We start from the raw sequence: 42,278 nt of genomic DNA on the forward strand, positions 1-42,278 counted from the left end.
CTTCCTTATGCTCGGTATACTTGTAATCAAACATACTACTGTCCTTGGACTTGGATAGCATATCGTTGATTACCCATTTCGCTTCCTTGAAGCACTGGGATAGTTTCTGGAACACTTCCTTTGGATTGTGTCTTACGGATACCTTGAGTTCAAATACACGGCAGACCTGTGTCTTCCGTTTAGCCTTTGTTGCGGACATACTTGCCCGTATTTTGGCCTTTGTATCTTCACTCCGTACTTGTTCCATAAGACTTAATTTCTTGACTTCAATTATTGTTTATAAGGTTCCTACTCAAAATATAATTATTTCTACATCATACAGATTGTAATATTTTCTTTACATACCTTGCCGACCTATATGCCACCCTGAAGGGATGGCATCTTGCGGCCGGTTATTCTTTGTCAAACTGATGTTCATCCATTAAGGGATAACTGGTTCGCTTGTACTTGTCTTTGAAAAATTCGTATAGACTCATTTTCCACCTTCACATTTCAGCCTTCGCCTTGCGATATAATTCAAGGTACTTTTCACGCCAATAAAGGTATTTACCACCACGTTTATCGCACTTGACTTTGTCATCCCAAGACAATGCGCATTTACCATCACGAAAAGCAGTATTCTGCTTTTCCCAAAACAATTTATGGAGCGAATGCAGAGCTAGGCATTTCAGCTTTGCATTCTCCTTATTTAGATTATAGATGACATTTGCATCACAAGTTATTGTTTCGCTCAAGCACTTTCGTTCATCTTCAAAGGCCGCTATTTTCTGCTTCAGCCGTTCAATTTCGGCTTCAAGAGCCTTGATGTGAGCAGACAACTTCCCGCTTGTTTCGCCAAAGCCACCATCAAGGCAGTCATAGACTTGCTCCAGCTCTTCTTTAGTCATTATCATCTATCCATCTAAGCGAAAAAATCAATGGTTCTGCTCTTTACGATCAGCTTATACAGATAATTGCTAAGATCGTCAAGAGTCGCAAATTCGCAATCTGGAAGGTCAGACTTCTTAAACGCATCAGCAACTTCAGCAATCAGCTTGGTGCCGATATCCATCACCTCGTCAAATGTAAAGTTTCCGTTCTTGATACTGAGGAGGTAGTCACGGTCAGCCTTGCGATCGACAACAACAGTTTTCAGCAATGCGATATCACGGGCTGTCATCAGCAAACGGATACAGTGCATCATATTCTTGGCATCATAACCCTGACCATGGGAAATCGTACTTGCGTAACGTTCAGGATTACGCTTGTCGACCCAGTCCCAATATTCGGTGTGCCTACGGCATTCAGTGGCATAGGCGTCATGGTTGAAGAACAATGTTCCACACTTGGCCTGTCCCTTCGGTACAGAGCACAACTGCAGATCACATGCCGTCGATTCATCACGAACTACACCATAGGCCCAACGCCATTCATGTTCAGGACAGGTCTTGCCGACGCCATCATTCGGATCCTGCCTGTACAAAGAATAGCAATTCTTCGCATGGTCAATGGATGCAGCCGCATACCACTTCTGGTTAGTGATCGACTGATCGGCAAGCCAATTCTTGAACGGGACGGAACCATTTTCCGTGTCGATAATGTAGCAAAAATCAAGTACCTGCGGACGAGCCTTAGGCATCGGGTTGAATACCTTTTTATTCATACCCCTTGCCTTGCTGATCTGCGTCTTTGCATATTCAGCAAACGTCGACTGGCATTTTTGCGTAAGGAAAGAGTGGTCGGATCTGATCATGCGAAACCAGTATTCACCAACCTCGATGCAATCATCCGGTGAATAAAGCAGCTCAAGTGCACCGGGATTGGCATTGTTCAACAACTGGATGAACTTACTCAGTTCCCAATAGGTATTGTTGTTCTTCTCATCACTCACAATCATCTGGGGCTCGTATCCAAATCGATCCTTAGCAGGCAATATATAGACACCCTTACGATCCACGTCTGATCCGGTCGTTGCGAGACCATATGACACGCTTCCTACAATGGCCTCCATGATAATCAGGCCACGTTCCTTCAAATCACTGATTGACATTTGCATAAAAACCTCAGCCAAAATATAAAAAAATAATACCCGCATGTCAACGGTAAGTATGAGACAGTATGTCCAGCATTCGTCAACTACGCACCGCATAAATGCGGTGAGCTTGTAAAGCCTTGACAAGTTTGCACAAGCAAGGACTTACATACGATTGGGCGGTTGACTCACGCCCTGCCCATCAAGTATGCGTAGTCATACGAGTTGGGATGGTTTGACTGCATTTCAGCAATCCGCTATACTCATAATGCATCTTGAATCCGTTATGTATGTGGCTACCGAATCCAATCAAACTGTTTTCTCGCCAAGCCACGAGCCTCTTTTGGACTTTTAGATGAGTGCCTTTTATTTCAGCAAGACTTTCAGCGTTATGCACAATATAGTTTATATTTTTCTAGTTGGCAAGTGGGAATTCCTAAGCCACCCTAAAGGGTGGCATCTTCCTGCCCACTATTTTTGTGAATATACTGAAGAAATACTATTAGATATGATGCGTGATGAACGTACAGTCCGTGACGACGACGTAATAATTTAATCGTCGTACATGCCTTCGGATTCCATCTCGATCATGTTCTTGTCACTATACGGCGAATCAAAGTCAAGCTCAGCATATTCAGAATCACTATCGTCAGCAATATCTTCAATAATGTCTGTTTCAGGTTCATCATATTCAGGTGTTTGTTGATTATGTGTAGGATCAATCATAAAAACTACCTCGGTGTTTACGAGGTAGTTTATTGCAGCTACTTGCCGTATTTTTTCAGTTCGTCTGCAGTAAACAGCGGAATCCCATTCGTAGGAACGTAATTCAGAACCCCGTTGTCATCTGTTATGCAGAGGTCCGGATACAAAGTCTTGACAGACTTCAGGTAGAAATCATGCCAATCGCCATTGTATTCAATATAAAGGAAATTGTCAGGATACCGGTCCGGATTTTCTGTCAAATCCTTTACAACAAGCGAAATAATGATAGACTTTCGCTTCTGATACAGCACATCAAATTCAGTATGAAAATTCGGCTTGTTAAGTGCAGCCATAGCGATATTCTCGATACCCGGCGGGTTACCGAAGAAGACTACATGGCGTCCAAAACGCATGCCATCCCGCAATTTAGGCCACCGACGGGCAATGCGCTTCCTCAGTTCATCTTCGAAGCTGATTTCATTACGGTCGGCCTTCACGGTCTTCCAGACATAGATCCCGAATACAATCAAGAAACAGCTTACAACAATTGCATATACCATAAGTTACTCCATGAGTTTGAGGAAATCCTGAAGGGTGCTCGGCGTGTACACATCAATATGAACACCGGATGCTTTCAGGTCGTTAATGGCAGCTACCTTCTTTGGGCCGGCATTGTCACCAAGCAGCACGATATTAGTCTTCTTGGAAATACCTGAGCAAATTGTACCGCCGTTAGCCACAACAAGTTCCTTGAACTTATCACGTTCCAGTGCAGTGAACACCCCGGTCATAATGCATACCTTGCCAGCGAGCTTAGCACTCGTCACAGTAGTTTCCTTGACGCTTTGGGCGATGCCGTTATCGACAAAGTACATCACAGTATCGGTATGTGAAGAAATCCACTTGCACAGGCGAGAAACGATAAGCTTAGACACACCCTTGACTTCAGCCTCTTCGCCAAGAATAGATTCCATACGATCACCCATAGCGCATACTGCTGACAACCCACCAAGATGATTAATGCAGTCGGCAATTACAGGTGAAGCCTGATGGCCTACGCCCGGGACAGAGAATCCTTCGATCAGCTGATGCAGGTAATTCTTTCTACTGGCGTCAATGGCAGCAATAAGCTTGCCAGCACCCTTCGCTCGCAAATTACCGATGCCAATCACATCTTCAGCGGTCAAACGATAAATGTCGTCGAACTTAGATACCTTACCAGCGTCAACCAGCGATTCAATGATGCTTTCTCCAAGCCCACGGATATTCATGACACTTCTGGAAGCAAAATTTACAAGCTTATTGACCATCTGCGTATTGCAGTCCGGGTTATCACACACCCATGCGACAAGCTTTTCACCGGATTCATTCTGGGCATTGCTCAACTGGCCCCCGCAGAACGGGCATACCTGAGGCCTGAGATACATTTCCTTGCCTTCAATCGGCGGATACTTGGAAGCCGAACCACGCTTAATAGACACTTCATAGTCTTCCTTACTCATTCCAGTTTCAACGCAGCGAACCAGTTCAGGAATAATTTCACCAGCCTTACGGATGACCACATGGCAACCTTTATGCAAACCAAGATATTCAACAAGGTCCCAATTATGCAGGGAACAGCGCTGAACCGTCGTCATGGCCAATGACACCGGCTTGACAATGGCAACCGGCGTGATAGCGCCCGACATACCAATAGATTGCTCAATGTCAATCAATTCGGTAGCCTTTTCTTCCGGGGGGAACTTGTAAGCCTTATAGAAATTCGGCGCCTTGGCAGTATACCCCATCTTTTCATGGAAAGACTTTTGGTTTACCTTGATCACAATGCCGTCGATAGCATACGGCATATTAAAACGGTTTTCACGGAGTTGTTCGGCAATTTCCTTGAACTGCTCCAGCGTCACGACCTTGCTAGGAGGAACATTGAAACCCAGATTCTTCAAATGTTCAATGTCACCACTCTGGGTGTCAGACTGCGAACCACGGCATACAATGTAAGATATGAACGTAAGCTTACGACGTTCCACCTCGTACGGATCAGTCAGTTTCATTGAACCAGTGGCGCCATTGCGGGGATTCGCAATCTGCTTCTTCCCGGCATCAAACAGAGCCTCGTTATACGCTTCAAAGTCGTCATACAGCCAAACAACTTCGCCACGCACCTCAAATGTACCCTTGACGTCAATAGCCTTCTGAACCCCCTGAATACGCACGGCATTGGCGGTAATGTCGTCACCGACATTATCAACACCTCGGGTGACGGCTTCATAAAGAACACCATCCTTATAATTCAGGGCAAGTCCACCACCATCCAGCTTGTATTCCAGTTCAAATTCATCGACACCATACGTGTCATGGACAGTCTGAACCCACTGGACAGCCTCATCAATGCCATTGGCATTGGTAATCGAAATCATAGGAACTTCATGTGCGACCTTCCGGAATCCACCGTTGGAGCCGTCAATCACATGGCGTGTCGGCGATGTTTCAAGGATCATGTCAGGATTTTCAAGTTCATACGCCTTGATTTCACGGTAACACGAATCATACACCTCATCGGTAACATCAGGTGTACCGTTGGCATACGATTTTGCCCATTCGGTCAACGTATCGCAAAGTGTCATGTATTTGCCGTATGTAATAGCCATCTTTTCTCCTGTTGATAATGGATATACCAAATATAGCAGAATAGGCTATATTTGTCAATAGGCTGTATATTTATTTTTAGCCACTACATTCAATGTAGATTCAAGGACTAGTGCGATGCAGGTGTCTGACCATTACACTGGCCTATTTCATCGCACTGACCTATTTCATCGGCCGGCTGAATATCAGTTTTCGGTGCAGCCTGTTTGCTGGTACCATATTCAAGTATCTTGTTGAGGACTATGTCGGAGATATCATTGAAACCAAGTCGACTAGGCATGCGCTCGTGTTCTTTGAAACTTCTAGACCTCAGCATCAGTTCCTTCCACACATCGTTGGAAACTTTACTGGCCATGTCAAATCTATCCATTTTTAGCTGGCGTATAGTCGTTTCAAGCTCAGCAATCCTCTCAATCATTTGTTCATTCGTCATATGGACTCCTTATATTATCTATTACTTCGACTCATTTTTTAATAGGGGGCAGCGATTTGGTCTACCATACTCGCATGAGTCAATGCCGACATTTTCACGAACATACTTTTTCTTATTATGTGATGTAATTTTGACTTCATAACTTGCGGTATCTATATTAAAATTAGCCAAACCACAATACCGACGCCATCCGTATGGTCCGCCATCTTTAAGTTCTACTTCAACATGATGCGGACACAAATCGCATCCATCTTCCATTCGTTCTACAGCCTTCATAAATCAACCATCTTTAATTTCAAGTATTTCACCAATATCACGATCTTCATACGCTTCCTTGAAAGCATCAGTCGCAGCTATTCGTTGATAACGGTCTCTGATGCCAATAGGTCTTTCAGATTCAATACGCTCTTTCGCCCATTCGATCAGATATAGTCGTACTTCTTCAAATGTATCATCAAATCGTATGTTTACATGAGTCGATCCGTCGGCATCACGCAGTACAAACATGCCGTTGTCCAGTTTAGTCATGTACGCAATGACACAAGGTCGTGCCAGACCACGATAGACTGTATATGACCTATTAACTGTACTGGGACCGGTGACATAGAAACCATAGAAGGAAATCCAGCTATTCAACGTTTTTATGTACCAGTCCCATACATCACCACCAAGATCAATGTATGCATTACGCAAGTCAGCTTCAATCTGCTTGGCGACGGCACCATCGACAATCTTGGTATTGAACGGCGTTTCATATGAAGCATTGCCAACGACACCCTTCGGGGTAATCTGATTCAGTAAATACTGGCGTTCCCATCGTAGACGGGCCAATTCACGTTCTTCATCAAGTGTCATCATACGACAAACTCACTCAAAAACGGTGTTTCAAATACTTCAAAATCAATGTGGTCAACAATATTATTTTTTACAGGGATGTTTATTCGAGATAATACATCATTCCTGACATATAGTGCGGCCCCGTCATAAAACGACATTGGATCATAGGTAAAGTAAGTCCCGGTATCCACCTTCATGTCTACTGGGATCGTAGTAATGTACCAACGTTCAATAATTTTTTGGTCGACGCATTGCTTCAAAATATTAGCGCCGCCAATATAGAACAGTTCGTCAACCATGGTAAATGGATACTCGGCATTCAAGTCAGTGCACCATTTTACAGCATCAAATATAGACTTTACTACGGCAACCCCAGCCGGGACTTCAATGTCGCTACGTGTAATCACTATATTGGTGCGATTCGGTAACGGATGGCTGCCTAGCGACTCCCAAGTCTTTCTACCCATGGCGACCGCATGTCCAAATGTAGTATCTTTGAATAGCTTGAGGTCTTCGGAGATATGCCACGGAATATCATTGTCAACTCCGATCAGGCCGTTCTTTGTTCTAGCAAAAATACCGCTTATAATCATACACATCCTACCTAATCGTCTCAACTGGACAGTACATTATATCAGCCCAATAACCGTCAGTTTTATTATAGCGGGTTTCGATGCGGAAACCGCCGGTCGATGAGAAATATAACGTTTCTTTGTTAGTGACCATGTATTCATACATAGATACAAGACGGCCACGAATGTTCTTATATAATTCCAACTCCGTCGGTACTCGTCTATCTTCGCCGTCACCTTCCAGATTCTCTAGCACCCATGTATGCCCTAGCTTCTCCATTACATGAACCGCTTGATGAAAGTCAAAATTGTCAAGATCCTCGTCAATGATCTTGCTAAATTTATTCATGTCTAGTTTACGATTAGTCGCCATCTTCATCGTCCTCAACAGTTTCTACTATCAAAGGTTTCTTGGAAACCGCACGCAATTGCTGCTTAGACGCAATAAGCTTGCACATTTCATTAATCTTCTCGACGATGCGGTCATCAACCTCCATCCATTCGGTGTGATCGATGATAAAGTCTATGTCAGGATAACGATCGGCCATGCCCCTTGCATAATCACCCATGAAATCGTCCGACTGCAGCAAACGATTATATTCATCACGGCCAATACTTTGCAGTTTTACCATTAACTTCGACGTACCATCAGCATAAGACAGTTCAACAATCTTATCGATAAACGTCTCGCCATTGTACTTGATCGGGGAATGCAGCATACACGATACCGCATCCGGATCCAGACCAAGTCGCTTATTTTCATAGTTCCAGTCCGCAGTCAGACCTAAAACCCTAGAACGCAATTCATCATAAGTCATGCCACTATCTTCCTTTATCGTTCCAAAATGATGAAATTCGAGACCTGATGAATCAAGGTGTTGTCATTGCATTTGACTGCGTAGCCATCCTCTTCACGCAGGACATACCCATCACACTCAAAATCGCAGCCAATAAATTTCACATGCACGGGTTTTTCATGCCACGCATAAGTTGACGGAGCGTCGCCTATATCAACATTACCGCAAGACACCATCCCCAATGCACAAATAGCAATCAGTAAAATCTTTGACATATTATACCGCCACCGGAGCTGAAAGTTTTCCTTGACATACATACCCCTTCAATTCGAAATCATTGTAATGCCAATCAAATATAGACCAGTCATCGCCTACATTCGTAATCTCGATTTCAGGCAGGGTTGACGGAGTACGGGACAACTGCTCATCTACTACGTCCATGTGGTTCTTGTAAATATGGACATCATCAAGATGGCCGATAAGATATCTAGCCTTCAACCCGGTCTGCTTGGCGATTAGAGTCAGTAGCATACCATACGATGCGATATTGAACGGAAGCCCAAGAAATGTATCTACACTACGCTGGAACCAGCACAGGTCAAGATATTCGCCGTCAGACAGAAGGTGAAAGCCGAAATGACACGGAGGCAAGGCCATCTGGTCTAGCTGGCTCGGATTCCACGCCATCACGATCATACGACGGTCGGTAGGATTTTCAGACAATTTGTTCACGGCATCTGCGAGCTGGTTCACCGGCACAGGATGTCTATACAATTTTCCGTCAGATACAGTTTCAACACGATACCCGCATTTTGTCTTACGATTCTTTTTAACGGCGTTAGCAATAACCCCACGTCCCAACTGCAGGAAATATTCTGCTTCAGAACTATTCAAGTATTCGCCAATCAGCCTATCACTCTGATCGTAAACACGAATGCAGCCGCTGCACTTCGCATACAACGCAATATCGCCATGGCTCAACCAAACGCATGTATTTCTTGAATAGCAATTGGATCCATAATAATCCTTGCCGATGTCAAAATTTGATGGCGATCTCAAAACATCGCACCACCCGTTTAGTGTAACTACATCACGCAAAAATAGCGAGAAATCATGCCAACGTTTTTCGACAAAGACGCCATTGCCACCATATAGAGGATATGAATCGCACGCCATATTATAGCAGCGTCCGATCATGTTCGCCCATACTCGTCGCATACGCTTCAACAGCTTAACCCCATACGTATCGTTGAACTTAGTAACGGCGTCTACGTCTCCTACATAGCCAATTCCATAGACAGTAGGACGATATGTGTCCTCGGCCTGATGGCTACAAACATACGTATCGGACTCCTTGTCCACTATTCGTGGGGACACTTCGATTACCGATGCACGAGTTCCGTGGAAACTAGACCATTGATACCCGTATATCAAGCCCAGATCGGTTTCATTGGCCATTTTTAACTTAGTTTCATCATCAGTCGCATAGGCAACTTTACGTGGGTTGCACCATTCATTCCAAATTTTTGATCCTCTACTAGAAAGCCATGACTTATCGGTAATACCCCTGATGAACATTTCCAGTTCAGCAAAGATACTCTTTGGCGGCATCTTCTTGGTAGTCAGCAAAGGGAACCCGTCTCGCATGTCATGCTTAAACATGGCACCAGAAATAGAATAGGTATCCACCCCAGTTCGGTTGGACTTGAGCGTACCATTATTCCTCACTTCACGCAAAATCGACAAATAGGACTGCATAATTCCTCACTTCAGCTTATTACTATAATATACAAACTTTTCCATCACAGCGTCAACATATGCGACGGTCTGGGGATGCACGGATTCTCGGCCTATTTTGCCATCACGCCAAGCAATGTACTTGTTGGCGCCGCCCGGGCCACCATTATATGCGGCTGCCGTATAAGCGGCCGACGGGAACTTCTTTTTCAGGTGCGCAATATATTGCACGGTCAGCTTGATATTGTATTTCGGGTCAACAAGGAGATCTGATTGATATTTCATGCCAGCCTGTTTCGCCATTGCCTCTGCAGTCTTGGGCATCAGCTGTCCAAGCCCGATAGCCCCGGCACCAGATACTGCATTCGGATTGAATCGAGACTCTGTAGCGACTATAGCGAGCAGATATGCATAATCGACCGCACTACTGTACTCAGATTCATCATACAACACCTTGGCGAGATCAACGGACTCCTTTGTCGAATATGTCTTACGGATACTCTGGATAATGTTCGCACCGATGGCGATTTGCTGTGACCTTGTCTTACTTGAATTGCTGGATTCATACAGGGTCAGGATTTGCTGCTCAAGCGAATCATTGCGCAAATTCATTGAGTCCACCACATGCCTTAATGCCGAGTTTTCCTGCTTGATCTCATGCAGCTGCCCTTCAATAAACGACATACCGGATCCTAAACCTATCAGTACACATACGAACGTCAGGTTCAGTGCCCATTGGAAAATTGTGACCCCGGTCTTTTTGACCCTGATGATTTTTGTCTTTCGCATCGCTTAACCTCTTGAATGATAAAAAGTTGACCAACATTACATATTTAATTACTATTTGTCAATCATTATTTTAGACTTTTGCGTTTTGATATAATTTGCATGCAAAAGACGATAGGAGACCACATGGCTTCACGAAAATTGAGCGCATTGAAAACCTTAGTAGGACGCCCTACGAGTGCATCCTGCACAGATATCGGCAAGAACGAGGCAATCATCAAGCTTCTGTTAGAAAACAAGCGCCGTTCCACGGCAGTGTATGAATTCTATGAAGAAATGGTTACACTCGGATGGTATTCCGGTAACTATGTAGAATTCTGCGCAGAGGTCCGTCAGACCAACTTATCGATGAATAAGACTAGGTCAAAGATCAAATCAATGCCTAAGACCACGACCGTTATCGAGGTGGCCAAACAGCAAGACCCTGACTTATACGTCGAAGGCGACAATGCGGCCCCCATTCCCGATGCCGCTGTCTGTGATGAAATCGACGACATGTGCGAGGACGATGCCGAAATGAAGGAAGGCCGTACAAGGGTGTTCAAGCGTGAAATCAGACGCAAGGATAAGCAAATCAGTAAGCTTCTTGAAGAAAAGTTCATGGGTCAGCTATTCTGCGCAAAGATGCGTGAAGCGGCAAGCAATATCAAGCCAGCGCACATCACATTAACCGGGTTTGACCCATGTTCCGCCACCGACACAAACATCAGTATTCTTCCGATTGCTGACGTACACTATGGTGAAATTGTCAACTCGACTACAGTCGGATTTACAAACGCATACAATATCGACATTGCCGAAAAGCGTCTTGCATACATATTCCAGTCAAATGCCCGATACGCCAAGGAACATAACTGCAACGAACTCCATGTCATGCTCCTAGGTGACCTGATTTCCGGTGAAATCCATGAATCGCTCGCCGCATCCAATGAAGAAACCGCATTTGTTTGCGCAACAAAACTGAGCCATATTCTAGAAGGTCTAATCTTGTCACAGGCACAGATCTTTGATAAAGTGGTCGTGTCCTGCGTAGTCGGCAACCATGCACGAAACACAAAGAAGCTCGAAGACAAGAATCGTTGTGACAACAGCTTCGAACACTTTATTTATGATGACCTAAAGTTCCACCTTCCTTTGCGTGCAAGCAATATCGTAGTCAACTATGACAAGGATAAAATCATCCAGAATATTGAGGTAGGCAACCAGATGTGGCAGCTTGAACATGGCGACCGCTACAAGGGTAGCACTGCCGCCGCCGGGCCGATCAACGGCATCATGCGCAAGGTCATCGGCGACATGAAGGAAAATCAGGCCGACGTTTACATCATGGGTCACTGGCACGCCTATGCGGACGCACGCTTCAAGGGATTTGACAATAAGATGGTCAATGTCATGATCGTCCCGAGCGTTGTCGGACCGGGCGAATTCTCTGCAATCAATATTCATGAATTTTATCCACCAGAAACGATCATTATGATTTCTGATGGTAACAAGATCACCGCTAAAACAACACTGCTACTAAATGACATCGTGGAGTAACAATGGCTACAGTCGATTCATATAACCCGTATGTATTCGACGAGGTCAAGAAATTGCTGGAATCAAAGTATTCCGGCAATTCTTCCTTCGACAATACAACTATAATTCTGGGATCGAACGTATGCCCGGTTACTCCTGAAGAATACCGTGCGACCCATCCCGGCCAGAAAATCATCGTATACAACATGGAGCAGCTGTTCCGTGGAAGCTATTGGGTAAACGACAAGACTATGCATTGGTTCGTATGTGCCGACGAGGTGTGGGACTATGACATCGAAAACGTACAGTTCTTTAAGGCACACGGGATAAAGGCGTTCTATCGTCCGATGGAATATAACGAATGCATGCTGTATGGACTGCCTACGGTCAAGAAGGACATCGATGTACTTTTCTACGGCGGCCTGACGGATCGACGCATGAAAATCCTCCAATCGTGGATCCAGCTAAGCCAGCACCATGCAACGACTGTAATCGCTACCGGAATAAAAGGAACCCAGTTGGCTGAATACGTCATGCGTTCCAAGATAGTCCTTAACCTGCATGCCTACCCAAACATAGCACGGCAGGAACAGGTCCGCATGTTTACGCCGGTAATCAACGGAATATGCGTAGTATCAGAGAAAAGCAACTACAACGAGTTCGGACAGTCAATTGTAGAATCAAGCACAAAGGGAATCAACCTATCGTTGAAGAACCTATTGAAAAGCGGTGAATGGATGAAGGTTGCAGCCAATGCACCTTTAGCTTACAAGGCCCATTGCGGCACACGACAAGTGTAATGTATTCCTGAAATAGCAACGTGCTTGCGTTTAAGTATAAAAAAGGCCGGGAATATCCCGGCCTTTCAATGTTGATACACTTCGCACTACTTACTGCGCTTATTCGGCGCACAGAATACACAGAAACGATTGCCAGCCTGATCTACCTTTGAAATCTTGCCACCGGTAAGGTTTGCCTCCATTTCCTCACGGATTCGATCCATCACATCGGCAGAATGAGCCATCTGGCGTCCACGGAAATCGATAGTGAAGCGAACCGGGTGGCCACCTTCCATGAATTCATTGGCCTGCTTCAGCATGCGCATACGGTCGTTCTTGGACGAATCAGACGTATCAGTCGTATACTTGATTTCCTTCTCCTCGGAAGCCTTCGCAGCGGCACGATTCTTCTTGTCACGGTCCTTGATCGCCTTCTTCTGTTCATAAATGTACTTGTTCAAGTCGCCAAGCTTGCCAATGGGCGGGTCGATCTTGTTATTCACTGCAATCAAGTCAAGAGACCTGTCCGCAGCCATCTGTCTGGCCTCGGCTGTACTGATCACGCCGACTGAATTTCCGTTTTCATCAGTCAATCGTACGGTAGGCGCAGTGATCGTATACTGGGCACGTTCGCTGTCCTTCTCCTGTTGGTACTGGTTGCTCACCCCACGATTGAACTTTCTGGGCTCGTACTTTTTCATGGTATAGGTATCCAGCTTGCCCGGTACCTCGACAAGCTCCATGCCACGCTCACGAGCATAGGTCTTGGCCATCCCCGTCTTCATACGTCCCTGATCAACGCCGTTTTCATCAATCAGCGTAATGACAGATGCACTGATATAGCTCATTCTGATCTCCTTACATCAATACGTGCAATTCCTTGGCTGCACGAGTGAATGCTGTGTATTTAAGTTTGTTTCTAAGTTCGTCCTCGGGAATGCGGTTGATATTCTTCTCGATGACAAATACATTTTCAATGGTACTGCCCTGCGCCTTGTGTGCTGTCAGGGCATAGATATATCCGACGAACAGGAAGAAATGCTTGAATCTGGTATAGTCTCGCCAAGCCTCTTTAGGAGTATACAGACGGCTGCCTGAATGTCCCTTCATTTCAAGCTTGCGCTTGGCTTCGGTGGCAAGCATCTCACGCCGGGCATAGTATTCATTCATCCCTTCCTGAGAGACAATATATGCGACCGACTTGACCCGATTGCGCTTAGACACATTTTCTACTTCAACCTTGTAGCACTTTATGCCATACGACGGGTCTTCACAAAGTTCACACGACTTGATGACAAGGTGTTCCTCGATCGTGTAGACCATCTTGAAAATGGTTGATTTGCCAACAACCACGTCATTCCCATACGTCCTTACGACACGCACCTCTTCCCCTACCTCGTATTCCATAGTCGTATTCGGGTACAGCGCTTCTCGCACCTTCAGATTGATAGCATCAACTGCGGCGTTGGTCCATGCCACAGCCATGGCATAATTGGTATCAAGCTTGAATTTTTCCGACGTAAAGTATCCGATCATCGTCTCCATGAACTCGTTTGTACGCTCGTGGAAGAATATTCCAGTACCATCCACGGCGACGGACGTTTCATGCGAAAATAGGTCTACAGGCGACAGCATATTGGCTCGCATGGCAGTGACAACGCCAAGGATCGGGTTGTCCTCAGCCGTTCGCATGACCTGAGTCAGTTCAACCTGCAACGGCAGCTGGAAGATGATGGACTCCAATATACCAGAATTAGCATCGTCAACAGGAGGTATCTGGCACCGGTCGCCGACATAGATCACCTTGATCGTTGTAAATATCTGCAGCTGCTTCTGGATCTCGTTAAGCAAGGCGACTGACACCATGGAGGCTTCATCTACTACAACCACGTCATATTCGGCAAGATGGCCCTCATTTTCACGTTTTAACTTAGGCCTACCGTCGTCGAAATCCTGTAAAACAAGGCCAAGAAGCGAGTAAATCGTACTATCGAACGCACGTCCTGTACGGTCAGCAATGACCTCGACAGCCTTGTTCGTCGGTGCGGTACATACATATGCAGGCCGACGATGCGCAGGAATCTGGTCAAACTCATCGAGCAAGACATTGATCAACGATGTCTTACCAGTGCCGGCGGCACCATAAAGTACCATCTGACGACGGTCAGGCATATGTAAAAATTTATTAATAAAATCAAGCGCTGCCACTTGATCCTGATTCAAATCTTCTCGGGTAAGACGGTTCATGCCATTGAATATAACAAATCAGTCTCAAGTTGTCAAGGGGTAAAAGAAAATGCCACCATCAATACGATGGCGGCATTTGTATATGAATATGATTTATTCGGCCAATCCACCCCAGTCCACAGGGATCTGATTTAGTTCAGCTCTTCCGGATTCTGTATTGGTACCAGCATCTGTGAAACATCTGAAATAATCTGTTACTTTACCTGTTGATGAAGCTTGTTGATATAAATCTAACATACCAGATTGAATATTTTTACATTCTTCAAACATAGAATACATCTCAGTAACATTACTTGTATCAAATAATGGTACATTAGTCAATGAAGTACAGCCATTGAACATAGAAGACATATCATTAACCTTACTTGTATTAAATAATGGAACAGATGTTAATGAAGTACATCCATAGAACATATAAGACATAATAGTAACACTGCTTGTATCTCCAGCAGCAATAATCTGTATGTTTTTATCTAAATTTTCTGTTAATTTCATACCAAATTTATTTGACCAGTTAGTAACATTACAAGTCCAGTCCCAGTCATTAAATTCAGAATCTGTTACTTTAGTCCAAGTACCACCGTTTTCTATAACAGTTGGATTATAGTCAGTATTTTCAAATCTGAATCTTAATGTATTCGCCGGCAATTCAACTTTTAAGCCACCCCAGTCCACAGGGATCTGTAGTCTGACCTCTTCACTGCCGCAATTAGTAAACGTATTATAATGCGAAACTGGTTTTTGTGTACCACCTTCTTCATACGTTTTGTCCTTCACACTATTATAGAACTCCAATGCACCTGCAGTCACACTTTCGCAATTACAGAACATAGTGCTCACATCATGTACGCTTGTAGTATCAAACAATGGAATTACAGACAACGATGAACACCCAAATAACATACCACTCATATTAGTTACATTTGATGTATCAAATAGTGGGACAGTAGTTAACGATGTACAATTATCGAACATACTATGCATATCAGTTACATTTGATGTATCAAATAGTGGGACGTCAGTTAACGATGTACATTCAAAGAACATACTACGCATACTTTGAACATTTGATGTATCAAATAGTGGGACAGTAGTTAGCGATGTACAATCCCTGAACATATAGTCTAGGTCAACTAATGTTGTGCTAGGTAAAGTCAGTTTTGGCGCAGTAACTAGTGACGAGCACCCCTTAAACATATTCTTAAACGAATTGTCATCAGTTGCGTTACTCAAATCCAAGTCAGGTATTTTTTGCAGTGATGTACACCCACTGAACATTTCAAAAGCATACTCAACACTGTTTGTATCGATCGGTGCATCAATAGACACTAATTGCGTACAATCTTGGAACAAATATTCCATGTGAATCACTGACGATGTATCACCTGCCAATATTAGCCGTGTTGGTGTATCAACAAGTGCGCCTTTCAATGAGCTACTCCAGTAATTTTTATCATAATACCAATTCCAGTCGTTATATTCACTGTATGTAACCTTAGTCCAAGTACCGACGCTCGATATTGGGCGAACCTCCTCACTTACTTCCCCAGTCCAGTTATTTACTACGGTATACGTTTTTGCTGACGGGTCAAAATCAGGATCTTCGAACCTAAATCTGAGAGTATTGGCGGGCAACGGTAAACCACCCCAGTCCGTAGGGATCTGTTCCAAATCGTATAAGCCGCCGTTCGTATTTTTGCCACACAGAACGAATGTGTCATTATGCGATTCTACTATTCCATCACTGGCAGATTCATACAACGCTAATGCGCCAGTTTCCACATTTTTACAATATGCGAACGCATTGTCCATTGCGGTTACATTACTCGTATCGAGCAACGGGACCGCCGTTAACGATGTACATTCATAGCACAAATAACTCATATCAGTAACATTTACCGTATCAAACAACGGGAGTGCAGCTAATGACGTACATTGGTAGAACATATCACGCATGGTAGTCACATTGCTCGTATCAAATAATGGCACTTCCGTCAATGATGTACACTTATTGAACATGAATTGCATATTTGTGACATTACTGGTGTCAAATAGAACTATCGAATCCAACGCCGAGCAAGCATCAAACATGCTATCCATATTGGTTACATCAAATGTATTACCTGCTTCGATCATCGTGGCACGAGTAGTGGTAAATTTACGACTAAAGGCATCAGACCAGTCATTGTCGTCACAATGCCAATCCCACACACATCCGTCAGTACCATCATCTGACACCTTTACCCAGCTTCCTTTGTTTGAAGATGGAGTGTACGAATTATCATCAAAGTGGAAACGAAGCGTGTTGGCTGCAATATTTTCCATCAAACCACCCCAGTCCTTAGGGATCTGCGTCAAGTCATACAAGCCAGACTCGTTATTACTTCCGCAATTAGTAAACATATGATAATGCATAGTCACGTTACCGGACTTAGCGAAATTATCGTATAATTCATACGCACCTTCGCTGACATTGATACAATCAGCAAACATTTCATCGCCATTGGTTAAAGATGGGAACAACGTTGTAGGCAAGCTAGTTAGGCCTACACATCCAGCAAACATATTTCTTCCGTCAGATAACTCGTTGAATACACCTTCAGGGATGCTAGTCAAGCTGACGCAATCTACAAACATACTCCGACCTATATGTATATTTGAACACAAGTCTACCGGAATACTTTCCAATAAAGTACAACCATAGAACATATTATCGGCGACTTCAGCTGCAGTAAACAATCCATCACAAATGCTAGTTAATCCCGAACAATTTTCAAACAAGGACGACGTACTCACGACATTTGACAAATCACCAGCTTTGATAATACTAACACAAGTTGTCTCATCAAATGCATCTATAAAAAGCCCATCAAAATGTTCTTCTTGAGCTGCAAAAGTCCAATCCCAGTCATTGTATGTACTGCTGTTTACTTTAGACCAAGTTCCGCCATTCTGAATTTCAGATGGGTCGTAGTTTTCATCTTCAAATCTAAAGCGAAGAGTATTAGCGGCAAGTTCTTCCTTCAAGCCGCCCCAGTCCTTAGGGATCTGCTTCAATTCAGCTAAGCCCGGGATACTCTTAATACCACAATTAGTAAACGTGTCCGTATGAGTTACGGTAGAATCCATCATAGCCGTATACAAATCCAATGCACCAGAATTAACATTTTCACAATTTTTAAACATACTGTTCATGTTTACGCATTCCGGCAGATCCATATCAGGCACTTCGGTCAATGCAGTACAGCCATCAAACATGTTTTCAGCATATTTAACTTTAGACGTGTTTAAGCCCGGCGCCGTTGTCAATGCGGTACAATGATCGAACATACCAGCCATTTTAGTTACACTACTCGTATCATAAACCGGGACAGTAGTCAGCGATTGGCAATACGAAAACATATTTATCATATTTTTTACAGAAGATGTATCCAAGTTTGGCGCAACGGTCAAATCGTCGCAATGATGAAACATCAGATGCATGTCAGTAACAGCATTTGTATGCTGCATATCAACAGTTATTAACTGTTTACAGTTATCAAACATTTGGCTGGCATTACGTAAATTACTCACGTCATTCATCGTCACCGACTCTAAATTCATGCATGACATAAATAATTTTGACATATTAGTTACATCGGTCGTATTTCCATCAATGACGCTTACTGCATATCCAGTATTAAAACAATTGGCAAATTTACCTGTCCAATTGCGGGAGTCGTATCCCCATTTCCAGTCATTATATGCCGAGCCTTCCACACGGGTCCATGTTCCGCCATTCTCAATTTCAGATGGATCATAATTTTGATTGGAAAATCTAAATACTAAATACTGGTTTTCCGCTACATTTTTTGAAAATTTAATGACCTTGTTGTTATGATCAAGATTCTTGCCTAAATGTTTCAGCACGAATGATTTCAAACCCATATGGATACCCTTCATTGGTAGTTTTCAAATAGTTTATACCGCACATGTGCAATTTTACCCAAAACATATTATAAACTTTGCATGTCAGATACAAGGTGAACCTATGCAGCAGAAACACATCGACTTCATTACGACCATGCAACAAATAGCAAAAGTAGACCCGTCCGCACGACCAGTTCTGGAATGCGTAACAAAGAGCTACATCATCAATGAAGGGTTGTTCCGTAATTTGTGGGACAAAACAAAGGCGACAGTTTCTGACCTTGCCGGTCTGGCCCACAAGACTGCCGTTCCAGCATACAACAGGCTGAAGGAAATCGCACATACTGACACATCCAAGTTACCGCAGCCGGAAATCAAGCAGAAACAACTTTCTCAGCAAGATGAACAGCTGATCAAGGAAGACAAGCAGACATTTGCGTCAGATTTCGCCGACTTCCTAAGCGCATGCAAGGTGCTGATGAATCATTTAAGCTCGTATGGCGACGCAGCGTTCATCAAGGAAGCCATGACTCCCGAATTTGCAGCCGCATATAATTCTGGCCTGTACATCGATACATTGCGCCGCAACCCGTTATCCGAATCAATTTCCAGAGCAATGGTTATGAAGGCCGTGCTAGAAAGTATCAGAACACAGGAAAATAGCGACATCATAGACGCTATCAGCAACACATATGCATTGACGGAAGCAACGCATGACCTTGACGTTATGTGTCTTCTTGAATCTGCAGACGACGATGATCTTGACGATGAAGAAATGGAAAAGATTAACCAAGCTGACGCAAAGCGCCGTAAGCAGGAATCCGAGCTTACGCTGCATAACACGATCATGCCGATTATCGCAAAATTTATCAGGAAGCATGGTGCATTCCCTTGGCGAAAGGCTTTACGTTCGCCAAAATTCACAAAGGCCCGTGAAATCGGTGAAAAGATCAGGAAAGGCGAATTGCAGCCGGCGACCGTATAAACCTTTATTATATGGCAATACAGCCACATAACTACAAGGATTCGCCATGAATTTTAGCGGCCAAGAAATCATTCGTGATAGAAACAACAAACCGATCTACACTAAAACGCCGGGGCAAGACCTTCTAGTTGATACAATCCGAAATAACGACATTATCTTTGTCAACGGTCCATCCGGAACCGGTAAGACAGCTATTGCCACATGGATTGGCATCAACGGCCTTGACGACGGCATATATGAACACCTTATTTTGACACGCCCGGTTGTATCCGGCGGTGAGGAACTTGGATTCCTGCCCGGCGGTCTTGATGAAAAGATAGCACCGTACATGCAGCCATTGTATGACGCAATATCAACGATCAAGGGACGCCGTGAAAAACCGGAAGAACAGGTAAAACAGATGCCGGTACTATCCGCCAAGGAAAAGAAGGAAAAACGTAAGTCAAAGAAGACTGAGGAAATCCACACATCGAATAACGATTTCTACTCTAAGGTACAGGTATGCCCACTGGCATTTATTCGTGGATCGACGCTGTCAAAGTCATACATCGTGTGCGATGAATTCCAGAATACAAGCATCATGCAAATGAAGATGATGCTTACACGTCTCGGTAAGGATTCCAAGATGATCATTTGTGGCGACAAGAACCAATGCGACCTTCCGTCACGCATGACATCCGGTTTCGGCCATGCGCAAGACCTACTGAAGGGAGTCCCCCGTGTAGGCTTCGTTAACCTTGGCGTGGACGACATCGTCCGTCATAAGCTGATCAAGGAAATCATCCTTCGCTATGAGGTACCCGATTACAAAAAGAACTCAGCGTATAAGAGCGATTCCGCATCAGCAGCCTACTACAAGACCCCTACACACACATGGGAACGTGACCCAGAAGGTGTCGATTTCGACCCCGTCGACGATGAGGATTTCGATGACGGCATGGACTATTGTCCCGAATGTGGCGGGTGTGGCGTAGACGACTACAACAAGCCATGCAAGCTATGTGGTGGAAAGGGATTACTCCCATTGACCCAGCCGACTGAACCTTAACTCAAAGCCATCCACCCGGATGGCTTTTATTTTATACGCCACTGTTTATAAACTACACAAAAACAGAGGTCGACTATGGAGCCACACGATCTACACCATATCTTGCACAAAAAGTGCGATCCCCGTGATGATCATCACCACCATCACCATCATCACCATTGTTGCCCGCATCCGGAGTATCCTCAACTCGGCCCGGTATATCACCCGGACCCGTTATGGATTCATCCGCCGTTCATGCCATGCTGCGGCTCTCCTACGACAACAAAGGTTTACAACTACGTCGACATAGTTGCTGGTGACAATATTGTAGTTACACCCGGTACACGTAATGGCATGAATGCGTTTAAGATTGATGCGCCTGAAATGATCGGCGTGACCGAGACTGACGACGGAAAGGCTGGTGTAGTCCCTGCCCCGACTATTGACGACACGGATAAGTTCCTGAAGAGTGACGGAACTTGGGCAGTCCCGGACACGGGATTAGATGCTGTTCTAGTTGACGACAAGACCATAAAGGGTGACGGGGTCAACAGCGCACTGTATGCCGTTGAAATGACCGGTTCTTCCGAAAGTGCCGACGGTACATCTGGTATAGTTCCGGCACCGTCGGCGGCGGATTCCGACAAGTTCCTTAAAGGCGATGGCACATGGGCTACACCAGAAAGCGGAATAGACTCCATTCTTGTTGATGACAAGACCATCAAGGGTGACGGCATCGAAACCGAACTCTATGCAGTCGAGATGACCGGCGCCACTGAGACCAAAGATGGTACCGCAGGTATCGTACCGGCCCCGACCGCAGCCCAGAAAGATTATTTCCTCGGGGCTGATGGCCAATGGCACGAGGTTGTGCAAGAGGTACTGGCTGACGGTGTTACTATCACCGGCACAGGTGCCGAAGGAAGCGAACTTACAGCCGTTACAATGAAGGGTGCTACCGAGACTGAAGCCGGTAAGGCCGGTATAGTTCCGGCACCGAGTATCAATTCCGGTGACAAATTCTTGAAAGGTGACGGTACATGGGCAAATCCGAGCATCCAGACAGACGACGAGACCATCAAGGGTGACGGGGTAGAGACTCCACTATATGCAGTCGAAATGACCGGCGCCACTGAAACGGAAGCTGGCAAACCGGGAATCGTTCCGGCCCCAACAGAGAATGAACTCAGCAGCTACCTACGTAGTGACAAGATATGGGTACGGCACAGGGCATTTACATTTGATGAATTGGATGAAATCATCGACCCACCGAAACCGGATGAACCGCCGGTGATTATTGACGGCAAAGAATACAAAACAGTGAGAATGCCGGATGATCGTGTTTGGATGGCGGTCAACTTGGATATGGAAACAGCTACCGGAAGCATTGCATCAAATAAGCATGATGAAAACGAAGCATACGGTAGGCTATACCAATGGGATACCGCAATGGCAATTGCCAATTCGGTGGACGGCTGGCATATCCCGACTAAAGCTGAATGGGACGAGTTATCAAATTATATAGGCGCCGACCCGACTGTTCTCATGGACAAATCATGGGATGCTGGTTCAGACTTATACGGATTTGGCGCATTACCCGCTGGATACTACAATATTGATGTTGGCTATGCTGCTGTCGATTCCATGTCGGTATATTGGCTACCATCCGAAAGACCGAGTAGTGTAACAAACGCAATGTACATCGGGTTTACATCATCAAATTTTGAATCATCGGACTACTACAAGACAACCTATTTTGCGGTGCGTTTAATCAAAGACAATTGAACTACCCACACGCTAAAGACGTGTGGGTTTCCACAACATCAGCGTGTATGATTTCCGAGGCTGCTCCCCTAACGGGGTGCATAGAATCCTCGGCGTAAATTTCGGCTGTCCGAGCCGTATTGTTTAACTTGAATGCGAACTTCTTGATGTTCCGTGCAGCAAGAAGGTCACGCTGGTTTACAGCACCACAAGCGGGACAGGTCCATACACGGTCGGACAGTTTAAGCCCCCTGTGTACGTGACCGCAAGAACACATCTTGCTAGACGGCTCAAACCTACCTATACGGATAATGTTCTTACCATACCATTCTGCCTTGTAGTCCATATAGACATTGAACGTTCCAATGCTTATGTCGGACAACGCTTGTGCAAGCCTATGGTTTTTGAGCATATTGCTTGCGGAGAGTGTTTCAAGACAGATAGTGTCGTAGTGGTCTATCAAATACTTGCTAGTCTTGTGCAGGAAATCCTTACGCTTATTCGTAACCTTCTCGTACTGACGGGCGAGCAACTTGACCGCTTTCTTTCGGCTGTTGCTGCCCTTCTTCTTGCGAGAAACAGAGCGTTGCAAGCGTTTCAACCGCTTCAAGGCTTTCTTCAAGTATTTGGGGTTCTGTATTTCGGTTCCGTCACTCAAGGTAGCAAACGTCTTGATGCCCAAGTCCACACCGACCGCTTTGTTCTCGTCTATCGGTACTTTGTTAGGAATGGTGTCTTCAGTTTCCACAAGAATGGATATGAAATACTTGCCCGTGGGTGTCCTACTTATTGTGCTTGTCTTAATCTTTCCTTTGAAATGTCTATCGAATCTGCATTTGATACCTTCCTTGAACTTCGGCAGATACACCCGCTTGGCTTCGTAGTCCACTTTGGTGTTCTGCGGAACTTGGAAGGACTGATGATTGTCGTGCTTCGCCTTGAACTTCGGGAAGCCTTTCCGCTCTTTGAAGAATCGTGTAAACGCCATATCCAAGTTCAGCAGGGCTGCTTGTAAAGAAAGTGAATTGACTTCGGTGAGCCACTTGGTTGCCTCGGCTTTCTTCAACTTCGGCAGGTCGGCTTGTATGGTGAAGCGTGACACACTTTTCTTGGTTTCGGAATAGGACTTTATTTTCCGTTCAAGCCCGTAGTTGTAGATGTATCGGGCACACCCAAAGTGCTTGGATAGCAGCACTTCTTGTGTCTTTGTCGGATAGAGCCGATATTTGTACGCCTTCAACATCATAACCTAAATATATACTATTCTTTAATGAAATACAAACGGTCTCTCTAAAAGTTTATATCACTATAACTGTTGGCAATTCAACCCACCCACTGAAGATGGGTGGGATTTCTTGCCTACTTCGTTAAAAACTCACGGGCGCTCTGTCCGTGAGTTTTCTTGTCGCACGTATTATAAACTACCAATGAATGTAACAAAGTCTATAGTTGCAAAAACTTTAGAAAGGTAGTCTAGATATGGATCCTACTAACGAAGAACTGAATGAAGAAATCGTGGAAACACCAGTAGTCGAAGAAAAACACCTTGACGGACCGGGTATCAAATATCTCTGGGATAAGATGAATGATAAGAAACAGGATACCCTCATACCGGGCGACAATATCACCATCAAGCATAACCGCATTTCGGCAGCCCATTCATGGAAAACATGGTCAGAGAAGCACGGATCACAGGATAAAGCCGCCGTCGAAGGCGCCCCGATCGAAAGTTCGCATAATGTATACATTGGCGATAACGTAACTGTAGATGGATACAATGCATATGGCATAGGAACCGGGATTAAGCTTACAACACAAGGCGACCCAGTGTTTGCATTTGGTTCAGGAATCGAAGCAGACGGTACTGGCGGACCGACTACTGTCATAGGTTATTCAAACAAAGCCGCCGGCGGATATGGGAAGACTATTCTCGGAAATAACAACTCAATCGACATTCCGAGTGGAAAGTACTGCGGGATGTGGACCGGAATTGTTGGCGCCAGTAATACCCTGAATGGGGAAGGACTCGCCATCGGTAAGTACAACAGCGGGGACGATTTCGGGCTAACCATTGGGCAAAGCAACTATGCAAAAGGCGGCGCAGTTGCACTAGGTAACGGAGGTAGTTCATACACCGGTTCGATTTCACTCCATCCTAGCCAAGCGTACGTGCAAAATCAGGCATTTTGCTATAAAAACCCTGACGGGACATATGTACCGGTTAGCGGAACAATAACCACAAACACCTCGTCAACACATTATAAAACCCACTATAGTACCAGATATGTTGCTGCAACTGGCAAATACGAACGTATCGTAGTAGGTGAATATGATAGTTCCGGAAATTTAATTACATACGAACACGAATGCTATATCGGAAACAACGGTGTCCACTATACATTTGATGATTACAAATCTGATACAAACTATTCAACGTATTATGGCTATGTTGGCGACAATGGTGTATTTACCTATACTCAGTACCCCGACTCAGTCGCAATTTGTACTTATAGTCAGCCGGGATACATGAAGAACGGTGAGTTTTACGCCGTATACCCAAATCGTTCTAGTATTACGCCAACAACATCAAAGACATTTATTTTCGACCCATCATTATATGATAATTTAGCCGGCGGCCAGATTACAAAACGGACAATAACACCGGCGTCATACAATGTTACACAGGATGAGTGGAAAGAAAAAATAACATACAGTAGCTATGGATCAGTATCGATTGGCGGAGCAAAATCTGTTGCCGGTTCTGTATCGATTTTTGGACCACAAAGCGGATACATATCATTGTCCTTCGTCAGGGACATATATACGCACAATCCGGTCGAATGGGAAACTTTCGATAATTACGAAGAAAATTCGACAGCAGATGATGGTTCAATGCTCTTTGGGTTGTCTGGTACCCACAGTAAAGCGTCTGGTGGTTCTATTCTGATGCAAACGGCCCATTCACATAATACGGCCATGGCTGACAGTATGGTGTTAACCCGTGGCTCTCAAAATACGGCAACGACAGGTAGCGCTATCATCGGTATGTCAAGCAATACAGCTAAGAACGGTAGTGTAATTTTAGGAGGAAACAACAACGATGCCGACGCCACTGGATTCATTGTTGGCGAAGGCAATCATTCATATCATGGCCTAGCCCTTGGTATGTACAACTTTGCAGAAAACAGAAGCGTTTCAATAGGCAACGGAGTATATTCCGGCTCGGGCAGTATCACAATCGGTTCGTATTCTGCAAACATAAAGAAATCAGCAAAAGACCTGAAAGTAGGCACAGGAACTAATATCATCCGTTTCAAGAACCCCGACAATGAATACATTATTATTCCGAATGCAACTTTCTCTACCAAATACGCAGGAAATGAATTCTATTTTGCTAGAGTATTAACCATAGCAGGAACTATTTACGAAATTGGATGGACACAAGAAAGCGGTAGCTGGTCATGTTCTTCAAGTAGATATTACGATACAAATACAAATAAATACATCACAGTTTCATCGTCATTTATTGGATCTGCAAGTTCTAGCTCGTTTGAGACTGCAATCGTAACTCTTATAGACAATAAAATCACGTACAACTATGTAAATTCGTTCAACAACTTAACATTAGACCAACTTAAACCATACCTTGAAATATCCATTTACGGATATTATGAAAGGGCAAATCCGAATGTATTCTATGCCCAAAAATATTACTCGAAATCGTACGATTATAAAATCTACCAAGGCGGCAATAAAACATTCCCATTGGATGATCCACGTATCGATATTGTTGATTTTACTGATGGTACGATAAATTATTCGGCATTTGGAATGGATTCTCTGACACTCGCTATGGGACTTGGCGCAACAGACAGCAGTGTCACCGTCGGTCTAGGTGCAAAAGCCGAGCACGGCAGTCTTGCACTTGGCATTACAGCAACTGGTCTTGAACTGAATGCCATTTCAATTAAAGGCGATGTTTCGAAATATGCCGGATATAGATCTTTCATATATAACTGTCTCCCGTATTCGTATTCGCTCAGGTTTTACAATCCTCGGGCGTCACACAGTAACGAAGCATCGATAGCTATCGGTAATAATACATACGCAACGCACTTGAGTATCGGTATCGGTCCAAACAACTTTGCTGATCATTCATCTCTTGCTGCCGGTGACGGCAATAAAACTGCTAACTCGGGTATGGCTTTCGGTATATCTAATACCGCAGACCTAGCAAGTGTAACTACAGGATCTTACAATTCAGCAATACAAGGTGCATTTGCATACGGTTCAAACAATTCAAGTGCAGAAGGTAGTGCTGCATTCGGTGCAAACAACACGGCATATAATGGCGGATATAGCTTCGGGGTTGATAACGAAACATCTGAATGGGGTTTTGCATACGGATCATTTAATAAAGCATTGCGAGGCTCGGCTGTATTTGGTTCTGCTAATGTAGCAGCAGAAGACAGCTTTAATTTCGGTTATTCGAACCGCACATTATGTAACGCATCGGCATTTGGTAAAAACAACTATGCTGCCCATAATAGTTTAAGCGTTGGTATTCAAGGAAATGCAAGCAACGCATCCGTTGTCATCGGTACAGGAGATGCATCCGACCTATCCACAATTATATCAGACGGCATAGTAAGCTCATACGCCAAGATCGCACACCATAACAGCATTCTTTTTGGTAGCGGATACATCGACGGCAATAGTATAGGCATTGGATTCTCGAATAGTAACACATCAAATGTGTGGGGTCTTCTCGTTGGGTGGTCGAACTACCAATCCACCACGACCGGATTTACAAACGGCCATGGAATCATGATTGGTAGTAACAATGCTGCCTACGGCTCCAGAGATTACGCACAAATCAGCCCAGATGGGACCCACTCAAATTCATTCGCCCACAACATTGCTATCGGCGCCAAGAATACGCTATTTGGCGCAAACCTGATCGCAATTGGCGCTGAAAATTATGTCGGCTCATCTAATCCGTCAGATTGGACCGCAGATAAGGGAAACGACGGTTTCGCTGTTGCTATCGGATTTAGAAATTATGCTATTCGAAACTACGACATGGCGATAGGTTATTGTTCCTATGCAAGCGGTGGAGAAAATATCGCTATCACTAACTCGACTGCATATGGATACCGTAATTTGTCGTATAACAAATCAACCATAGGTTTTGGCGTTGGCAACATTCTGTTAAATCAATCTCAGCTGACGACTGGTAACAGCTCCATAGATAGTTCTGGAACCACGGCATTTAACAATATCTTGCATAATGCGCAATGTTATGTACTTCCAAACCGCACTTCTACTGTACGTTATGAAAATGCCACAACATTGTCAGACAATATGATATCAAATTCAATTCTTGATATTAATGGTACAGAAAATGGTGCATCAACTCACGTTGATCGCAATATCATAATGAATACAGCCGGATTACAAAAATACCATATAATGATATCATCCAATACCACTGACGGTAATTGGGGAACATTTGCCGATAATATCATTATTGGTAGGTCAACGTCTAACGGTCCAGTTGCAACAGCATATGCATGCTTTGATAGAAATATTATCTTACATAGTAATATGTATCAATCTGGCGCAAAAACTGGAATGTGTTCATGGAGCGATAATATATTGTTCGGTAGTGCCACGATGGCAGCCGCAGTAAACTATGCAGCACGAAATATTGTTGGTATGGTAAGTTCAATTTCAGGAACGTTCAATCATGATGTAGTTGACAACATTGTATTGGGACACTCAGAACTTATTGGTGACAACGAAGAATATGTATCAGGCAACATTTTACTATGCAACTCAAAGCTAATAGCTGATAACACACAGGCGCCGAACCTTACCTATTGTGGTAGCAATGTACTGATCGGTTCCGATGGTCGAAAAATAAGTGGCGTATTCAGTTTTAGCGATGGACGCTACTACGGTACTGATACGCATCCTTTGATCGAAGAAAGTACACGTATATTCAACTTCGGTGACAACAAAATTTTACGTAGTACAGACGGTAGCTGTTTCGGCGAAAATAATGATATCCAGTATCAGACTAGATCATTCATTTCCGGTGCAAAAAATACTATAAAAACCTACCCACGCTCGGGTGACTATGTCGGTTCCGATCTCAATTCGTCTAGCAATACCGTGTTTGGTGATCAAAATACGATTTTCGGCCCAAAATATACCGGACGTAATTTCATTGCAGGCGCTAACAATATAATGTCCGTGAATCCAAATTACAATGGTTATGGATATACAACCGGCAATACTATTTTTGGTGATGACAATAAGTTTGTTAGTGAATATCGAATAATCCATGATGTGGATGAATATTATGCCGCTATAAATGCCGGATATACAGGAACACTTGATCTAGTTGAAGCCCTACAGGTGCTATCAGAAAATACCGCCACGACATCTACTTATTGGAATACATATGACACATATTTTTATATAAAGCCCGGAGTGATAGGTATATTAAGTAGCAGTGTACCCATCTCTGTTTATACTACAATCAGCGATCCATCAGAACTGTACACAAACGCTACTGCTGGTACATTGACCGTCGGAACTGCATATAAGCTAAGTTCTAACGGATATATGTCTACAGGAACACTTAAAGTTCGTGATTGCGTTTATGGAGCTTTATACGGAAATAATGATAACTGGTACATTAATATCGATACCTACGGTGTTGCGAATACTAGTTATATGCAGCCATCTTCTGCGTCCGAGTTTATTTCGATAACACCCGACGAGTTCCAGTCGTTAGTAACCGAGAATAACATATTGCGAAATACATGGTATAAAATTACCAATACAAGCAATGTAACTAAATATGTGTATGTACCATTCGCCTTTAACGGTCGATGGCTGGATTCCGGAAAATCTCTGTTCGCAAATGGTACACAAACATCTGATTTCCAAACGATTGGTGGTTTTAACTATCAATACAACATGATGGTCGGGTGCCGAAATCTGTTAACGTCAAATTCCCATCACAACTTTGTATTCGGAGGTAACAATACCATTGATGGTGCCCATAGCCTACCGAGTGCGGAAACTACATTACTCACAGCATGGTCGCATAATGTCATATTCGGAACCGACAACTATGCGGCTGATGGTTCATATCAGCTATTAGTTGGTGACAAGAATATTGCTCATGGACCATTTGCAGTTGGCCTTGGATGTACGAATATCGTCAACCAGAATCAGGTAGTTATCGGTTCATACAACGAAGAACTTCCGGGTGGTACTAATACATTATACAAGTACAACCCCGAAACCGAAGACAAGGAAACACTTGATCCTACCGCAGGTGCTTTATTCATCGTCGGTAACGGTTACGACACCGCCGACCCATTTACCAAACCAGCTCAGCCGATTCGCTCTAACGCCATGGTCGTATGGGCAAATGGGACCGTCGAAGCCAAGACTATGGAAGCCGAAGAATTCATCATCACCATTGACGGTAAACAGTACAAACTGAGCGAGCTGATCAAGATGAGCGGTGTTCTCGACAAGACGGATGAACCGGAAACACCTGTTGATCCCGAACCAGACGCTGACAGTGAAAATGACGAATCATCTACCGATTAAGGCTAATAATTCAAATCAGAGGCGGATTCATTCCGCCTCTTTTTTGATGTAATTTAACCAAATATAGGTACATTATGAAAATATCGTTAGCAATTCCAAACCATAATCAATTTGACATGATCCAGAATACCATAGAACGTCTGGGTACACAAACATTACAATATTCCCACCTGTTCATCATGTCGGACGCTACACCGGTGGATACACAAGGTTTGCCCGAAAACATCATACCAATCAATAATGGGGAGATTAATTCAGGCCGTTGCGGAAACCGAAATTCAGTCATCAAGCCGTTCTTGGAATCTGGTGACGATATTCTTGTATTTATTGATGGGGACTGCTACCCGAAAAGCGATCTGTTCATTGACGAATATGCGGCGCTGGCCACAAAATACGACCTCATATTCTGCATGAGGGAACATACCCCGATTGACAACATCAAGAAGCCTGCGTCCGACCTACTTACGGCAAACATGGATCAACTGTGGGAACACAGACCCATAGATTACACCGACCTCCGTGTTGCATCAGGCGCAGTAGAGGCATGGAACGATACTAATGACTTCGCAGAACGAGTAGACCTGATGCTAACAGGAATGATCGGGTGGAGCTGTAACTTCGGGATTACCCGTAAAGGACTACTAAAATATTTATCGTTCATGCAACGCACCTATGGATACTCGGAGTTGTTTGATTCCAAGGCGTTCCGCCATGGATGGGGATATGAAGACGTGGCCATGGGGATAGACGCAATGTACGCCGGTTTGAATATAGGCGTGACCGAAAACCCGATAGTATGCCATCGGTCGCATGAACGCAGCGACGGACTATTTGACCATGTAAAGGGGCGTCACATGATCATGGATAGATATAGGGAACTGCAGGCAAGACTGGAACGCTGGCATCATTTAAGGGAACGTATTTTTACTATTGCTATAGCCGGAATAGCCCTAGTGGCCGAGGCATTTTTACTTCAGATGTGATAAACTATAAAGTAAAATGATTTGGGTTACTCGCATGGACTCGTTATTAACAAACATTACTTCGCTGACTGACCTGCTCACTGGCGTCGGCACAATGATTACCGCACTTGCAGGTGTTTTCGCAGCGATATCGGTGATAGTGAAGCCGATACGAAAGAAGGTAGGGGACTGGATCGTAAATAATATCAGCAGAGCGCATATTATCGACCAACGGCTTGAAAACTTCGACAATGCGTTGGGCAACATTCAGACCTCCATAGACGGAATGAAAACCGAAATTCAAAATATCCGTACCGAGAACCAGATTCAGAATGAAAGTATCGAATTGATCAAGCATGCAAACATCGATGAAATGAAGCATACATTAACTGAAATGTATTATCAGGCCAAGAAGGATAACGGCATCAGCAGATACAACCGCACTAACTTCGTCACCATGTTCGAGACATATAGCAAGCTGGGCGGTAACTCCTACGTACATGAACTGTACGACCAAATTCTGGAAATGCCTATCCTCGATGACTAAAGGAGGCTCCCATGACCTGCCCTTGCAGTCTTCCGCATCATCCGCACCACCCGGGTCCTAGTCCGGTGGTACACTCAGAATTCCATGGCGGCCCGCATCATTTAAGTCAGGCGCCGGCTCACATGCCTTGCTGTGCAGTACCATGCCACAAGCCTTTATTTATCCCAAACCAACCACCGGTACATCATCACCATGGATGCTGCGCTGTCCCACCTCCACCACAGAAAGGTCCGTGGGAATATACTCCATCACATCTATACCCGGATCCATTCCATATAATCAATCCGCCGATACACATGCATCACATGTTCTTTCCGAACCAGCCGATGCCATTTTACCACATCCATAATTCTATGTATGCGTGCACGCCAAAGCAAGGTCAAATGCCATGCCCGTGCAAGCCATTCGTAAAGCCTATTATCGGAGGATAACATGCCATTTTTTCCACACCACCATCATCACCACCATATTCCACTGCAGAACCCATTAAAGCCACACGATGACATATTTCACCCGGCTCATTATCCGGGCCTTATATCACAGTGGCCACGTCCTGAACCGTATTATGGCACATTGAAGATAATCCGTGCAGTTCCGACAACAGACCATAAGATGACCGCAGTGCAATATGCCGACGGACGTTACGACATGATTGCCAACGGATACGTACCTGAACCCGGGACAGTCACTAATAACGGTCCCAAGGTCCTTCCAATTGATGATGTACGTGGTGATATCAGTAACTCCGAAGGAATGGATGCATTGAATTACATGTTCAATAACACCGATTGTGGAGCTACATTCTAGTTATTTATCAGCAAACATGTTGCCGAATGCACTTAGGAACCCGTCATCAATTTCGGGTTCCGTTCCGTTATCGGCGGAATGGCCGACGGGTTCACTCTTCTGCAAGTCAATCGGATCCCCATCAGCGACCTTTTCGGCAACACGATACGGATTTTCACCATTGATCAAGAAGGATTCTGGACCAAGGTCGTCCTCAGTAACAAACAGGGTCTTAACATAATCATCCAGTTCCGGGTCTTCATCAACACCATACTTGGATGCATTGTTACGTTCAAATTCCTGCAGTCGAGCCAACACCATATTCGTGCCGCCAATAAAAGGGTCATTTGCGCATGCCATGGCGTTAAACCGATCTATAACAGAAGGCCCATCACTGACAGGTGTGTCGTATGCACGACCAAACGCCATCATACTTGGCGCCGCAGCTGACTCAGTAATGGGACGCTTGCCATTCACACCAAAGCATTCATATCCAATAAGAGCATTATAACGCTGTTTAAGCATATCCAACTGTGCATTTAGTTCATCAACTACACTTTGATCGCAAGTGCGTAGACTTACAGATATTTCACGAATTTTATTTATCAATTTGTTCCGTACAAGCGAGTTTGCGGCAAATTTGCCGCTGTCTTCCGGTGATGCACCCTTGTTAAACTGTTCCTCACCGTACGTATCCCAGTACGACAACGACATGTTCTCATTGGGATATATATCACCGGATTTAATCAGATTGTCTACCGTTGTGTCAATCGACGCATGATACGCATCCATCCAATCACGTAGAGCGAGCGTCTTAGATTGCGGCACGGAATTATTCTGTCTTTCCATAATGTCCTCATTCGGTATGTAATCGACGGGGAGGTAAACTTTAGCATTATTTTTCCTACACGTCAATGTTAAGATTTTGTTACATTCTCCTTGATTGTCATACCGTTTTCATACCAAGTTTATATAAAATGTGGCAAGAAAACTCACGGGTCTTTAGCCAGTGAGATGAATTGCCGCTTGACAAATGAAATGATATATTCTATATTGTATAACAAAGGTTTTCAAACGCATATCTTGAGTATGCAGTACCTAAGGGACTTAGGGAAGGGTTCGCCTGAAAAAACCCATAGCGTCGGAAACTGATACAACCGCATGGTTGTGGATTAAACGAAGCCTGTAGTGCCACGGATGGGCATGGGGAACCCCACCCATCTTCAGTGGGTAGTTCAAGAATCCATAATGTTACCATACCCGTGCATTATACCCTTATATCCATTTGTCCCCTCAGGGCGCACGATAGAATATATAGGGGTAACATAGGTATGCTCTGCTCGCCAAACGATGGCTACGCCGGCCATATACGCTATCCAATTCTGTTTTCCACTGTCGTTGAACTCAAGATCGACTTGTGACTGGGATACCCACCCGGCGATCGGCACCATTAGAAAATCATGCGATACAAACACACCCATCTTCTTAGTGCCAAGTGCGTCATACAGATCGGAAATCAGCTGTAATGCCACAGTATCCTTATCATTGAATTTAGCCTTGTCCGATTCTGACAAACTGTCATAATTAATCGAATACTTCGATACCAGAGGCCAGCTAGTCACACTGTTAGTAAACAGACTACCAGCTATATTGTCCTTATGTGTCAAATCAATACTATCCAGAGTAGTATAATCAGTATCCCCACGGCCCATGGCAAAATACTGTGCGGTCTGCCTAGTCCTCATTGTACTCGTAGACCCGTAAATTACGTCGTTTACCTGTGCAATGCCACCCTGCATGGATTCACCTACGGCAAGTGCATATTCTTTACCTGCATCGGTCAATTCAGCAGCAGAGCTGGTGTCAGATGGACGTTCCGAATGACGCATCAGGAATACGACACGGTCGTCCGGTTCAAGTGACTGGTACACCGTCTGTATATAGTTGAACTCATCCAAGGCAAACCCCGGAAGCGGTTCCGGTGGAAGATGTTCCGGTTCAGGTTTCGGCAGTTTTGCAAATTGTCCAGATACCCGAATATAATGCCCGTCATACCGTATCATAACGATCCTTCAATCGGTGAATCCGATACTATTAGCTTATTGAACGAAATAGCCTTACGGCGTGTTTTCCATTCCATACCAGAGATATGGTCACTGATAAGATTTACACGTACGGCCTTAATTGCGGACAAGTCCAAATTACCGCAGATCGCAGTAAAATCAGTTGACGCAAGGGTTGCCCATGTAGTAGGCACCGAGCCTGACGTAACCGACGGATCATTATATACAAGTTCGGTAGACGATTTGCGATACAATGCAGCCCAGCTAGATGTATTCCCGGATGCGTCTTCAAAACTTATTACAAGCACCGGGTTACTACTGTCAAGTTCAATACCAAGCACGGTAGTACCACTAGACCTTGCTCGGCATTCCAGTGAACAGAATATCTGTCCTGTACCGCTGCAATCAAGTGCATCATCCAACTCAAACCGAGAATAATATATATCCGTTGCAGCGGTAGAACCGTTTTCGTTCAACACGACAGTTGCATTCGAGTCATGCATGCCAGTCAGATACCATCCGCTGGTATCTGGACCCAAATTATCAGCCTGTGTACAGTCATTTGTCCAAATCTGGATTACTTGCTTTACAGGTTCTGAAATCATGACATTGTTAAATTCCAGTGGATTTCCGTTATACGTCAAAATCATAGTTGTAGCCCATTCATGAAAATATATGGAAAAATATTATACTTTGTTCCCAACTCAGTGTTATCAGCCGTTGGTATGGCCCATTTATTCACCGGATCATTCATTGGGAATTCTACATAATTACGTTTATAAACGTCAGTATCATAATGTTGCCTGATATGCATGATTGTAGATCCACGGGCAACAATACCAGAATACAAGGTTGAATCATTTTTATATGCAACACCCGGGACGGACGTGCATAACGGGTAGATACGGTTCGACGCATCATCCCATTCATCAAGGTCACCACCCATTGACTTCATATTGCATGCATAGAACAACTGGGCACTCCAGCCAACCGGGATAGAAATGTCCGGCGTGGATTCAGGAACAAAATGATACCGATAAAAATCTGTTCCGTCTACGGTCAATACATCATCCAACTCAGACTCAGGATCAGAAACACTTATTAAATTAAGGAACTGCATACTATCGGCAAACGAAAGTTCACCGGTTTCCTGATCGATATTACAATACGCTGATCGAATACTGTCGATTGACGGCAATTTAGCCGTTTGTGGGAAATACATATCATACGATTCAATCGTAATCGGATTATCAAGTGGATTGTACGTAACAATTCCACAAGCACACGCAACGTCAGTATTACGAGAATACTTAATGAGTTTTGCCGGCATGTTCGATGTCGACCCAAGCCTATTTGTCTGGTATTTCAGGTATTTATCATCGTATGAAACATTTACTATCATATATAGACCTATTTAGAAGCATGTGCGGTATAAGCAAATTCATCGACAGTAGCATAATCGATTACGTCTGCGGCAGCTAACATATCGATATACTTAGTAATGCGGGCCTCCGTCAAGAATGCGTCTGTGAATCCCGGTGTCTGTAACATCTTGCTCAACGCATGACGAGCTTCTCTGAAAGATCCGGTCTGGATCATACCGATAACGCCGGCAAGCTTTACATACATATCGTCAGGCGATGATTCAACAGAGTCAAAATCAGTTAAAATGCATTCTTCTCGGAACAACGCTATGAACTCATTACCTACAGCGATATTGTACATGATCTGCCCCGGACGGCCATCAATCTTCGCTATCTTATTGCACATATTGTTGTACTCGCTGATGAAACGTTCCTTAGAAATAACTTCAGGATCCTTTGACCCACTTCCATCAAGAACCGACTTCACCTCGTGTTCATCATAATGTTCCAATATGTCAGATAGGTCACTTGTCCAGAACGGCACATTATTGTACACACACTTACCATCCACATATGTTATTCGGTTGACGTAATCCATACCCAACTCCGTTAAAAAATAAAAGTTATCTCGTTCCAATTTATTGTCAGATACGTATTGCTGCGCAATCATTGCATTATCAAATATGCCATACAGCTTGCGTAAACGTTTTTCTACTAGATAAACCATGGTATCTCCTTAGCCAAACTTAAACTTGACATCGATTTTATATGATGACACAACGACATGAGTATAATCAGCATCTTGATTATAAAAGCTAAACGTAGCCATATCATTCGTTGATGACGATGAATATGAACAAGTGCCCATAAAATTATACTGATTCGAACTAGCACAGGTTCCTAAAATATACCTATGCCCGGCGTACAATGTAACTGAAGACGCTGTTGATGGCGCATATGTATACGAGAATAACTTATCATCTTCAACAGTACGTATAGGAGTTTCAGCTGCGGTTTCCGTCATCTTTATGTCGCATATTTTAGTCATCGCCGTCATATTACTACTATCTACTTCCCTAATCTGTAATGCAGCTGACGCAGTACCAAATGAATAATATCCACCCGGTGCCAGTGCGGTATAACTAACCAACACAACATCAGTAGACGGCGAATAGTCAATCCATACGCCAGTACCACCTTCAGAAAGCTTTACAGAATGATATGTCTCATATTTGACAATAGTGAAGGATTTACTAACCGGCATTAATTTATTATTGTTCGTTGTAATACCTTGAATAGATAATATGTAGTCACCAGCGTCAAACGATTCGACCGACAATAATTGATAGCCTGTTGCCCCTGAATGACCGGCATCATCCGACCAGCTGTACTGTTCGATGTTATCGGAATAATCAACACCGTTATTTTTTATGTCCCATGTCAATATATGATCTATCTCGATGTAATCAATATTCATCGATATATCAAATCCGAAACTTAACGACGTGGATGGGGATTTTACCGATTCATCCTTACTCGAAACAGCGATAATAGATATCGTCTTTTGCGACCCATCACTAAAATCCATGTTGGTAATAGGAATTGTAATATCGGATGTAGTATACGTAGTTACACCATCAAATGTATATTCATAGTGATCGACAAATGACGGTCCACTAACATCAAACCCATCACATATTACACTATCAATACTGATTTGTTCATTAATGGGATCAAACGACGCAGTGATCACTGCACGACTAATGGGATCGTCAACAAATACGTCTTTTGTCTTTATATCCAACAAACAACGTACGTCCAGCATTGTAAATGGATCTTCACTGTCCGCACCAACTATAGTCGGGATACGATAATCCTCAACACGACATGTCTGCGCAATCAATGCATTGTCAGCCAACACAATTTTATTATGTTCATACTGATTTTCCGCATGTGTACTGATCATAAAATAATATATACCATCATCAACAGGAATGCCGTCGGTTTGATCAATTGCAGCAACTTTCACTTCATATACAATTGCACCTTTGTCAGTAACATATTTACTCGGATTACATCCACTGTATTCAAGATTATTACCGATTGACGCAACTGTCTTGACGCCATTATCAGTGATTTGGCAAATTACGGCGTACATCGGGTCAACAACTTGATCCACTGTAACAAAAACAGAAAACGACATAATTCTGGCAGTATCCACATGTATACGAGCGGCAGGATACGAATTGCCAGTGCCGCCAATATCAAATGTTTCTACCACAGAAGAATCTGATATTTTTTGCCAAATCAGCTTAGTGCCATAATATACCGCACCAATAGGTGTCTTACCATATGTAATGGCACCCATATTTTGATAACTATCAAATGTAATACGTCCTTGAACCGGCATGAGATTAAGCCCTCATTACTACAAAGTGCAGCTTTCCATCATCAACGGACGGCGTCCAGTCTGGATCCGTTTCAATCACTGTCGGAATACTAAGTGAAATCTCGATAGCCGATGTACTGGTATTTTGTGTAAGACTAATGCCATTTCCCGCCGAAACCGGTATTGTTTCACCTATATCATCTTGCGTAGCAAGCATATTCGTTTCAGCTACAGCTGTTTCAGGTATTACCGACTCAATTGTGGAAACACGAGATTCATCCCACCCACCGGTCGCATTGATTACAAGTTTTCCTTCGGCGCTGGTATCAAACGATATATTCGTGCCTTCAGTCAACGCCATCGGCGATGTTTTCAAACGAATCTTATTGTCATCAGTACCGTCACCAGTAATCGTTATATCGTCAGTTTCAACCGAACTAATACCACCGCCTGATGCGGAAATCTTCAAAACTCCCTCTTCAGAATCATCAAACGATATATTCGTTCCGGCGGTTAGCGACCGTGGTGACACCTTCAATCGAATTTTATCAGTATCGGTTCCATCACCCGTTATAGTAATATCATCGGTTTTTACAGAACTAATTCCTCCACCTGTAGCGGATATCTTAATCTGGCCCGGGATAGATGTATCGAACGAAATATTATCGCCCTGAACCAAGTCAACAGGATCCGCAATGCTATCTATGGCAGTCTTGACGTCAGACGATAAAGTTAAGTTTTTAACGGTGTCATCGGTCAAGTCAAATACGTCAGTGTCATATTTAACGGAAATCGTATTATTATCCGTTGATATCGCTGAGCCGGCTGTATAAGAGCCTCCTGTTGTAATCGCTACCTTATGGTCAGCATCCGGTGTCACTTCAGTACCATTCACACGGATTCCAGCTATCTTGGCATTCCAACTATCAATATCAGTAGTCTGAATGTTATGTGCCGCTGACTCAGTAAACACCGGGTCAGTTTCACTAGTAATTGCCGAGTCAAGCTTTTGCTTGTCTGTGTCAGTAAAATCATTTTTAGATAAGCCATATCCAGCTTGCGTATCGACCTTGGTAGAAAGCTGCTGTGTCAAATCAGATGCAAGAACATAATCACTTAATGTAGGCTTGTTGTTTAAATCATTATAATCACCCGAAAATGCACCTATATTTTCCTTGACCTGAGCCTTTTCAGCGTCGCTAAGTGTCTGTCGCTTACTTAATACATCATAATTTCGTATAGCCATAATTAAACCCCCTTCGAATGATCGGCATCAGTAGTTTCATCACGAACGATATTCAATTGAATAAACGGAATGAACGACCATCCTTGCACGTTGGTAATCGATCCAGCATTAACAAGACGGCCATCCAGATAGAATCCGCATGACGACGGATTCCCTATATACCCGATACCTCGTGCAGGTTTATATGATTCACCAGATATTAATATCGGGCTTAGTTTATAACCAGCAATACTGAAGCCAAATTCGGTACCATTTCCACTAAATGCAACTGCAACCCAGTTGAACAAACCCTTACCAGCCAAAGGCATTCCATTCAATGACGTACTAAGTGATGCTGAATCCCATTCGTCATTAATATTCGTCTTATACTTAATGTAATGCATGGCAGAAGACTCCGACAGATTCAGATCAAATACACCAGATGTTCGGTCATATTCTACCCATGAAATCTGACCCCATGGCACCGCCTTGGTAAAGTCGGATACAGCAGCGCCATAAAATACAAAAGATGCATACAGCGGTGAGTTGGCCGAGCTTGGATCTTTAGTAGGCATGATCGATATGTTCTGTATTCTACCTGAAGGTAAATTGATTGGGAATACGGCTACATTCGTACAAGCCTGATCAGATCCCATCGCATGGCTACCGACACCCCAGTTTTGTGTAACTTCGCCACCGTATGTAATGTCGTCGTCTGTCGTAAAATTAAGTTTTAGGTTAGATATGACCTGCGGGAACGGGGTTGCTGGCGTAACAGTCGATTCATCATCCGTATCCGAACTGATCACTATACGTTTACCACCACCACTTGACTGCGGAATATCAACAGTATCAAACTTAATACCAAATCCCTGAACAATTTTAGATGATAAATACCCCATTGTGTCATCATCGTCTGAAATGCGAACTTCACCGTCGCACCCTTCAACACCACCACCCGTAGGCTCAACCCAATCAGCCGATATACCACCGCTGGAATCCTCAACCAAAGACATTACCATGCCCTTAGTTTTTCCAGTACCACTTGTCAGCTTCACTTCAATCTTATTTTGACCATTCATTGAGTTTGCCGAGATTGGATATACACTTTCAATCTTGTCGCCCCAATATGCCGGTGGTTCGCCATTAAAAGAAATTTTGCCATCTCCGCCAGTACCCGATGTGGTATCTGCAATTCCGATAGTTTCTTCGACTGCGGTAATACGATATGTCATCACCATCCCGGTTTCATCAACATATGGTTCATCACCGGAATATATCAGTTCATACCCAAAATAATTACGTGTCTTGCCGTCAGGTCCTTCAATAGCGACCGGATTCGTACTAGAATTCTTTACAGTGGTAGAAATTGACACAAAGCTAAGGCCGGTCTGGGAAGGATAATACTCAGCACCCTCAACCAAGCTATTGGATGCGCCTTCACGTTTGATATCGATCTTGTTCAAGAAATGATAACCATCAACCGGTGTACGTGTCAATGTGCCGTTGAACGACATGGTAAACATATCAACACCGTCCACGCCTTCTTCTGTGGCCAACGCATACAAACGATTGTTACGGATAAGGAATCTGACATCGTTTGTCATAATTACATCGGCAATAGACACATCCTCTAGCAAGTTCTGGTTGGTCTGCGTAATAGGTAGATCCTGAACAGTTCCACCAATATAGCCAAGCTCATATCCAAGTGCGACCTTATAATCAGTTGTTCCAGCGTCTGTTGTCGGCGTTACCTTAATGCCGGTTCCAGCAGATACAGTCAAATTCGTTGGTGCATCAACATTTGCAGTAATAGTCACCGTCTTATTAACTACATCCGGTGTCAATGTAATATTACTGCCCGCAGCAAATTTAATTGTATCTTCAGCGGTTGTTGATGGAATTTCGGTCTCAACCGGGCCAGATTCTGATGGTACCACAACAGTGACATTCGAATAGGCTTTATTAGTTTCGCCACCGCCCTCTGTAATTTTAGTCCACCCATCACCCGGTGTGTATCCATATTTAGACCCGGCTTCCATGTCGGTTTCATCGATTTCAATGGTAATCTTATCGTCTTCAGAGTCATCAATACTAAGGCCAGTACCCACATCTAGGTCAGCCGATTCAGACTCTTGAATTTCAGTCCATCCTTCGGTTGGCTGGTATCCGTATGTCTTGCCATCTTCCATGTCGGTTTCATCAATTTCGATGGTAATCTTATCGTCTTCGGAATCATCGATGCTAAGACCAGTACCTACATCTAGGTCGGCAGACTCAGACTCCTGAATTTCAGTCCACCCTTCTGTCGGCTGGTATCCGTAAGTCTTGCCATCTTCCATGTCGGTTTCGTCAATTTCGATGGTAATCTTATCGTCTTCGGAATCATCGATGCTAAGACCAGTACCTACATCTAGATCGGGAGACTTCTGAATTTCAGACCACCCTTCTGTCGGCTGGTATCCGTAAGTCTTGCCATCTTCCATGTCGGTTTCATCGATTTCGATGGTAATCTTATCGTCTTCGGAATCATCGATGCTAAGACCAGTACCTA

36 protein-coding genes are annotated in these 42,278 nt (G+C 43.9%); 9 read left to right on the forward strand and 27 right to left on the reverse strand.

Features of this window, described 5'->3' with window-relative positions:
- The 15 genes from MJZ25_12810 to MJZ25_12880 all read right to left on the reverse strand — a co-directional run.
- Positions 1-199: hypothetical protein (locus tag MJZ25_12810; protein ID MCQ2125053.1), on the reverse strand; the 199-nt coding region annotated here is incomplete at its 3' end.
- A gap of 286 nt (positions 200-485) precedes the next feature.
- Positions 486-887 (reverse strand): hypothetical protein, encoded by a 402-nt coding sequence (locus MJZ25_12815; GenBank protein ID MCQ2125054.1) that lies wholly within the window; start codon positions 885-887, stop codon positions 486-488.
- Between the two features lie 14 nt (positions 888-901).
- A complete protein-coding gene (locus tag MJZ25_12820) occupies positions 902-2,035 on the reverse strand; it encodes a nucleotidyltransferase domain-containing protein (GenBank protein ID MCQ2125055.1) in 1,134 nt (377 codons plus the stop codon).
- Positions 2,036-2,563: 528 nt separating this feature from the next.
- A complete protein-coding gene (locus MJZ25_12825; GenBank protein MCQ2125056.1) occupies positions 2,564-2,737 on the reverse strand; it encodes a hypothetical protein in 174 nt (57 codons plus the stop codon).
- A gap of 38 nt (positions 2,738-2,775) precedes the next feature.
- On the reverse strand, positions 2,776-3,276 hold the full coding sequence (locus MJZ25_12830) for a hypothetical protein (protein MCQ2125057.1): 501 nt from the start codon (positions 3,274-3,276) through the stop codon (positions 2,776-2,778).
- A 3-nt stretch (positions 3,277-3,279) separates the two neighbouring features.
- Positions 3,280-5,364, reverse strand: a complete 2,085-nt coding sequence (gene ligA, locus MJZ25_12835; protein MCQ2125058.1) for an NAD-dependent DNA ligase LigA — start codon at positions 5,362-5,364, stop codon at positions 3,280-3,282.
- Between the two features lie 107 nt (positions 5,365-5,471).
- Positions 5,472-5,795 (reverse strand): hypothetical protein, encoded by a 324-nt coding sequence (locus tag MJZ25_12840; GenBank protein MCQ2125059.1) that lies wholly within the window; start codon positions 5,793-5,795, stop codon positions 5,472-5,474.
- 21 nt (positions 5,796-5,816) lie between these two features.
- Positions 5,817-6,071: a hypothetical protein gene (locus MJZ25_12845; GenBank protein ID MCQ2125060.1), complete on the reverse strand. Its 255-nt coding sequence runs from the start codon at positions 6,069-6,071 to the stop codon at positions 5,817-5,819.
- Positions 6,072-6,074: 3 nt separating this feature from the next.
- The gene (locus MJZ25_12850) at positions 6,075-6,653 is read right to left on the reverse strand and encodes a hypothetical protein (GenBank protein MCQ2125061.1); all 579 of its coding nucleotides are present in this window, start codon (positions 6,651-6,653) and stop codon (positions 6,075-6,077) included.
- A complete protein-coding gene (locus MJZ25_12855; GenBank protein MCQ2125062.1) occupies positions 6,650-7,225 on the reverse strand; it encodes a dihydrofolate reductase in 576 nt (191 codons plus the stop codon). The genes MJZ25_12850 and MJZ25_12855 overlap by 4 nt, the downstream gene beginning before the upstream one ends.
- 7 nt (positions 7,226-7,232) lie before the next feature.
- On the reverse strand, positions 7,233-7,577 hold the full coding sequence (locus MJZ25_12860; protein MCQ2125063.1) for a hypothetical protein: 345 nt from the start codon (positions 7,575-7,577) through the stop codon (positions 7,233-7,235).
- The gene (locus MJZ25_12865; GenBank protein MCQ2125064.1) at positions 7,567-7,923 is read right to left on the reverse strand and encodes a hypothetical protein; all 357 of its coding nucleotides are present in this window, start codon (positions 7,921-7,923) and stop codon (positions 7,567-7,569) included. The genes MJZ25_12860 and MJZ25_12865 overlap by 11 nt, the downstream gene beginning before the upstream one ends.
- A 113-nt stretch (positions 7,924-8,036) precedes the next feature.
- Complete coding sequence (locus MJZ25_12870) at positions 8,037-8,276, reverse strand: hypothetical protein (protein MCQ2125065.1); 240 nt, start codon at positions 8,274-8,276, stop codon at positions 8,037-8,039.
- 1 nt (position 8,277) lies between these two features.
- The gene (thyA, locus tag MJZ25_12875; protein MCQ2125066.1) at positions 8,278-9,759 is read right to left on the reverse strand and encodes a thymidylate synthase; all 1,482 of its coding nucleotides are present in this window, start codon (positions 9,757-9,759) and stop codon (positions 8,278-8,280) included.
- A gap of 6 nt (positions 9,760-9,765) precedes the next feature.
- The gene (locus tag MJZ25_12880; GenBank protein ID MCQ2125067.1) at positions 9,766-10,350 is read right to left on the reverse strand and encodes a transglycosylase SLT domain-containing protein; all 585 of its coding nucleotides are present in this window, start codon (positions 10,348-10,350) and stop codon (positions 9,766-9,768) included.
- 300 nt (positions 10,351-10,650) lie between these two features.
- On the opposite strand from MJZ25_12880, the gene MJZ25_12885 reads away from it, so the two are divergent.
- Positions 10,651-12,063, forward strand: coding sequence for a hypothetical protein (locus MJZ25_12885; GenBank protein ID MCQ2125068.1), 1,413 nt, complete (start codon positions 10,651-10,653; stop codon positions 12,061-12,063).
- Positions 12,064-12,065: 2 nt separating this feature from the next.
- Positions 12,066-12,842 carry a hypothetical protein gene (locus MJZ25_12890; GenBank protein ID MCQ2125069.1) on the forward strand — a complete coding sequence of 259 codons (777 nt, stop codon included), beginning with the start codon at positions 12,066-12,068 and terminating at the stop codon, positions 12,840-12,842.
- 86 nt (positions 12,843-12,928) lie between these two features.
- Here MJZ25_12890 and infC read toward each other — a convergent pair whose 3' ends face one another.
- The 3 genes from infC to MJZ25_12905 all read right to left on the reverse strand — a co-directional run bounded on the left by infC (position 12,929) and on the right by MJZ25_12905 (position 18,995).
- Complete coding sequence (gene infC, locus MJZ25_12895) at positions 12,929-13,669, reverse strand: translation initiation factor IF-3 (protein ID MCQ2125070.1); 741 nt, start codon at positions 13,667-13,669, stop codon at positions 12,929-12,931.
- Positions 13,670-13,679: 10 nt separating this feature from the next.
- A complete protein-coding gene (locus MJZ25_12900) occupies positions 13,680-15,068 on the reverse strand; it encodes an AAA family ATPase (protein MCQ2125071.1) in 1,389 nt (462 codons plus the stop codon).
- A 93-nt stretch (positions 15,069-15,161) separates the two neighbouring features.
- The gene (locus MJZ25_12905) at positions 15,162-18,995 is read right to left on the reverse strand and encodes a BspA family leucine-rich repeat surface protein (GenBank protein ID MCQ2125072.1); all 3,834 of its coding nucleotides are present in this window, start codon (positions 18,993-18,995) and stop codon (positions 15,162-15,164) included.
- 103 nt (positions 18,996-19,098) lie between these two features.
- On the opposite strand from MJZ25_12905, the gene MJZ25_12910 reads away from it, so the two are divergent.
- The 3 genes from MJZ25_12910 to MJZ25_12920 all read left to right on the forward strand — a co-directional run bounded on the left by MJZ25_12910 (position 19,099) and on the right by MJZ25_12920 (position 22,774).
- Entirely contained in the window at positions 19,099-19,962 is an 864-nt protein-coding gene (locus tag MJZ25_12910; protein MCQ2125073.1) for a hypothetical protein, read from the forward strand.
- Positions 19,963-20,008: 46 nt separating this feature from the next.
- Entirely contained in the window at positions 20,009-21,010 is a 1,002-nt protein-coding gene (locus MJZ25_12915) for a PhoH family protein (GenBank protein MCQ2125074.1), read from the forward strand.
- Positions 21,011-21,112: 102 nt separating this feature from the next.
- Positions 21,113-22,774, forward strand: a complete 1,662-nt coding sequence (locus tag MJZ25_12920; protein MCQ2125075.1) for a hypothetical protein — start codon at positions 21,113-21,115, stop codon at positions 22,772-22,774.
- Position 22,775: 1 nt separating this feature from the next.
- On the opposite strand, the gene MJZ25_12925 is transcribed toward MJZ25_12920, so the two are convergent.
- Positions 22,776-23,999, reverse strand: coding sequence for a transposase (locus MJZ25_12925; protein MCQ2125076.1), 1,224 nt, complete (start codon positions 23,997-23,999; stop codon positions 22,776-22,778).
- 233 nt (positions 24,000-24,232) lie between these two features.
- Here MJZ25_12925 and MJZ25_12930 point away from each other — a divergent pair, with 233 nt between their 5' ends.
- The 4 genes from MJZ25_12930 to MJZ25_12945 all read left to right on the forward strand — a co-directional run bounded on the left by MJZ25_12930 (position 24,233) and on the right by MJZ25_12945 (position 32,704).
- Positions 24,233-30,388, forward strand: a complete 6,156-nt coding sequence (locus MJZ25_12930) for a hypothetical protein (protein ID MCQ2125077.1) — start codon at positions 24,233-24,235, stop codon at positions 30,386-30,388.
- Between the two features lie 74 nt (positions 30,389-30,462).
- Entirely contained in the window at positions 30,463-31,371 is a 909-nt protein-coding gene (locus MJZ25_12935; GenBank protein MCQ2125078.1) for a glycosyltransferase, read from the forward strand.
- Positions 31,372-31,387: 16 nt separating this feature from the next.
- Positions 31,388-31,897: a hypothetical protein gene (locus MJZ25_12940; GenBank protein ID MCQ2125079.1), complete on the forward strand. Its 510-nt coding sequence runs from the start codon at positions 31,388-31,390 to the stop codon at positions 31,895-31,897.
- A gap of 573 nt (positions 31,898-32,470) precedes the next feature.
- Positions 32,471-32,704 (forward strand): hypothetical protein, encoded by a 234-nt coding sequence (locus MJZ25_12945; protein MCQ2125080.1) that lies wholly within the window; start codon positions 32,471-32,473, stop codon positions 32,702-32,704.
- Here MJZ25_12945 and MJZ25_12950 read toward each other — a convergent pair whose 3' ends face one another.
- The 8 genes from MJZ25_12950 to MJZ25_12985 form a co-directional block, all read right to left on the reverse strand.
- A complete protein-coding gene (locus MJZ25_12950; GenBank protein MCQ2125081.1) occupies positions 32,705-33,208 on the reverse strand; it encodes a hypothetical protein in 504 nt (167 codons plus the stop codon).
- Positions 33,209-33,918: 710 nt separating this feature from the next.
- Complete coding sequence (locus MJZ25_12955) at positions 33,919-34,746, reverse strand: histidine phosphatase family protein (GenBank protein ID MCQ2125082.1); 828 nt, start codon at positions 34,744-34,746, stop codon at positions 33,919-33,921.
- Positions 34,743-35,396, reverse strand: coding sequence for a hypothetical protein (locus MJZ25_12960; protein ID MCQ2125083.1), 654 nt, complete (start codon positions 35,394-35,396; stop codon positions 34,743-34,745). Before MJZ25_12960 ends, MJZ25_12955 begins: the two co-directional genes overlap by 4 nt.
- Positions 35,393-36,148 (reverse strand): hypothetical protein, encoded by a 756-nt coding sequence (locus tag MJZ25_12965; protein ID MCQ2125084.1) that lies wholly within the window; start codon positions 36,146-36,148, stop codon positions 35,393-35,395. The genes MJZ25_12960 and MJZ25_12965 overlap by 4 nt, the downstream gene beginning before the upstream one ends.
- Positions 36,149-36,156: 8 nt before the next feature.
- Complete coding sequence (locus tag MJZ25_12970) at positions 36,157-36,708, reverse strand: hypothetical protein (GenBank protein MCQ2125085.1); 552 nt, start codon at positions 36,706-36,708, stop codon at positions 36,157-36,159.
- 138 nt (positions 36,709-36,846) lie between these two features.
- Positions 36,847-38,520 carry a hypothetical protein gene (locus MJZ25_12975; GenBank protein MCQ2125086.1) on the reverse strand — a complete coding sequence of 558 codons (1,674 nt, stop codon included), beginning with the start codon at positions 38,518-38,520 and terminating at the stop codon, positions 36,847-36,849.
- A 4-nt stretch (positions 38,521-38,524) separates the two neighbouring features.
- Positions 38,525-39,745: a hypothetical protein gene (locus tag MJZ25_12980; protein ID MCQ2125087.1), complete on the reverse strand. Its 1,221-nt coding sequence runs from the start codon at positions 39,743-39,745 to the stop codon at positions 38,525-38,527.
- Between the two features lie 2 nt (positions 39,746-39,747).
- The coding region (locus MJZ25_12985) for a hypothetical protein (GenBank protein ID MCQ2125088.1) at positions 39,748-42,278 on the reverse strand (2,531 nt) is incomplete at its 5' end.

The organism is Fibrobacter sp. (assembly GCA_024399065.1).
Lineage (GTDB): Bacteria > Fibrobacterota > Fibrobacteria > Fibrobacterales > Fibrobacteraceae > Fibrobacter.

Coding starts and splice junctions, on each gene's coding strand:
- MJZ25_12815 (MCQ2125054.1), bottom strand. CDS start 887: ATGACTAAAGAAGAGCTGGAGCAAGTCTATGACTGCCTTGATGGTGGC.
- MJZ25_12820 (MCQ2125055.1), bottom strand. CDS start 2,035: ATGCAAATGTCAATCAGTGATTTGAAGGAACGTGGCCTGATTATCATG.
- MJZ25_12825 (MCQ2125056.1), bottom strand. CDS start 2,737: ATGATTGATCCTACACATAATCAACAAACACCTGAATATGATGAACCT.
- MJZ25_12830 (MCQ2125057.1), bottom strand. CDS start 3,276: ATGGTATATGCAATTGTTGTAAGCTGTTTCTTGATTGTATTCGGGATC.
- ligA (MCQ2125058.1), bottom strand. CDS start 5,364: ATGGCTATTACATACGGCAAATACATGACACTTTGCGATACGTTGACC.
- MJZ25_12840 (MCQ2125059.1), bottom strand. CDS start 5,795: ATGACGAATGAACAAATGATTGAGAGGATTGCTGAGCTTGAAACGACT.
- MJZ25_12845 (MCQ2125060.1), bottom strand. CDS start 6,071: ATGAAGGCTGTAGAACGAATGGAAGATGGATGCGATTTGTGTCCGCAT.
- MJZ25_12850 (MCQ2125061.1), bottom strand. CDS start 6,653: ATGATGACACTTGATGAAGAACGTGAATTGGCCCGTCTACGATGGGAA.
- MJZ25_12855 (MCQ2125062.1), bottom strand. CDS start 7,225: ATGATTATAAGCGGTATTTTTGCTAGAACAAAGAACGGCCTGATCGGA.
- MJZ25_12860 (MCQ2125063.1), bottom strand. CDS start 7,577: ATGGCGACTAATCGTAAACTAGACATGAATAAATTTAGCAAGATCATT.
- MJZ25_12865 (MCQ2125064.1), bottom strand. CDS start 7,923: ATGCTGCATTCCCCGATCAAGTACAATGGCGAGACGTTTATCGATAAG.
- MJZ25_12870 (MCQ2125065.1), bottom strand. CDS start 8,276: ATGTCAAAGATTTTACTGATTGCTATTTGTGCATTGGGGATGGTGTCT.
- thyA (MCQ2125066.1), bottom strand. CDS start 9,759: ATGCAGTCCTATTTGTCGATTTTGCGTGAAGTGAGGAATAATGGTACG.
- MJZ25_12880 (MCQ2125067.1), bottom strand. CDS start 10,350: ATGAATTTGCGCAATGATTCGCTTGAGCAGCAAATCCTGACCCTGTAT.
- MJZ25_12885 (MCQ2125068.1), top strand. CDS start 10,651: ATGGCTTCACGAAAATTGAGCGCATTGAAAACCTTAGTAGGACGCCCT.
- MJZ25_12890 (MCQ2125069.1), top strand. CDS start 12,066: ATGGCTACAGTCGATTCATATAACCCGTATGTATTCGACGAGGTCAAG.
- infC (MCQ2125070.1), bottom strand. CDS start 13,669: ATGAGCTATATCAGTGCATCTGTCATTACGCTGATTGATGAAAACGGC.
- MJZ25_12900 (MCQ2125071.1), bottom strand. CDS start 15,068: ATGAACCGTCTTACCCGAGAAGATTTGAATCAGGATCAAGTGGCAGCG.
- MJZ25_12905 (MCQ2125072.1), bottom strand. CDS start 18,995: ATGGGTTTGAAATCATTCGTGCTGAAACATTTAGGCAAGAATCTTGAT.
- MJZ25_12910 (MCQ2125073.1), top strand. CDS start 19,099: ATGCAGCAGAAACACATCGACTTCATTACGACCATGCAACAAATAGCA.
- MJZ25_12915 (MCQ2125074.1), top strand. CDS start 20,009: ATGAATTTTAGCGGCCAAGAAATCATTCGTGATAGAAACAACAAACCG.
- MJZ25_12925 (MCQ2125076.1), bottom strand. CDS start 23,999: ATGATGTTGAAGGCGTACAAATATCGGCTCTATCCGACAAAGACACAA.
- MJZ25_12930 (MCQ2125077.1), top strand. CDS start 24,233: ATGGATCCTACTAACGAAGAACTGAATGAAGAAATCGTGGAAACACCA.
- MJZ25_12935 (MCQ2125078.1), top strand. CDS start 30,463: ATGAAAATATCGTTAGCAATTCCAAACCATAATCAATTTGACATGATC.
- MJZ25_12940 (MCQ2125079.1), top strand. CDS start 31,388: ATGATTTGGGTTACTCGCATGGACTCGTTATTAACAAACATTACTTCG.
- MJZ25_12950 (MCQ2125081.1), bottom strand. CDS start 33,208: ATGCTTAAACAGCGTTATAATGCTCTTATTGGATATGAATGCTTTGGT.
- MJZ25_12955 (MCQ2125082.1), bottom strand. CDS start 34,746: ATGATACGGTATGACGGGCATTATATTCGGGTATCTGGACAATTTGCA.
- MJZ25_12960 (MCQ2125083.1), bottom strand. CDS start 35,396: ATGATTTTGACGTATAACGGAAATCCACTGGAATTTAACAATGTCATG.
- MJZ25_12965 (MCQ2125084.1), bottom strand. CDS start 36,148: ATGATAGTAAATGTTTCATACGATGATAAATACCTGAAATACCAGACA.
- MJZ25_12970 (MCQ2125085.1), bottom strand. CDS start 36,708: ATGGATTACGTCAACCGAATAACATATGTGGATGGTAAGTGTGTGTAC.
- MJZ25_12975 (MCQ2125086.1), bottom strand. CDS start 38,520: ATGCCGGTTCAAGGACGTATTACATTTGATAGTTATCAAAATATGGGT.
- MJZ25_12980 (MCQ2125087.1), bottom strand. CDS start 39,745: ATGGCTATACGAAATTATGATGTATTAAGTAAGCGACAGACACTTAGC.